39 protein-coding genes, 2 tRNA genes and 1 pseudogene (1 of these 42 only partly in view) are annotated in these 57,671 nt (G+C 43.3%); 37 read left to right on the forward strand and 5 right to left on the reverse strand.

Annotated elements, in window-relative coordinates; genetic code table 11:
- Positions 1-29: 29 nt before the first annotated feature.
- Positions 30-182 carry a hypothetical protein gene (locus KQP79_RS02310; RefSeq protein ID WP_153882595.1) on the reverse strand — a complete coding sequence of 51 codons (153 nt, stop codon included), beginning with the start codon at positions 180-182 and terminating at the stop codon, positions 30-32.
- A gap of 111 nt (positions 183-293) precedes the next feature.
- Between KQP79_RS02310 and KQP79_RS02315 the strand changes: the two genes are divergently transcribed.
- The 5 genes from KQP79_RS02315 (at position 294) to der (ending at position 4,496) form a co-directional block, all read left to right on the forward strand.
- Positions 294-872, forward strand: coding sequence for a YceD family protein (locus tag KQP79_RS02315; protein WP_004313594.1), 579 nt, complete (start codon positions 294-296; stop codon positions 870-872).
- A 12-nt stretch (positions 873-884) separates the two neighbouring features.
- The gene (rpmF, locus tag KQP79_RS02320) at positions 885-1,070 is read left to right on the forward strand and encodes a 50S ribosomal protein L32 (RefSeq protein WP_004296852.1); all 186 of its coding nucleotides are present in this window, start codon (positions 885-887) and stop codon (positions 1,068-1,070) included.
- Positions 1,071-1,157: 87 nt separating this feature from the next.
- Positions 1,158-2,165: a beta-ketoacyl-ACP synthase III gene (locus KQP79_RS02325; RefSeq protein ID WP_004308623.1), complete on the forward strand. Its 1,008-nt coding sequence runs from the start codon at positions 1,158-1,160 to the stop codon at positions 2,163-2,165.
- A gap of 86 nt (positions 2,166-2,251) precedes the next feature.
- Positions 2,252-3,133 (forward strand): GTPase Era, encoded by an 882-nt coding sequence (era, locus tag KQP79_RS02330; protein WP_004308624.1) that lies wholly within the window; start codon positions 2,252-2,254, stop codon positions 3,131-3,133.
- Between the two features lie 49 nt (positions 3,134-3,182).
- Positions 3,183-4,496: a ribosome biogenesis GTPase Der gene (gene der / locus KQP79_RS02335; RefSeq protein WP_004308625.1), complete on the forward strand. Its 1,314-nt coding sequence runs from the start codon at positions 3,183-3,185 to the stop codon at positions 4,494-4,496.
- Positions 4,497-4,634: 138 nt separating this feature from the next.
- On the opposite strand, the gene lptB is transcribed toward der, so the two are convergent.
- Positions 4,635-5,396, reverse strand: a complete 762-nt coding sequence (gene lptB, locus KQP79_RS02340; RefSeq protein ID WP_004308626.1) for an LPS export ABC transporter ATP-binding protein — start codon at positions 5,394-5,396, stop codon at positions 4,635-4,637.
- A 75-nt stretch (positions 5,397-5,471) separates the two neighbouring features.
- Between lptB and KQP79_RS02345 the strand changes: the two genes are divergently transcribed.
- Entirely contained in the window at positions 5,472-6,215 is a 744-nt protein-coding gene (locus KQP79_RS02345) for an MlaE family ABC transporter permease (protein ID WP_004308627.1), read from the forward strand.
- On the forward strand, positions 6,212-6,982 hold the full coding sequence (locus KQP79_RS02350; RefSeq protein ID WP_004308628.1) for an ABC transporter ATP-binding protein: 771 nt from the start codon (positions 6,212-6,214) through the stop codon (positions 6,980-6,982). Before KQP79_RS02345 ends, KQP79_RS02350 begins: the two co-directional genes overlap by 4 nt.
- A gap of 65 nt (positions 6,983-7,047) precedes the next feature.
- On the opposite strand, the gene KQP79_RS02355 is transcribed toward KQP79_RS02350, so the two are convergent.
- The gene (locus KQP79_RS02355; RefSeq protein ID WP_004297160.1) at positions 7,048-7,293 is read right to left on the reverse strand and encodes an RNA recognition motif domain-containing protein; all 246 of its coding nucleotides are present in this window, start codon (positions 7,291-7,293) and stop codon (positions 7,048-7,050) included.
- Between the two features lie 675 nt (positions 7,294-7,968).
- Between KQP79_RS02355 and tig the strand changes: the two genes are divergently transcribed.
- The 13 genes from tig (at position 7,969) to KQP79_RS02420 (ending at position 27,592) form a co-directional block, all read left to right on the forward strand.
- Positions 7,969-9,324 (forward strand): trigger factor, encoded by a 1,356-nt coding sequence (tig, locus tag KQP79_RS02360; RefSeq protein ID WP_055236066.1) that lies wholly within the window; start codon positions 7,969-7,971, stop codon positions 9,322-9,324.
- A gap of 143 nt (positions 9,325-9,467) precedes the next feature.
- On the forward strand, positions 9,468-10,130 hold the full coding sequence (clpP, locus tag KQP79_RS02365; protein WP_004297164.1) for an ATP-dependent Clp endopeptidase proteolytic subunit ClpP: 663 nt from the start codon (positions 9,468-9,470) through the stop codon (positions 10,128-10,130).
- Between the two features lie 2 nt (positions 10,131-10,132).
- Positions 10,133-11,377, forward strand: coding sequence for an ATP-dependent Clp protease ATP-binding subunit ClpX (clpX, locus tag KQP79_RS02370; RefSeq protein WP_004314393.1), 1,245 nt, complete (start codon positions 10,133-10,135; stop codon positions 11,375-11,377).
- Between the two features lie 167 nt (positions 11,378-11,544).
- On the forward strand, positions 11,545-13,725 hold the full coding sequence (gene recQ / locus KQP79_RS02375; protein WP_008020386.1) for a DNA helicase RecQ: 2,181 nt from the start codon (positions 11,545-11,547) through the stop codon (positions 13,723-13,725).
- Between the two features lie 86 nt (positions 13,726-13,811).
- Complete coding sequence (gene guaB / locus KQP79_RS02380; protein WP_061447867.1) at positions 13,812-15,290, forward strand: IMP dehydrogenase; 1,479 nt, start codon at positions 13,812-13,814, stop codon at positions 15,288-15,290.
- Between the two features lie 103 nt (positions 15,291-15,393).
- The gene (locus KQP79_RS02385) at positions 15,394-16,938 is read left to right on the forward strand and encodes a peptidylprolyl isomerase (RefSeq protein WP_022198987.1); all 1,545 of its coding nucleotides are present in this window, start codon (positions 15,394-15,396) and stop codon (positions 16,936-16,938) included.
- A gap of 54 nt (positions 16,939-16,992) precedes the next feature.
- Entirely contained in the window at positions 16,993-17,838 is an 846-nt protein-coding gene (locus tag KQP79_RS02390) for a hypothetical protein (RefSeq protein WP_004308632.1), read from the forward strand.
- Between the two features lie 9 nt (positions 17,839-17,847).
- On the forward strand, positions 17,848-19,230 hold the full coding sequence (locus KQP79_RS02395) for a peptidylprolyl isomerase (protein ID WP_004297172.1): 1,383 nt from the start codon (positions 17,848-17,850) through the stop codon (positions 19,228-19,230).
- 22 nt (positions 19,231-19,252) lie between these two features.
- Positions 19,253-21,016 (forward strand): OstA-like protein, encoded by a 1,764-nt coding sequence (locus tag KQP79_RS02400; protein ID WP_032855820.1) that lies wholly within the window; start codon positions 19,253-19,255, stop codon positions 21,014-21,016.
- Between the two features lies 1 nt (position 21,017).
- Positions 21,018-21,317: a hypothetical protein gene (locus KQP79_RS02405; RefSeq protein ID WP_004297174.1), complete on the forward strand. Its 300-nt coding sequence runs from the start codon at positions 21,018-21,020 to the stop codon at positions 21,315-21,317.
- Positions 21,318-21,334: 17 nt separating this feature from the next.
- Positions 21,335-23,236 (forward strand): DNA mismatch repair endonuclease MutL, encoded by a 1,902-nt coding sequence (gene mutL, locus KQP79_RS02410; RefSeq protein ID WP_004297175.1) that lies wholly within the window; start codon positions 21,335-21,337, stop codon positions 23,234-23,236.
- A 103-nt stretch (positions 23,237-23,339) separates the two neighbouring features.
- Positions 23,340-24,527, forward strand: a complete 1,188-nt coding sequence (locus KQP79_RS02415; RefSeq protein WP_008776673.1) for an OmpA family protein — start codon at positions 23,340-23,342, stop codon at positions 24,525-24,527.
- Between the two features lie 719 nt (positions 24,528-25,246).
- Positions 25,247-27,592: a DUF2339 domain-containing protein gene (locus KQP79_RS02420; protein WP_138343149.1), complete on the forward strand. Its 2,346-nt coding sequence runs from the start codon at positions 25,247-25,249 to the stop codon at positions 27,590-27,592.
- Positions 27,593-27,682: 90 nt separating this feature from the next.
- Here KQP79_RS02420 and trpS read toward each other — a convergent pair whose 3' ends face one another.
- Complete coding sequence (trpS, locus tag KQP79_RS02425; protein WP_004297181.1) at positions 27,683-28,777, reverse strand: tryptophan--tRNA ligase; 1,095 nt, start codon at positions 28,775-28,777, stop codon at positions 27,683-27,685.
- Positions 28,778-29,204: 427 nt separating this feature from the next.
- Between trpS and carB the strand changes: the two genes are divergently transcribed.
- Positions 29,205-32,426: a carbamoyl-phosphate synthase (glutamine-hydrolyzing) large subunit gene (carB, locus tag KQP79_RS02430; RefSeq protein ID WP_061447866.1), complete on the forward strand. Its 3,222-nt coding sequence runs from the start codon at positions 29,205-29,207 to the stop codon at positions 32,424-32,426.
- A 101-nt stretch (positions 32,427-32,527) separates the two neighbouring features.
- Here carB and KQP79_RS02435 read toward each other — a convergent pair whose 3' ends face one another.
- Positions 32,528-34,510, reverse strand: a complete 1,983-nt coding sequence (locus KQP79_RS02435; protein WP_081104611.1) for a family 20 glycosylhydrolase — start codon at positions 34,508-34,510, stop codon at positions 32,528-32,530.
- Positions 34,511-34,648: 138 nt separating this feature from the next.
- Between KQP79_RS02435 and yaaA the strand changes: the two genes are divergently transcribed.
- From yaaA to KQP79_RS02515, 16 genes and pseudogenes are all read left to right on the forward strand, one after another.
- Positions 34,649-35,422 carry a peroxide stress protein YaaA gene (yaaA, locus tag KQP79_RS02440; protein ID WP_004308638.1) on the forward strand — a complete coding sequence of 258 codons (774 nt, stop codon included), beginning with the start codon at positions 34,649-34,651 and terminating at the stop codon, positions 35,420-35,422.
- A 3-nt stretch (positions 35,423-35,425) separates the two neighbouring features.
- Positions 35,426-35,971 (forward strand): sugar O-acetyltransferase, encoded by a 546-nt coding sequence (locus KQP79_RS02445; protein WP_004297187.1) that lies wholly within the window; start codon positions 35,426-35,428, stop codon positions 35,969-35,971.
- Positions 35,972-36,158: 187 nt separating this feature from the next.
- Positions 36,159-36,233: transfer RNA gene (locus tag KQP79_RS02450), tRNA-Val, on the forward strand.
- A 36-nt stretch (positions 36,234-36,269) separates the two neighbouring features.
- Positions 36,270-36,344 (forward strand) — tRNA-Val (locus KQP79_RS02455).
- 141 nt (positions 36,345-36,485) lie between these two features.
- A complete protein-coding gene (gene purB / locus KQP79_RS02460) occupies positions 36,486-37,832 on the forward strand; it encodes an adenylosuccinate lyase (RefSeq protein ID WP_008650420.1) in 1,347 nt (448 codons plus the stop codon).
- A gap of 74 nt (positions 37,833-37,906) precedes the next feature.
- Positions 37,907-39,406, forward strand: a complete 1,500-nt coding sequence (locus KQP79_RS02465; RefSeq protein ID WP_118161548.1) for a pseudouridine synthase — start codon at positions 37,907-37,909, stop codon at positions 39,404-39,406.
- 105 nt (positions 39,407-39,511) lie between these two features.
- Entirely contained in the window at positions 39,512-40,915 is a 1,404-nt protein-coding gene (gene asnS, locus KQP79_RS02470) for an asparagine--tRNA ligase (RefSeq protein WP_004297192.1), read from the forward strand.
- A 139-nt stretch (positions 40,916-41,054) separates the two neighbouring features.
- Positions 41,055-41,546: a DUF4488 domain-containing protein gene (locus KQP79_RS02475; protein WP_004305582.1), complete on the forward strand. Its 492-nt coding sequence runs from the start codon at positions 41,055-41,057 to the stop codon at positions 41,544-41,546.
- Between the two features lie 257 nt (positions 41,547-41,803).
- Positions 41,804-43,012: a glycoside hydrolase family 88 protein gene (locus KQP79_RS02480; protein ID WP_004308642.1), complete on the forward strand. Its 1,209-nt coding sequence runs from the start codon at positions 41,804-41,806 to the stop codon at positions 43,010-43,012.
- A 195-nt stretch (positions 43,013-43,207) separates the two neighbouring features.
- A pseudogene (locus tag KQP79_RS02485) lies at positions 43,208-47,009 on the forward strand (two-component regulator propeller domain-containing protein).
- A gap of 948 nt (positions 47,010-47,957) precedes the next feature.
- Positions 47,958-50,561 (forward strand): DUF4962 domain-containing protein, encoded by a 2,604-nt coding sequence (locus KQP79_RS02490; RefSeq protein ID WP_004308645.1) that lies wholly within the window; start codon positions 47,958-47,960, stop codon positions 50,559-50,561.
- 26 nt (positions 50,562-50,587) lie between these two features.
- Positions 50,588-51,325: a DUF3575 domain-containing protein gene (locus KQP79_RS02495; RefSeq protein WP_004308646.1), complete on the forward strand. Its 738-nt coding sequence runs from the start codon at positions 50,588-50,590 to the stop codon at positions 51,323-51,325.
- A gap of 37 nt (positions 51,326-51,362) precedes the next feature.
- Complete coding sequence (locus KQP79_RS02500; RefSeq protein WP_008641870.1) at positions 51,363-52,376, forward strand: DUF6562 domain-containing protein; 1,014 nt, start codon at positions 51,363-51,365, stop codon at positions 52,374-52,376.
- Positions 52,377-52,424: 48 nt separating this feature from the next.
- Positions 52,425-53,978 (forward strand): hypothetical protein, encoded by a 1,554-nt coding sequence (locus tag KQP79_RS02505; protein WP_004308648.1) that lies wholly within the window; start codon positions 52,425-52,427, stop codon positions 53,976-53,978.
- 129 nt (positions 53,979-54,107) lie between these two features.
- The gene (locus tag KQP79_RS02510; protein ID WP_264386615.1) at positions 54,108-56,654 is read left to right on the forward strand and encodes a DUF4962 domain-containing protein; all 2,547 of its coding nucleotides are present in this window, start codon (positions 54,108-54,110) and stop codon (positions 56,652-56,654) included.
- Between the two features lie 40 nt (positions 56,655-56,694).
- Positions 56,695-57,671 carry the 5' end (the start) of a SusC/RagA family TonB-linked outer membrane protein gene (locus KQP79_RS02515; RefSeq protein WP_234120499.1) on the forward strand. Its footprint extends 2,239 nt past the window's final position, so 977 of the gene's 3,216 nt are visible here — the first part of the coding sequence; its start codon is at positions 56,695-56,697; its stop codon lies beyond the right edge, outside the window.

Here is a 57,671-nt window from a genome sequence, read left to right on the forward strand (position 1 = left end):
TCCACCTCTTCCCATTCCGAACAGAGAAGTTAAGCCTCGTCACGCCGATGGTACTGCGTAACAGTGGGAGAGTAGGTAGCCGCCGTTTTAAAGAAGCCTCGCTTGTCTATTGACGGGCGAGGCTTTCTGTTTTTTATTACTTTGGTATTTATACCACCCTTTTTAGCAGATACAAACCTCATAATACCTATTAAAAAAGTGAATATTTACTGATAATTTGTATGTTATGAGGATATTTATTTGTATCTTTGTCGCCCGAATTGTAAGCTAACGATTTAAAAAAGAGAGAAGCTTTGGGAAAATTTGATAAATACAAAATTGACTTGAAAGGTATGCAAGCAGACTCTGCTAAGTATGAGTTTGTATTGGATAACCTTTACTTCGCTCACATTGATGGTCCTGAAGTTCAGAAAGGAAAGGTCAATGTTACATTGACTGTGAAAAGAACCTCTCGTGCTTTCGAACTGAGTTTCCAAACTGACGGAATGGTATGGGTACCATGCGACCGTTGTCTGGATGATATGGAGCTACCTATCAGTTCTTCTGATAAACTGATGGTAAAGTTTGGTCATGAATATGCAGAAGAAGGTGACAACCTGATTGTGATTCCCGAGGAAGAAGGGGAAATCAACGTTGCATGGTTCATGTATGAATTTGTTGCGCTGTCTATTCCGATGAAGCATGTACATGCTCCCGGTAAGTGTAATAAAGCGGTAACTAGTAAATTGAACAAGCATTTGAAAACAAATGCGAATGAGGATAGCGATGATACTTTCGACACAGGTGGAGATGACATCGTAATTGAGGAAGAAGTGGAGGAACAAATTGATCCTCGCTGGAATGAATTAAAAAAAATATTAGATAATAATTAAAGTTTTAAGAAAATGGCACATCCTAAGAGAAGACAATCAAGTACGAGACAAGCGAAGAGAAGAACTCATGATAAGGCAGTAGCTCCTACATTGGCTATTTGTCCGAATTGCGGCGAATGGCACGTTTACCACACTGTATGTGGTGCTTGTGGCTATTACAGAGGTAAGCTCGCTATTGAGAAAGAAGCAGCTGTATAATTAGTACAGTTATACTGAAAACAGCCTGAGGGTAAAGCTCTCCGGCTGCTTTAAGTATTATAGTATTGCTAATTTAAAATAGGTTTGATGGAAAAAATAAATGCAGTAATCACAGGAGTCGGCGGGTACGTTCCCGATTATATCTTAACTAACGACGAGATATCAAAAATGGTGGATACCAACGACGAATGGATTATGACTCGTATCGGAGTAAAGGAGAGACATATTCTGAATGAGGAAGGATTAGGTAGTTCATACATGGCACGCAAAGCTGCCAAACAGTTGATGAAGAAAACTGGTGCTAATCCTGATGACATTGATTTGGTTGTTGTCGCTACCACTACTCCTGACTATCACTTCCCTTCTACAGCTTCTATTCTTTGTGATAAACTCGGACTGAAGAATGCATTTGCTTTCGATTTGCAAGCTGCTTGTAGCGGTTTCCTGTATTTAATGGAGACAGCTGCTAATTTCATCCGTTCGGGAAGATATAAGAAAATTATCATTGTCGGTGCCGATAAGATGTCGTCAATGGTTAACTATACAGATCGTGCTACATGCCCTATCTTTGGTGACGGTGCTGCTGCCTTTATGGTGGAACCGACTACGGAAGATTACGGAATCATGGATTCGATACTGAGAACTGATGGCAAAGGATTGCCTTTCCTCCACATGAAAGCTGGTGGTTCGGTTTGTCCTCCGTCTTATTTCACAGTAGACAATAAAATGCACTATTTGCACCAGGAAGGAAGAACAGTGTTTAAATATGCTGTATCCAACATGTCGGATGTATCTGCTGCTATTGCAGAAAAGAATGGTCTGACGAAAGATAATATCAACTGGATTGTTCCGCATCAGGCGAATGTCCGCATTATCGAAGCCGTGGCTCACCGTATGGAGGTGCCAATGGATAAAGTGTTGGTAAATATTGAGCATTACGGTAACACCAGTGCTGCTACTCTTCCTTTGTGTATCTGGGATTATGAAGATAAACTCAAGAAAGGTGATAATATCATTTTCACTGCATTCGGTGCCGGATTTACATGGGGCGCAGTTTACGTGAAATGGGGTTATGACGGAAAAAAGGAATCGTAACGTAAGTTACTGAACTATAACACTCAAAAACGCATCCTATTTCGATTCGATGCGTTTTTTTGTCTCAACCAATAAAATGAAGAGAAATGCATAAAGCAGGTTTTGTAAACATTGTAGGAAATCCGAATGTCGGAAAATCGACATTGATGAATGTCTTGGTGGGTGAACGTATTTCGATCGCTACTTTCAAGGCGCAGACAACTCGTCACCGGATTATGGGAATCTATAATACGGATGAAATGCAGATTGTTTTTTCTGATACTCCGGGAGTATTGAAGCCCAATTATAAACTACAGGAGTCGATGCTGAATTTTTCTACTTCGGCATTGACGGATGCGGATATCTTGCTTTATGTGACTGACGTGGTGGAGACGCCGGATAAGAATAATGAGTTTATGGAGAAGGTACGCCAGATGACGGTGCCTGTGCTCCTGCTCATCAATAAGATAGATCTTACAGATCAGGAAAAACTGGTAAAGCTGGTGGAAGATTGGAAAGAACTGCTTCCCCAAGCCGAAATTATTCCGATTTCTGCTACATCGAAGTTCAATGTGGACTATGTGATGAAGCGAATCAAAGAACTGTTGCCCGATTCTCCTCCTTATTTTGGAAAGGATCAGTGGACGGACAAGCCTGCCCGTTTCTTCGTGAATGAGATTATCCGGGAAAAGATTCTGCTCTACTACGACAAGGAGATTCCTTATTCGGTGGAAGTGGTCGTAGAGGAGTTTAAGGAAGAGCCGAAGAAGATTCATATTCGTGCGGTGATTAACGTGGAACGTGATTCGCAGAAAGGAATTATTATCGGTAAACAGGGCAAGGCGTTGAAGAAGGTAGCTACCGAGGCTCGCCGCGAACTGGAACGTTTCTTTGGAAAGACTATTTTCCTCGAAACGTATGTGAAAGTGGATAAGGATTGGCGTAGTTCGGATAAGGAACTGCGTAATTTTGGTTATCAGTTAGATTAAGAGTATTCATGCGACTGTGATAGTCGTGAAAAAAACAAGGTATTGAACTATGGGTAATTTAGTTGCAATTGTAGGACGCCCGAATGTGGGCAAGTCTACCTTATTTAACCGTCTGACGAAGACTCGTCAGGCTATTGTGAATGAAGAAGCGGGTACAACCCGCGACAGACAATATGGCAAGTCCGAGTGGCTGGGCCGTGAGTTCTCCGTGGTGGATACCGGCGGATGGGTGGTTAATTCGGATGATGTTTTTGAAGAGGAAATCCGCAAGCAGGTATTATTGGCAGTGGATGAAGCGGACGTTATTTTGTTCGTTGTAGATGTGATGAATGGAGTGACCGACCTGGATATGCAGGTGGCGGCTATTCTGCGTCGTGCTAATAGTCCGGTGATTATGGTTGCCAATAAAACGGACAATCATGATTTACAGTATAACGCTCCCGAGTTTTATAAACTGGGATTGGGCGATCCGTATTGTGTTTCTGCCATGACAGGAAGTGGTACGGGTGATTTGATGGATTTGATTGTCAGCAATTTCAAGAAGGAGTCTTCTGAAATCCTAGATGATGATATTCCTCGTTTTGCTGTGGTAGGACGCCCGAATGCAGGAAAATCTTCCATTGTAAACGCGTTTATTGGGGAAGAACGTAATATCGTGACAGAGATTGCAGGGACTACCCGTGACTCGATCTACACTCGTTACAATAAATTCGGATTTGATTTTTACCTGGTAGATACGGCAGGTATCCGTAAGAAAAACAAGGTAAATGAAGACTTGGAATATTATTCGGTGATTCGTTCGATTCGTGCCATCGAAGGTTCGGATGTTTGTATTCTGATGTTGGATGCAACGAGGGGTGTTGAGAGCCAGGACTTGAATATCTTTTCTCTGATTCAGAAGAACCAGAAAGGATTGGTAGTCGTGATTAATAAATGGGACTTGGTGGAAGATAAATCAGTGAAAGTGCAGAAGACATTTGAGGAAGCTGTCCGTTCACGTTTTGCTCCGTTTGTCGATTTCCCGATCATCTTTGCTTCTGCATTGACCAAACAACGTATTCTGAAAGTGCTGGAAGAAGCACGTAATGTATATGAGAACCGGACGACAAAGATTCCGACAGCTCGTTTGAATGAAGAAATGCTTCCGCTGATCGAGGCTTATCCGCCTCCCTCAAATAAAGGTAAGTATATCAAGATTAAATACATCACACAGTTGCCGAATACGCAAGTGCCTTCATTTGTCTATTTTGCCAACTTGCCGCAGTATGTGAAGGATCCGTACAAACGTTTCCTCGAAAATAAGATGCGTGAGAAATGGAACCTGACAGGTACTCCGGTTAATATTTATATTCGACAGAAGTAAAGTTCACCACAGATTAACACAGATTTCCGCAGATTAAAAATAAAAAACGGGCTAATCAATTTACAAGTTTTGTATCATTTGATTAGCCCGTATTCTTTATGAAATATCTGTGGAAATCTGTGTTAATCTGTGGTGAATCTATTTCTCCAACTGGAAATCTTTTCTGCGTAAAACGAAGCTGTTACTCAAGTATTTTTCACGCACAATCTGATTCTCCGATAATTCTTCCGGTGTTCCCTGGAAAAGAATCTTTCCTTCAAACAGCAGATAGGCGCGGTCGGTGATACTAAGTGTCTCCTGTACGTTGTGGTCGGTAATCAGGATTCCGATATTCTTGTCTTTCAGCTTCCAAACAATTTGCTGGATATCTTCTACGGCAATCGGGTCTACACCGGCAAAAGGTTCGTCAAGCATGATGAATTTGGGGTCGATGGCAAGACAACGGGCAATCTCCGTACGGCGGCGTTCACCTCCGGACAATTGGTTACCTTTGTTTTTGCGTACCTTTTGCAGACGGAATTCTGCTATCAGGCTTTCGAGTTTCTCCTTTTGATATTCTTTGGGCTTGTTAGTCATTTCCAGTACGGCGGCGATATTATCTTCCACACTCATCTGGCGGAAAACGGAAGCTTCCTGTGCAAGGTAGCCGATTCCCGTTTGCGCTCGTTTGTAAACCGGATATTTGGTAATCTCCAGGTCGTCGAGGAAAATACGTCCTTCATTCGGAGTAATCAGCCCTACGGTCATATAGAATGAAGTCGTCTTACCGGCACCGTTCGGTCCCAGCAAACCTACAATCTCACCTTGCTTCACATTGATGGAAACGTGGCTTACAACGGTTCGTTTACCGTACTTCTTAACCAGGTCTTCCGTGCGGAGCACCATCTTGCTTTCTTCCATATTCTAGTTATTTTGCGGCAAATGTAGTAAAAATAAGCTGAAATAATGTACATTTGCAGACAAATAGTGTGAGTTATGATAAAAGCATTGAGAACCGTCGGGAGATATTTCATGCTGATGGGACGGACTTTTTCCCGTCCCGAACGTATGCGTATGTTCTTCCGGCAATACCTTAACGAGTTGGAGCAACTAGGTGTGAACTCCATCGGTATCGTGCTGTTGATTTCGTTTTTCATCGGCGCGGTTATTACCATCCAGATCAAGTTGAATATCGAAAGTCCGTGGATGCCTCGCTGGACAGTGGGGTATGTGACACGTGAAATTATGTTGCTGGAATTTTCTTCCTCTATCATGTGTTTGATTCTTGCGGGAAAAGTAGGATCGAATATCGCTTCGGAATTAGGAACAATGCGGGTGACGCAGCAGATTGACGCGCTCGAAATTATGGGTATCAATTCGGCAAACTACCTGATTCTGCCTAAGATTACGGCGATGGTAACTGTGATTCCTATTTTAGTGACGTTCAGTATCTTTGCCGGAATTATCGGTGCCTTTTGCACCTGTTGGTTTGCTGGGGTGATGAATGCGGTCGATCTGGAATATGGATTGCAATATATGTTTGTGGAGTGGTTTATTTGGGCCGGTATCATCAAATCCCTCTTTTTTGCGTTTATTATTGCAAGTGTGTCTGCTTTCTTCGGATATACGGTAGATGGTGGATCGATTGCTGTGGGAAAGGCTTCTACGGATGCCGTAGTATCCAGCAGTGTATTGATTCTGTTTGCGGACTTGATATTAACTAAACTTTTGATGGGATGATTGAGATTAAAGGACTTTATAAATCATTTGATGACAAAACGGTATTGAGCGATATCAATGCTAGTTTTGAAAATGGAAAGACGAATTTGATTATCGGTCAGAGTGGCTCCGGTAAGACGGTATTGATGAAGTGTATTGTAGGATTGCTTACTCCGGAGAAGGGGGAAGTCTTATATGACGGACGTAACCTTGTCTTGATGGGGAAGAAGGAGAAAAAGATGCTTCGCAAGGAGATGGGGATGATTTTCCAGAGTGCGGCTCTGTTTGACTCGATGACGGTGTTGGACAATGTGATGTTTCCGTTGAATATGTTTAGCAATGATACTTTGCGTGAGCGTACCAAACGGGCGATGTTCTGCTTGGATCGTGTGAATCTGGGGGAGGCGAAAGATAAGTTTCCGGGAGAAATCAGTGGGGGGATGCAGAAGCGTGTGGCTATTGCACGTGCGATTGCCCTGAATCCGCAATATTTGTTTTGCGATGAACCGAACTCGGGACTCGATCCGAAAACGTCATTGGTGATTGATGATCTGATCCATGATATTACGCAGGAATATAACATGACGACCATTATCAATACGCATGATATGAATTCTGTATTGGGAATTGGCGAGAAAGTGATTTATATTTATGAAGGACATAAAGAGTGGGAAGGGACAAAAGATGATATCTTTACCTCTACCAACGAACGACTGAATAACTTTATCTTTGCTTCAGACTTGCTCCGTAAGGTGAAGGACGTGGAAGTGCAAGGAATGGAAGGGTAATAAAAAAACTTCTGTCATCGGGTGACAGAAGTTTCTTTTTTTCTTAGCTATATTAGCGTCGGCAATTAAGCTCTAGGTCTAGCTTCTTTAACTACCATTGTACGGCCCATGTATTCAGCTCCGTTCAATTCAGCAATAGCTTTTGCAGCTGCAGCGTCGTCTTCCATTTCGATGAAAGCGAATCCTTTGGATTTACCGGTTTCACGGTCCATAACAACTTTAACTGATGATACTGCTCCGTAATCTTCCATCACTTGTTGCAGATCTCCTTCCTTAACACGGTAGTTAAGGTTTCCAACATAAATGTTCATAATGAAAATGATAAAAAATAAATAAATGAATAAAACTCTCTGGACAGATGGTTACTAATAAAAAGATTAAAACGACAGAGAGTTTACAAATGCGTTTCGTAACGGAAGTAAAAACCTTGTAATCAAATCGAGAAACTAATGGTCCATCAATCCGCAGCAAAGAAAAGAATAATTTTTGGATTAACCATCTTTTTGGAAGGTTAATTTGCGGATTATCAGAAAAAAAAGTTCTTTCCTTTTCTCTTGAAAGAAAAGAAAGAACCAAAGAAAAGTTGGAGAAAGCCCTCACGCTCGGTATCCTCAAGCGAGCTTGTGGCTACACTCACTAAATCGGGCTTTTCAAGGCTGACTTTTTTCTCCTACTCGCTTCCTTCACTACGCTAAAGGGCAGAAACTCGCTACGCTCAAACAGTCTGCCCTTCTTAACGCTTCGTTACGGGCGCTCGCTTGATGGAGAAAAAAGTAGGCCGGGGGACCTGCGGCGTGGTCGTTGCTGATGGTTTATTGTTGTTTATATATGAGGAATTGATGAAATAATTAATAAAAGATGTGTGAAAGATGGGTGGCGTTGCTGAAATAAATCTGCAATGTCTTTTGAAATTTGAAAGATTAGCACTAATTTTGCACCCTCTTTGAGTATAGAACAAAGTATAAATCAAATAAATAATTGTCAGAATGAACGTTTCATTACAAAACATTGACAAAGTAAGCGCAGAGCTTACTGTAAAGCTTGAGAAAGCAGATTATCAGGAGAAAGTAGACAAAGAGTTGAAATCACTCCGTCAGAAGGCACAGATTCCGGGATTCCGTAAAGGTATGGTGCCGACAAGTCTTATTAAAAAGATGTATGGTAAATCGGTGATTGCAGAGGTTGTGAATAAGGCATTGCAAGAAGCTGTTTACAATTATATTAAAGATAATAAGGTGAATATGTTGGGCGAGCCGTTGCCTAATGAAGAAAAGCAGCAGAATATTGATTTCGATACAATGGAAGAGTTCGAATTCGTGTTCGATATCGCTTTGGCACCTGAATTTAAAGCAGAAGTAAGCGCTAAAGATAAAGTAGATTATTATTCTATCGAAGTTTCTGAAGAAATGATCGACAACCAGGTGAAGATGTACACTCAACGCACTGGTAAGTATGATAAGGTAGATGCTTACGAAGATAATGATATGTTGAAAGGTCTGCTGGCACAGTTGGACGAAGAAGGCAATACAAAAGAAGGTGGTATTCAGGTAGAAGCTGCTGTGTTGATGCCTGCTTACATGAAGAATGACGATCAGAAAGCTATTTTTGCTAACGCAAAAGTAAATGATGTATTGGTGTTCAATCCGAATGTTGCTTATGACGGACATGCTGCTGAACTGGGTTCTTTGTTGAAGATCGACAAGGAAATCGCGAAAGACGTTAAGTCTGACTTCAGCTTCCAGGTAGAAGAAATCACTCGTTTTGTTCCGGGTGAATTGACACAGGAAGTGTTCGACCAGGCATTTGGCGAAGGTGTTGTGAAGACTGAAGAGGAATTCCGCGCTAAGATTAAAGAAGAAATTGCAGCAAGATTTGTTGCTGACAGCGATTATAAGTTCCTGATCGATATTCGCAAAGTGATGATGGAAAAAGTAGGTAAGTTGGAATTCTCTGACGCTCTGCTGAAACGTATCATGTTGCTGAATAACGAAGAAAAGGGCGAAGAATATGTTGCTGAAAACTATGATAAGAGCATCGAGGAACTGACTTGGCACCTGATTAAGGAACAGTTGGTTGAAGCAAACGAAATCAAAGTAGAACAGGAAGATGTTCTGAAGATGGCTAGAGAAACAACGAAGGCACAGTTTGCTCAATACGGTATGTTGTCTATCCCTGATGATGTGCTTGATAACTATGCACAGGAGATGTTGAAGAAGAAAGAAACTATCAATAATTTGGTAAGTCGTGTGGTAGAAGTGAAGCTGGCTGCTGCTCTGAAAGCGCAGGTTACTTTGGAAAACAAGAACGTTTCAATCGAAGAATTCAATAAGATGTTTGAATAATCATTCGGTTGAATAGAATATAAAGTCACAGAAACACAGAGTTTTTATAAAATTATAACTCTGTGTTTTTTTGTGTCTCTGTATTCTTTTTCGTTTCTTTGTACTTACGTTTATTTTTAATTTATAAGAAAGGAACAATTAACATGGATGATTTTAGAAAATACGCAACCAAGCATTTAGGAATGAATGGCATGGTATTGGATGATGTGATTAAATCGCAGGCCGGGTATTTGAATCCCTATATTCTGGAAGAAAGACAGTTGAACGTTACTCAACTCGACGTTTTCTCCCGTTTGATGATGGACCGCATCATTTTCCTCGGTACACAAGTAGATGACTATACAGCGAATACGCTTCAGGCACAGTTGCTGTATCTGGATTCTGTTGATCCGGGTAAGGATATCTCTATCTATATCAACTCTCCGGGCGGAAGTGTATACGCCGGACTGGGCATTTATGATACGATGCAGTTTATTTCAAGTGATGTTGCTACCATCTGTACAGGTATGGCAGCTTCAATGGCGGCTGTACTGCTTGTTGCCGGTGCTGAAGGCAAACGTTCTGCGTTGCCTCATTCACGTGTGATGATTCACCAGCCGATGGGTGGTGCGCAAGGACAAGCGTCGGACATTGAAATCACAGCTCGTGAGATTCAGAAATTGAAGAAAGAACTTTATACGATCATCGCCGATCATTCGCATACTGATTTCGATAAGGTATGGGCGGACTCTGACCGCGACTACTGGATGACAGCTCAGGAAGCGAAAGAATACGGTATGATTGATGAGGTATTGATTAAGAAATAAAAATGGCTGATTCAAAGACAAAGAAAAGGTGTAGCTTCTGTGGACGGTCGGAGAATGAAGTCGGATTCCTGATTACGGGAATGAACGGCTATATCTGCGACAGTTGTGCTACCCAGGCTTATGAGATTACTCAGGAAGCATTGGGCGAAGGCAAGAAAAGCGCGGGAGCTACCAAACTTAATTTAAAAGAACTGCCCAAACCGGTAGAAATCAAGAAATTCCTCGACCAGTATGTGATCGGACAGGATGACGCAAAACGCTTCCTTTCCGTATCGGTCTATAACCATTATAAACGTCTGTTGCAAAAAGACAGCGGGGATGATGTGGAGATTGAAAAGTCGAACATTATTATGGTAGGTAGTACCGGAACCGGAAAAACGTTGCTTGCACGTACGATTGCCAAGTTGCTGCACGTGCCGTTTACCATTGTAGACGCTACGGTGCTGACAGAGGCCGGTTATGTAGGCGAAGATATCGAAAGTATTTTAACCCGTTTGCTTCAGGTGGCAGATTATAATGTACCTGAAGCGGAACAGGGTATTGTGTTTATCGACGAGATCGACAAGATTGCCCGCAAAGGAGATAACCCTTCCATCACTCGCGATGTGAGCGGTGAAGGTGTACAGCAGGGATTGCTGAAATTACTCGAAGGTTCTGTTGTGAACGTACCTCCCCAGGGTGGTCGTAAGCATCCGGACCAGAAGATGATTCCGGTAAATACCAAAAATATTCTCTTTATCTGTGGCGGCGCTTTCGATGGTATTGAAAAGAAGATCGCCCAACGGTTGAATACACATGTCGTAGGATATACGGCGTCGCAGAAAACAGCGACGGTGGACAAGAATAACATGATGCAGTATATCGCTCCGCAGGATTTGAAGTCATTCGGACTGATTCCCGAAATTATCGGTCGTCTTCCGGTACTGACCTATTTGAATCCGTTGGATCGGGATGCGCTTCGTGCTATCCTCACCGAACCGAAAAACTCTATCATCAAGCAGTACATCAAACTGTTTGAAATGGATGGTATCAAGCTCACATTTGAAGATGCTGTCTTCGAATATATCGTCGATAAGGCAGTAGAATATAAGCTGGGTGCCCGTGGATTGCGCTCTATTGTGGAGACAATCATGATGGATGTCATGTTTGAAATCCCTTCAGAGGACAAAAAAGAGTATAAGGTGACGCTGGATTATGCAAAGATGCAACTGGAAAAAGCGAATATGGCACGACTGCAAACTGCTTAAAATCAGAGAGTAAGACTATAAAAGATGATCGTAACTGTATTTTCTTAAAAATATTAGTCGCATTTTGCTTGGTAATTACGAAGTTGTTTATAACTTTGTTTGGCTCTCTTGAAGGAGGGAGCCTACTAAAGTTAAACCATGAACTGAATAAAACAACCTAAGTTAAGATGGCAAGGAAGATTAATTTAACAGATGAACTGAAGAAGTGTTTCGGATTTAATAAGTTCAAGGGAAACCAGGAAGCGATCATTAACAACTTGCTCGATGGTAAAGATACCTTTGTACTGATGCCTACCGGTGGCGGGAAATCTTTATGCTATCAGCTACCTTCGCTCTTGATGGAAGGTACGGCAATTGTAATTTCTCCGCTTATTGCGTTGATGAAGAATCAAGTGGATGCAATGCGCAATTTCAGTGAAGAAGATGGCGTCGCCCATTTTATCAATTCTTCATTAAACAAAGGCGCGATAGACCAAGTGAGGTCGGACATCCTTGCCGGAAAGACAAAATTGCTATATGTGGCGCCGGAATCGCTGACGAAAGAAGAAAATGTAGAATTTTTGCGTTCGGTGAAAATTTCGTTCTATGCAGTGGACGAAGCTCATTGTATTTCTGAATGGGGACATGACTTCCGACCGGAATACCGGCGGATTCGCCCTATTATCAACGAAATAGGAAAGGCTCCGTTGATTGCGTTGACCGCAACAGCGACACCAAAGGTGCAGCATGATATCCAGAAAAATCTGGGAATGGTAGATGCTCAAGTTTTCAAATCGTCGTTCAACCGTCCGAACCTTTATTATGAGGTACGCGCGAAGACCGCTAATATTGACAGGGATATTATCAAGTTTATCAAAAACAATCCGGAAAAATCGGGCATTATCTATTGCCTTAGCCGGAAAAAAGTAGAGGAACTTGCTGAAATCCTTCAGGCAAACGGTATCAATGCGCGTCCTTATCATGCCGGGATGGATTCGTTGGCGCGGACTAAGAATCAGGATGATTTCCTGATGGAAAAAGTGGATGTTATTGTAGCAACTATCGCTTTCGGTATGGGAATCGACAAGCCGGATGTAAGGTTTGTGATTCACTACGATATTCCAAAGAGTCTGGAAGGGTATTACCAGGAGACCGGACGTGCCGGTAGAGATGGCGGTGAAGGTCAGTGCATAACCTTTTATACAAACAAAGACTTGCAAAAACTGGAGAAGTTCATGCAAGGAAAACCTGTGGCAGAGCAGGAAATTGGCAAGCAGCTTCTGTTGGAAACCGCTGCTTATGCCGAATCTTCCGTATGCCGGCGCAAGACGTTGCTGCATTATTTCGGTGAAGAATATACGGAAGAAAATTGTGGAAATTGTGACAACTGTTTAAACCCTAAAAAACAAGTGGAGGCTCAAGAGTTATTGTGTGCCGTGATTGAAGCGATTATCGCGGTGAAAGAAAATTTTAAGGCAGATTATATTATAGACATACTACAAGGTAAAGAAACTTCCGAAGTACAGGCGCATTTGCATGAAGACCTCGAAGTCTTCGGCTCCGGTATGGGGGAAGAGGATAAAACATGGAACGCAGTGATTCGTCAAGCACTGATCGCAGGTTACTTGAGCAAGGATGTGGAACATTACGGACTCCTGAAAGTGACGGAGGAAGGACACAAGTTCTTGAAGAAGCCGAAGTCATTCAAGATTACCGAAGACAACGACTTTGAAGAGACAGAAGAAGAAGTTCCGGCACGTGGCGGTGGTTCCTGTGCGGTAGACCCTGCTCTTTATTCTATGTTGAAGGACTTGCGGAAGAAACTCTCGAAGAAACTGGAAGTGCCGCCTTATGTGATCTTCCAGGATCCGTCTTTGGAAGCGATGGCTACCATTTATCCGGTGACATTGGATGAATTGCAGAATATACCGGGTGTAGGAGCCGGAAAAGCAAAGCGTTACGGTGAAGAGTTCTGTAAATTAATCAAACGCCACTGTGAAGAGAATGAAATAGAACGTCCTGAAGATTTGCGGGTACGTACGGTTGCCAATAAATCAAAGATGAAAGTGGCTATCATTCAGGCAATTGACCGTAAAGTGGCGTTAGATGATATCGCTCTTTCCAAAGGTATCGAATTTGGTGAACTCCTGGATGAGGTGGAAGCTATCGTCTATTCGGGAACCAAACTGAATATCGATTATTTCCTGGAAGAAATCATGGATGAAGATCACATGCTCGATATCTATGATTATTTCAAGGAATCTACCACTGATAAGATTGATGATGCGCTTGATGAATTAGGCGATGACTTCACTGAAGAGGAAGTTCGCTTGGTACGTATTAAGTTCATCTCTGAAATGGCCAATTAAAAAAGCGAAAAAAATAAGCGTGCAGGTATGCAGTTTTGAATAAAAACCGTATATTTGCACGCAATAATTTTTAAACGCATAGCCCTATGTCATTTATTGCTGATAAGATTGTAATGGATGGGTTAACTTACGACGACGTATTGTTGATCCCCGCTTATTCTGAAGTTTTACCGCGCACTGTCGATCTCTCGACTAAGTTTTCAAAAAACATTGAGTTAAAAATTCCTTTTGTGACGGCTGCCATGGATACGGTTACCGAAGCGAAAATGGCTATTGCCATTGCTCGTGAGGGTGGTATCGGCGTGATTCACAAAAATATGTCTATCGAAGAACAGGCAAGACAAGTTGCTATTGTAAAGCGTGCCGAAAATGGTATGATTTATGATCCTGTAACGATTAAAAGAGGTTCTACTGTGCAGGATGCACTGGACATCATGGCGGAATATAAAATCGGTGGTATCCCTGTGGTAGATGATGAAGGTTATTTGGTGGGTATTGTTACCAACAGAGATTTGCGTTTCGAAAGAGACATGGCTAAACATATTGATCTTGTCATGACTCCGAAAGAAAGATTGGTAACTACAAACCAGTCTACTGATCTAGAATCTGCTGCACAGATTCTTCAGAAACATAAGATCGAGAAACTTCCGATTGTCGGAATGGACGGAAAGTTGATCGGTCTTGTTACTTATAAAGATATTACAAAAGCAAAAGATAAACCGATGGCTTGTAAAGATGCCAAAGGTCGTTTGCGTGTAGCTGCCGGTGTAGGTGTGACTGCCGATACGCTGGATCGTATGCAAGCATTGGTAGATGCCGGTGCGGATGCAATTGTGATTGATACGGCTCACGGACACTCTATGTTTGTGATTGAAAAACTGAAAGAAGCTAAGAAACGCTTCCCGAACATTGATATCGTAGTGGGTAATATTGCTACCGGAGAAGCTGCAAAAGCGTTGGTAGAAGCAGGAGCGGATGCAGTGAAAGTCGGTATCGGTCCGGGTTCTATCTGTACCACTCGTGTGGTTGCCGGTGTAGGTGTTCCACAGTTGTCTGCTGTCTATGATGTAGCAAAAGCCTTGAAGGGTACAGGTATTCCCTTGATTGCCGATGGTGGATTGCGTTATTCGGGCGATGTCGTGAAAGCGTTGGCTGCCGGTGGATATTGTGTAATGATCGGATCGTTGGTTGCCGGAACAGAAGAGTCTCCGGGCGACACAATCATTTTCAATGGTCGTAAATTCAAATCCTATCGTGGTATGGGATCGTTGGAAGCGATGGAGAACGGTTCGAAAGACCGTTACTTCCAGAGCGGAACTGCTGATGTGAAGAAGCTGGTTCCGGAAGGAATTGCTGCCCGTGTTCCTTATAAAGGTACACTTTTCGAAGTTGTCTATCAGCTGACTGGTGGTTTGCGTGCAGGTATGGGATACTGTGGCGCTGCTAACATTGAGAAACTTCATGACGCTAAGTTTACCCGCATTACCAATGCAGGTGTAATGGAAAGTCATCCGCACGATGTGACGATTACCAGTGAATCGCCTAACTATAGCCGTCCGGAATAATAGATAGATACGGTGAACTATTAACGGTGAACGGTGAACAGGCTGTATAATCAGCAGGGTGTTCACTGCTCACCGTTTGTTGTTTGAAAAATAAAAATTGATGATGAAAAGAAACCTGTTGTTGGGATGTATTTCTCTCTTTGTAGTCGCGGTCTTTGCACAGGAAGATCCGGTATTGATGCGTGTTAACGGAAGAGAGATACTCCGTTCGGAATTTGAATATGCATACCGCCGTTATGCCGAACGTTCAAATGCCAGGCTTTCGTCCAAAGAGTATGCGGCACTTTTCGCTCAATCGAAGTTGAAAGTGGAAGCAGCCAGGGCTGCCGGACTTGATACGACCTCTGCTTTTCGTAAACAACAGGAGAAATGCCGGACCGAGTTGGTGGAATCTTATCTGCTAGACAGGCAAGTGATGGATAGTTGTGCCCGTGCTATCTATCAGAAGATGGGACTGAAAGCACGTAGCGGTAGGGTACAGGTGATGCAGATTTTCAAACGTTTGCCGCAGACAATTACTTCCCGGCATTTAGAAGAAGAAAAAACGCGGATGGATTCTATATACCAGGCGATACAGAATCAGCCGGATTTGAATTTTAACCGTTTGGTCGAAATATACTCGGATGATAAGCAAAGTAGATGGATCGAATGTCTGGAAACAACGAGCGAGTTTGAGAATGTTGCTTTCTCTCTGGCAAAAGGTATGGCATCGCAGCCCTTTTTCACTCCTGAAGGGATTCATATCTTGAAAGTGATGGATCGGGAGGAAACAGCTGCTTACGAAAATGTCAGTGCCAGGTTAATGGAACGGTTACGGCGCAAGGAGATTTTGGACAAAGGTACAGGCGCGGTGCTCGAACGCTTGAAAAAAGCATGGCAGTATGCTCCCAATCAGGCGGCAATGGAAGAACTGCTGGCGAAAGGCCGTACAGAACAAACCCTGTTTACGATTGACGGACAAGCATACACCGGAACTATGTTCACGCATTTTGCCTCTTCTCATCCTCAAGCTGTCAAACGGCAGTTGGAAGGATTTATAGCTAAGTCATTGCTGGATTATGAAAGCCGGAATATCGATAAAAAGCATCCGGAAATTCCTTATGCCTTGCGGGAATCTGATGAAAACTATTTGGTGGAAGAGATAACACGTCAGAAAATAGATTTGCCCGCAGCTAATGACTGGGCGGGATTGGCTACTTATTTTAAATTTCATTCGTCGGATTATCGGTGGGAGAGCCCCCGGTATAGAGGAGTCGTACTTCATTGCGTTGATAAAAAGACGGCAAAGCAAGCCAAAAAAATGCTGAAGAAAGTGCCGGAAAAAGAGTGGGCGGACAAGCTTCGGCAAACTTTTAATACATCCGGGGAGGAAAAGATACAAGTTGAACAAGGAATTTTTGCCGACGGAGACAATAAATATATAGATAAACTGGTTTTTAAGAAGGGTGATTTTGATCCTTTGATGTCTTATCCTTTTACTATTGTAGTAGGCGAAAAAATGAAAGGTCCGGATGATTATCGGGAAGTAATTGATCGGGTTCGAAAGGATTATCGAAGCTATCTTGACACGTGCTGGATGCGGGAATTGAGTGAGTCCGGTAAGGTTGAAATAAACCAAGAGGTTTTAAAAACAGTTAATAATAACTGATGTAACCGATTATTCACTATCTTCGTACCTTAAATAAGTAGATTTTAGTTGCCGATGCGAATATTAGTCCTCTTACTGATTACCCTTCTTGGTTGTGGAGCGTGCAAGGAACAGCACGACCACAAAGGAAAGACTCCTTTGGTAGAGGTGGACGGTAATTTTTTATATAAAGAAGATTTGATGTCCGTGCTTCCGGTCGGATTGTCAAAAGATGATAGCATTCTCTTCACCGAGCACTATATTCGTAGTTGGGCGGAAGAGATTTTATTGTATGAGAAAGCTGCGAACAATATCCCCGATAATGTGGATGTAGACAAGCTGGTGGAGAATTATCGGAAAGCGTTGATAATGCATACTTATCAGCAGGAGTTGATTAGCCAGAAGTTGGCGAATGATATTTCCGAACACGAGATAGCAGAGTATTACGGCAAAAACAAGGAATTGTTTAAACTGGAAGGTCCGTTGATTAAGGGATTGTTTATTAAAGTGCCGTTGACAGCTCCCCAGTTGAACAATGTGCGCAGATGGTATAAGTCGGAAAAACAGGATGCTATCGAGAGCCTGGAAAAATATAGTTTGCAGAATGCGGTGAAATATGAATATTTCTATGATAAATGGGTGTCCGTGACCGATGTCCTGGACATGATTCCGTTGAAAGTAGAGGCACCGGAAGAGTACGTAAACAAACACCGTCAGGTAGAATTGAAAGATACGGCTTATTATTATTTCCTGAATGTGAGCGATTATCGCGGAGTTGGTGAGGAGAAACCGTATGAATTTGCCCGCTCGGAAGTGAAAGACTTACTGGTAAATCAGAAACGGGTGAGCTTTATGGAACAGGTAAAGAACGACTTGTATCAGCAGGCGGTAAGTAAGAAGAAGATTATATATAATTATTAAATACAAAGAATGAAGAAGTTTGTGAACTTTAGATTTGTTGTTACCCTTGTCCTGGCAATATTTGCTAATGTGGCAACCTATGCACAAGATAATGTGGTTGATGAAGTAGTTTGGGTAGTAGGTGACGAAGCTATTTTAAAATCAGATGTAGAAGAGGCCCGTATGGATGCCTTGTATAATGGACGCAGATTCGAAGGCGATCCTTATTGTGTAATTCCTGAAGAGATTGCTGTGCAGAAGTTATTCCTGCATCAGGCAAAGTTGGACAGTATCGAGGTTTCCGAAGCGGAAATCATCCAGCGTGTGGATATGATGACCAATATGTACATCCAGCAGATCGGTTCCAGAGAGAAAATGGAGGAGTATTTCAATAAAACATCCACCCAGATTCGTGAAACTTTGCGTGATAATGCACGTGACGGATTGACGGTTCAGAAGATGCAGCAGAAACTGGCAGGAGATATCAAAGTGACTCCGGCAGAAGTACGCCGTTACTTCAAAGATCTTCCACAGGATAGTATCCCTTACATTCCTACACAGGTGGAAGTGCAGATTATTACTTTGCAACCCAAAATACCCGTTTCGGAAATCGAGGATGTAAAGAGGACACTGCGTGATTATACGGATCGTGTGACAAAAGGAGAAATCGACTTCTCTACATTGGCCCGTTTGTATTCTGAAGATAAGGCTTCTGCCATTAAAGGTGGTGAATGTGGATTTATGGGACGTGGTATGATGGACCCCGCTTATGCGAATGTGGCATTCAGCTTGCAGGACCCGAAGAAAGTTTCCAAAATTGTAGAATCGGAATTTGGTTTCCATATTATCCAGTTGATTGAGAAGCGTGGTGACCGTGTTAATACCCGCCATATCCTGTTGCGTCCGAAAGTCTCGGAAAAAGAACTGACCGAGGCTTGTGCCCGTCTGGATTCTATTGCAGATGATATTCGTGCTAACAAATTCACATTTGATGATGCCGCTGCCGTTATCTCACAAGATAAGGATACCCGCAACAATCACGGTATCATGGTGAACATCAATGAACATTCAGGTATCACTACTTCTAAGTTCCAGATGCAGGATCTTCCTCAAGACGTTGCTAAGGTAGTGGATAAGATGAATGTTGGCGAGATTTCCAAAGCTTTTACAATGATTAATGAGAAAGATGGAAAAGAAGTATGCGCTATCGTGAAATTGAAAACTAAAATCAATGGTCATAAAGCAACCATCGCGGAAGACTATCAGGATCTGAAAGAAATCGTAATGGATAAGCGTCGCGAAGAGGTGTTGCAGAAATGGATTCTGAACAAGCAAAAACACACTTATGTACGCATCAACGAAAACTGGCAGAAGTGTGACTTCAAGTATCCGGGTTGGGTCAAGAATGACTGATATAACCTTGCTTTGACTTTATATGCTGAAAAAGAATAAGAAAAATAAACAACAAGACAGGCATAGATGGCTCCTTATAGGCTTTCTATGCCTGTTTGGTGTATGTCTTGTGGCACAAGTGAGGCCGACGGGACAGAAACCCACGGCAGGGACTTCGACAAAATCGACTGCGGATACGTCTAAGACGGCTCCCAAAACCAAAACGTCGGCGGGTAATAAGAAACAATCGGACAACAAGAAGCAACCGGAGAATAAAAAGACCAAAGTTTACTTGCTCCATGCTGACGAAGGACAGGCGGATAAGCTGGCACGTCCGGATGTGCAGGTGTTGATTGGTAACGTGAAGTTGCGCCATGACAGTATGTATATGTACTGTGACAGTGCACTGATTTTTGAGAAAACCAACTCCGTAGAAGCCTTCAGCAATGTGCGTATGGAACAGGGAGATACCTTGTTCATCTATGGTGATTATCTTTATTATGACGGAATGACGCAAATTGCGCAACTTCGTGAAAACGTGAAGATGATTAACCGGAACACGACCCTGCTGACGGACAGCTTGAACTACGACCGTCTCTACGATCTCGGATATTATTTCGAGGGGGGAACTTTGATGGATGAAGAGAATGTACTGACTTCTGACTGGGGCGAATATAGCCCTGCAACAAAACAGTCGGTATTCAACCATGATGTGAAGTTGGTGAACCCTAAGTTTGTGTTGACCTCCGATACATTGAGGTATAATACCGAAAACAAAATAGCAGTGATTCTCGGACCTTCCAATATTGTCAGTGATAATAATCATATCTATTCGGAACGGGGATTCTATAACACATTGACCGAACAAGCGGAATTGTTGGACCGTTCGGTCCTGACCAATCAGGGGAAGAAACTTGTAGGCGACAGTCTGTTCTATGACCGGGTAATCGGTTACGGAGAAGCATTCGATAATGTGAAGATGACAGACTCCATCAATAAGAATATGCTGACGGGCGATTATTGTTTCTATAATGAATTGACGGACTCTGCGTTTGCAACAAAACGTGCTGTTGCTATCGATTATTCACAGGGAGACAGTCTTTATATGCATGGGGATACTTTGCAGATGGTGTCCTATAATCTGAATACCGATTCTTTGTACCGGTTGATGAAGGCTTACCATAAAGTACGTATGTATCGTACAGATGTTCAGGGAGTATGTGACTCACTGGTCTATAATTCGAAAGATTCTTGTATGACCATGTATACTGACCCTATTCTTTGGAATGACGGACAGCAACTGCTTGGTGAGCAGATCAAGATTTATATGAATGACAGCACGATTGACTGGGCGCACATTATCAACCAGGCGTTGACAGTGGAGATGAAAGACTCTATTCACTATAATCAAGTGTCCGGCAAGGAGATGAAAGCCTATTTCGTTAATGGAGATATGCGCCATATTGAAGTGATCGGTAATGTGCTGACAGCTTTTTATCCTGAAGAGAAAGACAGTACGATGACCGGATTTAATTGTCTGGAAGGTAGTATGCTGCATCTTTATATGAAGGATAAGAGAATGGAAAAAGGACTTTTTATCGGTAAATCCAACGGAACGATGTATCCGATGGACCAGATACCGCCTGATAAACTGCGTCTTCCCACTTTTGCCTGGTTCGACTATGTCCGTCCGCTAAATAAGGACGATATTTTCAACTGGCGCAGCAAGCGTGCGGGAGAAACATTGAAGCCGACTACCGACCGGCGACCAAAGACAGAAAAGCGAAACTTAATAAATATGAAGTAGTATGGGAATGTTTAACTCAATGAGAAAGCCCCGGGGCTTTAATCATCAATACATTTATGTAGACGAGCGGAAAGAAAAGCTCGCTAAGATGGAGGAGAACGCCAAACGTGACTTGGGGATGCTGCCGGAGAAAGAATTTAATCCGGAAGATATTCGCGGTAAATTCGTCGAAGGTACTACACATTTGAAAAGAAGAAAAGCAAGTGGCCGCAAACCGGTTTCTTTCGGAATCATACTGATAATCATTGCCTTCCTTCTCTATCTGTGGCATTATTTAGCAACAGGAAGCTGGAGTTTTTAATTGTTAATTTACGAAGTATGAGCGATATCATTCATTTGTTACCTGATTCGGTAGCTAACCAGATTGCTGCCGGTGAAGTGATACAACGTCCGGCATCTGTTATCAAGGAGCTAGTGGAGAATGCGATTGATGCAGATGCGCAAAATATACATGTGTTAGTGACTGATGCGGGTAAAACCTGTATTCAGGTGATTGATGATGGAAAAGGAATGTCCGAAACGGATGCCCGTCTCTCTTTTGAGCGGCATGCTACTTCCAAGATACGGGAAGCTGCGGACTTGTTTGCTTTGCGTACCATGGGATTTCGTGGGGAAGCATTGGCATCCATCGCAGCAGTGGCGCAGGTAGAACTGAAGACGCGTCCGGAATCGGAAGAACTGGGAACGAAACTGGTGATTGCGGGTTCTCAAGTGGAGAGCCAGGAGGCTATATCCTGTTCTAAAGGAAGTAACTTCTCTGTAAAGAACCTGTTCTTTAATGTGCCTGCCCGTCGTAAATTTTTGAAGGCTAATTCCACTGAATTGAGCAACATCCTTGCCGAATTTGAGCGTATCGCTTTGGTGCATCCGGAAGTTGCCTTTTCGCTTTATAGTAATGATTCGGAACTGTTCAATCTTCCGGTATCACAGTTACGCCAGCGTATTCTTGCTATTTTCGGTAAGAAGCTCAACCAGCAATTACTGAATATAGACGTGAACACTACCATGGTGAAAATCTCCGGATACGTAGCCAAACCGGAGACTGCCCGTAAGAAAGGAGCCCATCAGTATTTCTTTGTCAACGGACGTTATATGCGCCATCCTTATTTTCATAAGGCAGTCATGGAGGCTTATGAGCAGTTGATTCCCGCCGGTGAACAGATTTCCTATTTTATCTATTTTGATGTAGATCCGGCTAATATTGATGTGAATATTCACCCGACAAAGACCGAGATCAAGTTTGAGAATGAGCAGGCCATCTGGCAGATACTTTCAGCATCCGTTAAGGAATCGTTGGGTAAGTTCAGTGCTATCCCTTCCATTGATTTTGATACGGAGGATATGCCTGATATTCCGGCATTTGAGGAAAAGATATCTTCCGAACCTCCGAAGGTACATTATAATACAGATTATAATCCGTTTAAAGTCTCTGCCGGTGGCGGTGGTGGCGGATCGTATAGTCGTTCGAAAGTAGAATGGGAGGATTTGTACGGAGGGCTGACAAAAGCCAGTAAGATGAATAATCCGCAGCCGGAACCCGAAATGGATTGGGAGGATTCTTCTATTGGAGGCGAACCGGCCTTCGTGGAAGAAAAGATAGAGACGGTGACATCCGCCGCTTCTTCTACTTTGTATGCCAACGAACCGGTGATGGAAAAAGGAAATCAGCATTTGCAGTTTAAAGGGCGGTTTATTTTGACTTCAGTTAAATCGGGTCTGATGCTAATCGATCAACACCGGGCACATATACGGGTGCTTTTTGATCGCTATATGGTACAGATTCAACAGAAACAGGGAGTATCTCAAGGCGTTCTCTTCCCGGAAATATTACAATTACCGGCTTCAGAAGCTGCTGTTCTTCAAAGCATTATGGATGATTTGTCGGCAGTCGGCTTCGATTTGAGCAATCTGGGAGGCGGTAGCTATGCCATCAATGGCATCCCTTCGGGTATTGAAGGACTGAATCCGGTCGAACTGGTGCGTAATATGCTACATACAGCGATGGAAAAAGGGAATGACGTTAAGGAAGAAATCCAAAATATTCTGGCATTAACATTGGCGCGGGCAGCGGCTATTGTCTACGGACAGGTGTTGAGTAATGAAGAAATGGTAAGCCTTGTAGACAACCTTTTTGCCTGTCCCTCACCGAATTACACACCCGATGGGAAAACCGTTTTGACAACCATTAAGGAGGAGGACATCGAAAGATTATTCAAATAAAACAAATAAATTCATCTTTTCCTAAAACCTTTTAGTTCAGTTCGTGTTATTTAAATAGTTCAACAAAGAAAAAGATTTAAATAACCACTTAACTATTAGGTATATGAAAAAGATTCTGATGTTGCTGGCATTTGCCGGCGTTGCGTCTGTCGCTTCTGCGCAGCAGACAATGACTGTAACTGAATACGAAGTGATTCAGGTGCAAGATAAATATCAAGTAATAACTAATCCTTTCTGGAGTAACTGGTTCTTCTCTGTAGGAGGAGGTGCCCAGGTATTGTATGGAAACAATGACCATATCGGTAAGTTCAGAGATCGTGTTGCTCCCACATTTAACGTGTCTGTTGGTAAATGGGTAACTCCGGGATTCGGATTGCGTTTGCAGTACAGCGGATTACAAGCCAAAGGATTTACCACCAGCGAAAATGCTAATTATGTGGTTGGCGGTCCGAGAGAAGATGGTTCTTACAAACAAAGATGGGACTACATGAACTTGCATGGTGATTTGATGATTAACCTGAATGCACTTTTCGGTGGATACAATCCGAACCGTGTATATGAAATTATCCCTTATATTGGTGCCGGTTGGGCTCATGCTTATTCTCGTCCTCACACTAACTCCGCTACTTTCAATGCAGGTATTATCAACCGCTTCCGTTTGTCGAATGCTGTTGACTTGAATCTGGAATTGAGTGCAACAGGTCTGGAAGGCAAGTTTGACGGAGAACATGGAGGTAAACCCGATTATGATGGTATTTTAGGTGCTACCATCGGGGTGACTTATTATTTCCCGACTCGCGGATTCCAACGTCCGGTTCCACAGATTATCTCTGAACTTGAATTAAACCAGATGCGTAACCAGATGAATGCAATGGCAGCAGCTAATATGCAATTACAACAGCAGTTGGCAAATGCACAACAACCGGTTGAAGTAGAAGATACTGAAGAAGTTGTTATAACAGATACTAATATTGCTCCACGTACTGTATTCTTCAAGATCGGTTCTGATAAATTGTCTCCGCAGGAAGAAATGAACTTGTCATATCTTGCCAGCAAGATAAAAGAATCTCCGAACGCTACATACACAATCAACGGATATGCAGACTCTGCAACAGGTACTCCGGCTTTCAACCAGAAGTTGAGTTTGGAACGTGCACAAGTTGTTAAAGACCTGCTCGTTAAGAAGTATGGCATCTCTGCCGATAGATTGAAAGTTGCAGCCGGTGGTGGTGTTGACAAATTCGGTCAACCGATTCTGAACCGTGTAGTATTGGTCGAATCAGCACAGTAATCATATAATTTCAGTATTCGGCGATTCTTTGTGATCGCCTGCTGAAAGAGAGAAGGCGGCTGAAAGCGAATCCTGAAATAAGGTATTTTCGCTTTCAGCTGCCTTTTCTTTTCTTATTTTAGGACCATTAATACTTGCCTGGGCTTTTGATTATGAGTTTGAGGTATATGGAAGCGCTTACACTGATTATAAATGTAGGTTGTTTTACCTTGAAGAAGCATAGCTTTAGGGAACGTAAAGCATAGCTTTTGCCTACCTAAAGCTACGCTTTAGAGGGGGAATAAGAGGTACTCCACACTTCCCCTGCAAATAGCTATTTTTTCAATCCTCTTCACCTTTCTTCTGAACTCTCGATGAATAAACTGTTTGCGGGTGAAGGGAGGGCTTCTCATTACCGTATTCATCACATTACATATCGAAAAAATGTCATTACAGTGCTTTCTAAAATCATTGCATTAATTGTGGCAAACACTGCAATGTTTTTTTTAATCATCCCAATGAAAAAAATAATCTATTAGCATATTTGTTTTTGCTATTAGCATCTTCCTTTTAGCTATAATGATATTCTGATTAGCTATAATGAAATTACATACAAAGCAAAGTGAAAGGGCTTGAATCTCTGTTAATTCACTCTTGATTTGAATCATTCTTACTGGAATAATCGCTCTGTGTAGCAATATTTTATATATTTGTGATATGGAACTCAAATCTAAAATATTATGGACGATATAAATACCGTATACGCACTACTCGTTTTAATTATGTTTTTTGTTTTATTGAGTAGGCTGGATAATCGTTTTGGGAAGATAGAAAGAGAACTGAACGAGATAAAAAAACGGATGGATGATTATCTCAAAGTTCAGCAAAGAGGGGTTACTGAAAAGGTAAAGCTTGAAGGAGAAGCATTGAAAAAGGAAAACGAAGATATCTCTGCATCACCTCAAATAATAGAAAAAACTTCGACACTAGAGACTAAACAGCAAAAAGAAACTGTACCGAAAAAACAGAAGCCGTTTGTTGAAACAGTTATCCGTGAGGCACTGGAAGGAACACGTGAAAAGACGGTTGAAACAGAACTGGAAGATGTTTGTGTTGAGGCTGTTCCGAAACAAAAGAAACAAGTGAACTATGAGAAGTTCATCGGTGAGAATCTCTTCGGAAAGATCGGTATCCTAATATTCGTCATCGGTGTAGGCTTCTTTGTGAAGTATGCTATTGATAAGAATTGGATCAATGAGACTTTCCGTACCGTACTTGGTTTTCTGACGGGAGCTGTATTGCTGGTCGTTGCCGAACGGTTGCAAAAGAAGTATCGTACATTTAGCTCGTTGCTTGCGGGTGGTGCTTTTGCTGTATTCTATCTTACGGTTGCCATTGCATTCCATTATTATCATATCTTCTCGCAGACTATGGCGTTTATCATTCTGATAGGCGTCACTGTATTTATGTCTGTTTTGTCTGTGGTATACAATCGGCGCGAACTGGCCATCATTTCACTTGTCGGAGGATTTCTTGCACCTTTCATCGTAAGCAGTGGAGAGGGAAGTTATCTGGTACTGTTCACTTATGTAAGTATCCTGAATCTCGGTATGTTCGGACTTTCCATTTATAAGAAGTGGGGTGAGCTTCCGATGATCTCATTTGTCTTTACCTGGCTGATAATGGGAATCTTTCTTTTATTTAGCTATACCTCCAGTTCTACAGTTATTTCGGGGCACTTGTTTTTGTTTACCACTCTGTTTTATTTTATCTTTCTACTTCCGGTGTTCTCTATTCTTCGTGGGGAAGATATGCGAACAATGAGTCGGGGGCTGGTATTCGTCATTATAACGAATAACTTTATTTATCTGCTTTCGGGAGCTTTGTTCTTGCGGAATATGGGATGGTCTTTCAAAGCAAGCGGTTTGTTGAGCCTGTTCATTGCTCTTGTTAATTTAGGACTGGTGCTTTGGTTATGGAAGAGCCGGAAAGACTATAAATTCCTGGTGTATACCACTCTGGGGCTTGTGTTGACATTTGTCTCTATTACCGTTCCGATTCAGTTGGATGGAAACTGTATAACATTAGTTTGGGCGTCAGAAATGGTGTTATTATTATGGCTTTATATCAAGTCGAGAATCCGGGTATATGAATATGCGGCAAAGATACTGGTGGGACTCACCTTTATTTCTTACCTGATGGATATATATAATGTAGTAATGCATGAGCATCATGCTGTCAGCACTATTTTCCTGAACAGTTCATTTGCCACCTCTTTGTTTGTAGGGCTGGCTATGGGAGCATTTGCTCTGTTGATGGGGTATTATAGACCATTCTTCTCTACAGCCCGTCAACTGGAATATGGTTTCTGGAATCCTTTCATGCTTTTTGTCTCTGTAGCCATACTTTATTATACATTTATGATGGAGTTTCACCTGCATTTTGAGGGAGCTACGAGGAGCGGAGCAATGTTCTTGTTTACTGCCATTGCCATTTCGAGTGTTTGTTATTCTTTTAGAAAACGATTCCCGATCACCCAATGTCTGACTTTCTATATGTTAGCTATTGGGATAAATACGCTTGTATATATCATAAATATATGGGGAGATCAATGGGAGAACATGGCTTTTGTGCCTGTTGTACTACGATGGTTCACGGCAGCATTTGTAATAGCGAATATATGCTATGTGGCACGCCAATACTATCTATTAATCGGCATCAAGAGTCGTTTCACTATTTATCTCAATATTCTGGTCACTCTTCTTTGGGTGACAATGGTACGCTCTTTCCTCTGGCAGGTAGGAGTGGATGATTTCAGTGCCGGACTTTCGCTTTCATTAAGTATTGCCGGATTTGTTCAGATGGGACTAGGGATGCGTTTGCATCAGAAAGTCATGCGCATGATAAGCCTTTCGACTTTTGGAATCGTTCTGCTTAAACTTGTATTTGATGATTTGTGGGCAATGCCTACTATCGGTAAGATCATTGTATTCATCATTCTCGGACTGATATTACTGATACTTTCATTCCTTTATCAGAAATTAAAGGATGTATTATTCAAGAATGATGAAGATGAAGTTAGCTAAATCTTAAATTATATATTATAATAAAGGCTGCCATTCTTTCTTAGAGTAGGCAGCCTTTACTTTATATGATACGTTTTTATGCAAACTTCCTTATTCCTGTGAGAAACGTTTTACCTGTTCCTCGATTAACTCCTTGTCATCGAAATAATTAATCTTCATTGCTTTTTTCACATCTGCCAAAGTCTCGGCAGCAGCAGCTCTGGCTACTTCGCATCCTTGCTGAAGCATGTCATAGATAGCCGGAATATCTTTGCTGAACTCTTTACGACGATTACGAATCGGTTCGAGTATTTCTTGCATAATAGAATTCAGGAAACGTTTCACTTTTACGTCGCCCAGTCCGCCGCGTTGATAATGTGCTTTCAATTCTGCCAGATTCGGATAATCCGGTAAGTAGCGTTCGAAATGTTCGGGGAGGCAGAAGGCGTCAAGGTAAGTGAATACGGTGTTACCTTCAATCTTTCCCGGGTCTTGTACACGGAGATGTCCCGGATCGGTATACATACTCATGATCTTCTTCTGGATTTCTTCCGGTTCTTCCGAAAGGTAGATACAGTTTCCGAGTGATTTACTCATTTTAGCTTTACCGTCAGTTCCCGGAAGACGCAGGCAGGCTGCATTGTCCGGCAACAGGATTTCCGGTTCTACCAATGTCTCACCATATATATAGTTGAAACGGCGAACGATTTCACGAGCCTGTTCAAGCATTGGTTCCTGGTCTTCACCCACAGGGACAGTTGTTGCACGGAATGCTGTGATGTCCGCTGCCTGGCTGATAGGATAAGTGAAGAAACCTACAGGAATACTTGCTTCAAAGTTGCGCATCTGGATTTCCGATTTCACAGTCGGGTTACGTTGCAGGCGAGATACGCTTACAAGGTCCATATAATAGAAACTAAGCTCGCATAATTCCGGAATTTGCGACTGTATGAAGATGGTAGCTTTAGACGGATCTATGCCACAAGCCAGATAGTCAAGGGCTACTTCAATTACATTCTGACGCACCTTCTCCGGATTGTCTATATTGTCTGTCAATGCCTGCGAATCGGCAATGAAGATAAACATCTTGCTATAATCACCTGCGTTTTGCAGGTCAACTCTGCGTTTCAACGAGCCTACATAGTGACCGATATGAAGTCTTCCGGTAGGACGGTCGCCCGTCAATATGATTTTTTCTTTTCCCATATTTTATTACCTTATTATATAATGGCGACAAAGATAAGGATAAAAACTGAAAGATACATCAAAATGTAGTTACTTCATGATTTGTGCTTACTATGATAAAAAAGTATTCATTAAAAAGCTAACGGAAAAAACAACCGTTTCATTGACGCGGTAAACTATTTCAGTAAAAAATGAACGTTTCTTTTTGTCATTTGCAAAATATGTCGTTACTTTGCACAAATTTTGATATTAACAATGAATCAACAGGAAATCAGAAGTAAGTATTATCTACATTCGGATGTTTTGCACCCGGAAACGGCAGACTTCTTCTCTTTTCTCCAAAAACGATATTTTAGTTCTTTGGTAATGCGTTAATCCTTTTTTGAGGGTAACGCATTTTTTTTATGGACGAACTTAGAAATAACAACTTATTATAACAACAAAAGAAATGGAAAAGGAAATCAAGAAAGTTCTCGTTTTGGGTTCTGGAGCACTCAAAATCGGACAAGCCGGAGAGTTCGACTACTCTGGTTCACAAGCACTGAAAGCTTTGAAAGAAGAAGGTATCAGCTCAGTATTGGTAAACCCGAACATCGCAACCATTCAGACTTCTGAAGGTATTGCCGATAAAGTGTATTTCCTTCCCGTAAATACTTATTTTGTAGAAGAAATTATCAAGAAAGAACGTCCTGATGGTATCTTGCTGGCATTCGGCGGACAGACTGCGTTGAACTGCGGTGCGGAACTCTACACACAGGGTATTCTTGATAAATACGGAGTAAAGGTGCTTGGTACATCGGTAGAAGCTATCATGTATACAGAAGACCGTGATTTGTTCGTGAAGAAACTGAACGAAATCGAGATGAAGACTCCGGTTAGCCAGGCAGTAGAAAACATGGAAGATGCCATTGCTGCTGCACGCAGAATCGGTTATCCTGTCATGGTACGTTCTGCTTATGCATTGGGTGGTCTTGGTAGCGGTATCTGTGCCGACGAAGAAGAATTCCTGAAATTGGCTGAAAGCTCCTTTGCTTTCTCTAAACAGATTCTGGTAGAAGAATCGTTGAAAGGCTGGAAAGAAATCGAATTTGAAGTGATCCGTGACGCTAACGACCATTGCTTCACAGTAGCCAGCATGGAAAACTTTGACCCGCTGGGTATCCATACCGGTGAATCCATCGTAGTGGCTCCTACCTGTTCACTGGATGATAAAGAATTGACTCTGTTGAAGGAACTTTCTACTAAATGTATCCGTCACCTCGGTATCGTGGGTGAGTGTAACATTCAGTATGCTTTCAACTCTGATACGGACGACTACCGTGTGATTGAAGTAAATGCCCGTTTGAGCCGTTCTTCTGCATTGGCGTCTAAAGCTACCGGTTATCCGTTGGCATTCGTTGCTGCTAAAGTAGCACTCGGCTATACACTCGACCAGATTGGTGAGATGGGGACTCCGAATTCTGCATACGTAGCTCCGCAACTTGACTACTATATCTGTAAAATCCCTCGTTGGGACTTGACGAAGTTTGCCGGTGTATCCCGTGAAATCGGTTCAAGCATGAAATCGGTAGGTGAAATCATGTCTATCGGTCGCTCTTTTGAAGAAATCATCCAGAAAGGTCTTCGTATGATCGGTCAGGGTATGCATGGTTTCGTAGGTAATGACGAACTGCACTTTGACGATTTGGATAAAGAACTTTCCCGTCCGACTGACTTGCGTATCTTCTCTATCGCACAAGCAATGGAAGAAGGTTATACCATCGAACGTATTCATGACCTGACTAAGATCGATCCCTGGTTCCTTGGCAAACTGAAAAATATCGTAGACTACAAAGCGAAACTGTCTACCTATAATAAGGTAGAAGATATACCTGCCGATGTAATGCGTGAAGCTAAAGTGTTAGGTTTCTCCGACTTCCAGATCGCCCGTTTCGTACTGAATCCAACCGGAAACATGGAGAAAGAAAACCTGGCAGTGCGTGCTCATCGTAAATCTATGGGTATCCTCCCGGCTGTAAAACGTATTAATACAGTTGCTTCCGAACATCCGGAACTGACTAACTATCTGTATATGACTTATGCAGTGGAAGGTTATGATGTAAACTATTATAAGAATGAAAAATCAGTAGTCGTACTGGGTTCGGGTGCTTACCGTATCGGTAGCTCTGTAGAATTTGACTGGTGTTCGGTAAATGCCGTTCAGACAGCCCGCAAATTGGGTTACAAATCTATCATGATTAACTACAACCCTGAAACGGTTTCTACTGACTATGATATGTGCGACCGTCTGTACTTCGACGAGCTTTCGTTCGAACGTGTACTCGACGTAATCGATCTGGAACAACCTCGCGGTGTGATTGTCTCTGTAGGTGGACAGATTCCGAACAACCTGGCTATGAAACTTTACCGCCAGTCGGTTCCTGTATTGGGTACTTCTCCGATCTCTATCGACCGTGCTGAAAACCGTAACAAGTTCTCTGCTATGCTTGACCAACTGGGTATCGACCAGCCGGCATGGATGGAACTTACCAGTCTCGAAGAGGTGAAAGGATTCGTAGAAAAAGTAGGCTATCCGGTATTGGTTCGTCCTTCTTACGTTCTTTCGGGAGCTGCTATGAATGTTTGCTACGATGACGAAGAATTGGAAAACTTCCTGAAGATGGCTGCCGAAGTTTCTAAAGAATACCCGGTAGTTGTTTCTCAATTCCTTGAAAATACAAAAGAAATTGAATTTGATGCTGTTGCCCAGAATGGTGAAGTGGTGGAATACGCAATTTCTGAACATGTGGAATTTGCCGGTGTTCACTCCGGTGACGCTACACTGGTATTCCCGGCACAGAAGATTTACTTTGCAACGGCACGCCGTATCAAGAAAATCAGCCGTCAGATTGCTAAAGAACTTAATATCTCCGGTCCGTTCAATATCCAGTTCCTGGCTCGTAACAACGAAGTGAAAGTAATCGAATGTAACTTGCGTGCTTCTCGTAGTTTCCCGTTTGTTTCTAAAGTACTGAAACGTAACTTCATCGAAACAGCTACCCGCATCATGTTGGATGCTCCGTACTCACGTCCGGATAAATCTGCATTTGATATCGACTGGATTGGTGTAAAAGCATCTCAGTTCTCTTTCTCTCGTCTGCACAAGGCTGACCCGGTATTGGGTGTGGATATGTCTTCTACAGGTGAAGTTGGATGTATCGGTGATGATTTCTCTGAAGCATTGCTGAATGCAATGATCGCTACCGGATTCAAGATTCCTGAAAGAGCAGTAATGTTCTCTTCCGGTGCTATGAAGTCGAAAGTGGATTTGCTGGATGCCAGCCGTATGCTGTTTGCTAAGGGATATCAGATTTATGCTACTGCCGGAACTGCTGCATTCCTGAATGCTCATGGAGTAGACGCGACTCCGGTTTACTGGCCGGATGAGAAACCAGGTGCAGGGAATAATGTAATGAAGATGATCGCTGACCATAAGTTTGACCTGATCGTAAACATTCCGAAGAATCATAGCAAACGTGAATTAACGAATGGCTATCGTATCCGTCGTGGTGCAATCGATCACAACATTCCATTGATTACAAATGCTCGTCTGGCAAGTGCCTTTATCGAAGCATTCTGTGAATTGAAATTGGGTGATATTCAGATCAAGAGCTGGCAGGAATATAAATAAACTGCTTTAGCTGTTTATCAAAATAAAAAGAACTCCCTCTTTGGAATGCCAAAGGGGGAGTTTTTTGTTTAAGTTGTCTTGTTGCGAATAGATGTTTTCTGTTATTTGCTTACACGATAATTGTGTACTTTCAGATTCTCTATCCGGCTATTGAAGTTTCCGGCTTTCTCGAGCGGGAAAACCAATGTGCGTATATAACTCATAGAATCTTTTCCTGCATTGAAATAACATTTCTGTATGTTCATTTCTTCAACAACCTTTCCGTTTACTCTGAGTGTGGTACTACGATGATCGCCTTCAATCTGAATGGTCGCTTTCTCTCCCGGATTCACTTTATATGGGAACGTATTCAAATAACCATCGCGTGCAAAACCCATCATCCCTCGAATTGGATCTGCTAGATAGAATACGGCATTGGGTGAACGGAACAATTCTGTTCCGCTTTTCTCTGGTGCTCCGGTAATGTCGAAGCTGACTGTATAATTATAGCCGATTTCCGGGTAAGTGGAAGTGCTGCCGGGAGCAACGCTAGAACGCTCATATACCAATGCCGGACTCTTGCCGATTCTTCCCAATTGATTGACTCCGGGGGCTTCACTGATAGCACTACGCTTTTCATTATACACTTCGAATGGCAGACTGGTTTCTTTCCCTGTCCATGTCTTTACTGCTAGAGTTTGTAACGCAGGGAATACACGGTGATGAATGTCTTTCACGGAAATTCCATTACCTGCATGGTCGTTCCAGATGGCAAACATGCCACCGAGAATAGCAGGGTGCTTTTCTTCGAATACGGCTTTCCCGATATGTGCCGGTGTCCATTCTTTATATAAAAATACCTCGTTAAGATAATCCTGATAGTAACCGGCTAATGGAACAATGTAAACCATTGCATCCGGAATGCTGATTAGCTGGTAGCCGTCTTTTATCATGGTTGCTGGGTCGGCATATCCGTTATACCAGGCATTCATAATGATATTTTCTGATTTGACAGGGGTGTCTCCTTTAGCATGAGTGAGAGCGCCCCATATCACGGCTTGTTTGCCAAAGCCTTCTACCAGCCGGATATAATGGTCGGTGAAAGCCCGGAATTTTTCTACTACCTCTTTCTTGGCATTCGAGTATTCGTCGGTACCGATATGCACACGCTTGCCCACGAATACAGGGTCGTCACCTTTCAGGTATTCTTTGAACAGATCGTCTGCAAATTGATAGGTTTCCGGTTTGAATAAGTCAAGATGATCCATTCCGTACTCCTTGCTCCCAATTTCCGGTTTGTAATGAGTGAATGCTAATGAATGTGCCGGAATATCAATTTCCGGTATAATCTCTACAAAGTTGGTTGCAGCTTGTTTTTGAAAATCAATAAATTCTTTTTTAGAATAAGAACCGTCGCGGGCTGTGAGTCCCGGATAAGTTTCGGACTCCAGACGGAAAGCAGCATAAGTCTTGTCCCAGTTGTTATCAAAATATTGCTTGAATCCATTATCATTCAGATGGACTTGCAGGGTATTCATCTTGTAATAAGCCATTATTTTTACCAGATCCTGAAGATAGCTCATCGGAATAAATTTACGACCGCAGTCTATCATGAATCCCCGGATGGAGTAGTCGGGGTAGTCGCGGATTATTCCTTTAGGAAATGAGTGCTCCTGGCTTTGTTCTGCTATTTGCAAGAGGGTACGTGTGCTCCAGTAAAGCCCTGTCAGGGTGGGGGCAGAAGTCGTGATCCGATCGGTAATCTTGATTTCATAGCCCTCTTCTCCCAGCTTTTTGTCAGCTGACAGTGATAGGATGAAGTCTCCGGGTGTGGCTTTGCCTTGAGTTACGCTTAATGTTTTTCCGAACATTTGCTGATAATCGTCGGCAAACATTTGGGCTATTCTCTGCAATTCTGGATTTGCAGAGGTGCATACTATCTTCGCATTTGTTCCCGGAGTGAAATTACCATCTTTTCCTGTCCATTGTTTGAGTTCGGGGACAACAAAAGGTTTAGAGTTTACGCTGGCATAGGATAAACTGCCATACAAACAGAAGATTGTCAATAAGCATAACACTTTCAGGGGGATTAGTGTGTATGTCATAATGGGGGTGTTTTTGTTATTAATAAATGATTAAAGTTAATTATTGGCTGAATTTAGGGATAATCTGTCTATTAGCCAGCAAGAGAAGCGATTTATTTTTTATTTTTGTTTTTCGAAAAGATAAAATCAGATTTAACAATGTTAGTACTTCTATCTTGTGCCAAGACTATGAGTGAAACTTCAAAGGTGAAAGTTCCTTTGAAAACGGTTCCACGATTTCAAAAAGAAGCTTCCGGGATTGCTTTGCAGATGTCACAGTTTTCGGTGGACGAACTGGAACGCCTGTTGCGTGTGAATGCTAAAATAGCTGTGGAAAATTACAAGCGTTATCAGGCTTTTCATGCGGAGGGTACACCGGAACTGCCTGCTTTATTGGCTTATACCGGAATTGTGTTCAAACGGTTGAATGCAAAAGATTTCTCGAAAGTAGAATTTGAATATGCGCAGGAACACTTGCGGCTGACTTCTTTTTGTTATGGACTGTTGAGGCCTTTGGACGTTATTCGTTCCTATCGGTTGGAAGGAGATGTAGTGCTGCCTGAACCGGGTAATCAGACGATGTTTTCTTATTGGCAGTCCCGTTTGACGGATGTGTTCATTGAAGACATCAAGAAAGCCGGCGGCATACTTTGCAATTTGGCCAGTGACGAGATGAAAAGCTTGTTTGATTGGAAGCGGGTGGAAAAAGAGGTGCATGTCATCACTCCCGAATTTCAAGTATGGAAGAATGGAAAATTGGCTTCGATAGTAATATATATCAAAATGTCCCGTGGTGAAATGACACGGTTCATTCTGAAGAATCGAATTGAAAATCCGGAGGATCTGAAAAGCTTCTCTTGGGAAGGGTTTGAATTTAACGAATCTCTTTCGAACGAAAAGAAGTTTGTATTTACTAACGGCAAAGAAATATAAGGTATGACGGAAGTTGAGAAGATGCGTAGTAGCCAGTTGGCTGATATGTCTGCACCGGAGTTGCAGGTACGTTTTGAACATGCCAAAAAACTATTGGCACGTATGCGGGGAATGAGTACGTACGATGAGGGTTATAGAGAATTATTGGATAAGTTGGTACCGGGGATTCCTGAAACTTCCATTATATGCCCGCCTTTCCATTGCGATCACGGAGACGGAATCAAGTTGGGTGAACATGTGTTTGTTAATGCCAATTGCACTTTCCTGGATGGAGGATATATCACAATTGGTACTCATACACTGGTCGGTCCTTGTGTGCAGATTTATACGCCTCATCATCCGATGGATTATCAGGAAAGAAGAGGCTCTAAGGAATATGCTTATCCGGTGACGATTGGCGAAGACTGCTGGATTGGTGGCGGCGCTATTATCTGTCCCGGTGTGACGATTGGTAATCGTTGTGTGATAGGAGCGGGGAGTGTTGTGACGAAAGATATTCCCGACGACAGTGTTGCAGTCGGGAATCCGGCACGGGTGATTCGTAAATAAGTTGCTTTATCTGGTAGACAGACTGGACGAAGTGAAAGTTGTGAGAAAAAAAACTTTTTTGTATTATTTGTTGATAATCAGAGCTTTTCTTTATTGCGCAAAAACTTTCTTGAAAAATAATACATGAAATGTTTGCAGAATTCAAAAAATGCCGTACCTTTGCATCGCTTTTGAAACGGAAGTGTACGGGCGTTTAGCTCAGCTGGTTCAGAGCATCTGCCTTACAAGCAGAGGGTCGGCGGTTCGAATCCGTCAACGCCCACACAAAAAAAACGAAACACTTCCGGCTCATTAACAAGGGCGTTTAGCTCAGCTGGTTCAGAGCATCTGCCTTACAAGCAGAGGGTCGGCGGTTCGAATCCGTCAACGCCCACTATAAAACAGAGTCTTACGAAGAAATTCGTGAGGCTTTTTTTATTTCTTACCGCTTTTATACAAACTTTCTCTATCCTTTTGCTCTATAACTCAGGAAAAAGAGTTAATTTTGCAGTCTGATAATTATCTAAGAAAACGTATGGAACTTGATGTATTAACGGCCATATCTCCGATTGATGGTCGATATAGAGGCAAAACTAAAGCTTTGGCAGCTTATTTCTCTGAATTTGCACTGATTAAATACCGTGTACAGGTAGAGGTGGAATACTTTATCACCTTGTGCGAACTCCCTTTGCCGCAATTAAAAGGAATCGATAGCAATGTGTACGAAACTTTACGGAATATCTACCGTAACTTCTCTGAAGCAGACGCACAGCGCATTAAAGATATCGAAAGTGTAACTAACCACGACGTGAAAGCTGTAGAATACTTCCTGAAAGAAGAATTTGACAAGATGGGCGGAATGGATGACTACAAAGAGTTTATCCACTTCGGATTGACTTCTCAGGATATTAACAATACGTCTGTTCCTCTTTCTATCAAAGAAGCATTGGAACAGGTTTACTATCCGTTGATTGAAGAACTGATTGCACAGTTGAAGACTTATGCAACAGAATGGGCTAACATTCCAATGCTTGCCAAAACTCACGGTCAACCGGCTTCTCCTACTCGTTTAGGCAAGGAAGTGATGGTATTCGTTTACCGTCTCGAACGTCAGCTGGCTATGCTGAAGGCATGTCCGATTACCGCTAAGTTTGGTGGTGCTACCGGAAATTACAATGCGCATCATGTAGCTTATCCTCAATATGACTGGAAACAATTCGGTAATCGGTTTGTTGCAGAGAAACTGGGATTGGAGCGCGAAGAATATACAACGCAGATTTCGAACTATGATAACCTTTCTGCTGTTTTTGATAGTATGAAGCGTATCAATACGATTATGGTCGATATGAATCGTGACTTCTGGCAGTACATCTCTATGGAGTACTTCAAGCAGAAGATCAAAGCCGGAGAAGTGGGTTCGAGTGCCATGCCGCATAAAGTGAATCCGATTGACTTTGAAAATGCGGAAGGTAACCTGGGTATAGCAACGTCTATCCTGGAACATTTGGCTGTGAAACTTCCTGTTTCCCGTTTGCAGCGCGACTTGACAGACTCGACAGTGCTGCGTAATGTAGGTGTGCCTTTCGGTCATATCGTGATTGCTATTCAGAGTTCTTTGAAGGGATTGCGTAAACTGTTGCTGAACGAACCAGCTATCTATCGTGACTTGGATAACTGTTGGAGCGTAGTGGCAGAAGCTATTCAAACTATTCTGCGCCGTGAGGCTTATCCGCATCCGTATGAAGCTTTGAAAGCGTTAACCCGCACCAACCAAGCTATTACAGAAAGTTCTATTAAAGAGTTTATCGAAGAATTGAATGTAAGCGAAGATATTAAAAAAGAGTTAAGAGCAATCACTCCCCATACATATACGGGGCTTTAATTGTTTACTTATATAATAAACGTGTTTTTTAAATAGGCCGTGAGGCCAAAGTCTAATTTTATTCGAATAAAAAAATGAGCACAGAAAACGAAGAATGGCGCGAAAATTCTTTCAATGAAGAGAATACAGGTGCCGGCCGTGATGGTAACAGGTCTTACAACAGAGAAGGTGGAGAACGTCCGTATCGCCCTTCTTACAACCGTGAAGGCGGGGATCGTCCGTATCGCCCGCGATTTAATGCCAACAATGAAGGAGGCGAACGCCCGCAGCGTTCGTACGGTGACCGCTCTTATGGCGACCGTCCCCAACGTCCTTCTTACAATCGTGAAGGTGGAGATCGTCCGTATCGTCCTCGCTTCAATAACAATAATGAAGGAGGTGAACGCCCGCAACGTCCTTACAACCGCGAAGGTGGTTCTTATGACCGTCCTCAACGTCCTTCTTACAACCGTGAAGGTGGTTCTTATGACCGTCCTCAACGTCCCCGTTTCAATAGCGGCGAAGGTGGTGAGCGTCCGTCTTATGGCGACCGTCCTCAACGTCCTTCTTACAACCGTGAAGGTGGCGACCGTCCTTACCGTCCCCGCTTTAATAACGGCGAAGGTGGCGACCGTCCTCAACGTCCTTCTTACAACCGTGAAGGTGGTGACCGTCCGTATCGTCCCCGTTTCAATAACGGCGAAGGTGGCGGCTATCGCAGCAATAACGGCGGTGGGGGAGGTTACCGTCCGAGATACAACAATGACCGTTCACAAGGAGGCTATCGTCCTCGTCCGCGTACCGGCGATTATGATCCGAATGCTAAGTATAGCGTAAAGAAACAGATCGAGTACAAGGAACAGTTTGTTGATCCGAATGAACCGATTCGTCTGAATAAGTTCCTGGCTAATGCCGGTGTTTGTTCACGTCGCGAGGCTGATGAGTTTATCACAGCAGGTGTGGTTTCTGTAAACGGTGAGGTAGTAACGGAATTGGGTACAAAGATCAAGCGTTCGGATGTGGTTAAGTTCCACGACGAACCGGTAAGCATTGAACGCAAGGTATATGTATTGCTGAATAAACCGAAAGATACCGTTACTACATCGGACGATCCGCAGGAACGCCGTACAGTAATGGATTTGGTGAAAGGCGCTTGCAACGAACGTATTTATCCGGTAGGACGTCTGGACCGTAACACGACTGGTGTACTGTTACTGACGAATGACGGTGATCTGGCTTCCAAGCTGACACACCCGAAATTCCTGAAGAAGAAAATTTATCATGTTCATCTGGACAAGAACCTGACTAAAGCAGATATGGAGCAGATTGCAGCTGGTATCCAGTTGGAAGATGGCGAAATCCATGCAGATGCGATCAGCTATACAGATGATTTCAAGAAAGACCAGGTAGGTATCGAAATTCACTCCGGTAAGAACCGTATCGTTCGCCGTATTTTCGAATCACTGGGTTATAAAGTAGTAAAACTCGACCGTGTATTCTTCGCCGGGCTGACCAAAAAAGGTCTGCGTCGCGGAGACTGGCGTTACCTGTCGGAAGCAGAAGTAAACTACCTCCGCATGGGTTCGTTTGAGTAATAAGTCAATAAATAACAACTTGACAGAGGACGGGGAAAGAAAGCAGGAAAGAATTCATCCTGCATTTGAAACCTCGTCTTCTTGTATCTAAAAAGAAAAAGTTAAATGGAAAAGATTGGTAGAACAAAAATTGTTGACCTGTTGAAGCGCACAGACATTGGCGCTATGGTTAATGTGAAAGGATGGGTTCGCACCCGTAGAGGTAGCAAACAAGTAAACTTTATCGCACTGAATGACGGTTCTACAATAAATAATTTGCAGATCGTAGTAGATTTGGCTAATTTCGATGAAGAGATGCTGAAACTGATTACTACCGGCGCTTGTATCAGCGTGAACGGAGAAATGGTAGAATCAGTGGGTTCCGGACAGAAAGTGGAAGTACAGGCTCGTGAAATCGAAGTGCTGGGTACTTGCGATAATACATATCCATTACAGAAGAAAGGCCACTCTATGGAATTCTTGCGCGAGATTGCTCACTTGCGTCCGCGTACCAATACATTCGGTGCTGTGTTCCGCATCCGTCACAACATGGCGATTGCTATTCACAAGTTCTTCCATGAAAAGGGCTTCTTCTATTTCCATACGCCGATCATTACGGCTTCCGATTGTGAAGGTGCCGGACAGATGTTCCAAGTGACTACCATGAACCTGTATGACTTGAAGAAAGACGAGAGAGGTTCTATCTCTTATGAAGATGATTTCTTCGGTAAGCAGGCAAGTCTGACTGTTTCCGGTCAGCTGGAAGGTGAGCTGGCAGCTACTGCTTTGGGCGCTATCTACACATTCGGTCCTACGTTCCGTGCCGAAAACTCCAACACTCCCCGCCACTTGGCAGAGTTCTGGATGATTGAGCCGGAAGTGGCTTTCAACGACATTACAGACAACATGGACTTGGCAGAAGAGTTCATCAAATATTGTGTGAAATGGGCGTTGGATAACTGTGCGGATGATGTGAAGTTCCTGAACGATATGTTCGACAAAGGCTTGATTGAACGTCTGCAAGGTGTATTGAAAGATGATTTCGTACGTTTGCCTTATACAGATGGTATCAAGATTCTTGAAGAAGCTGTTGCGAAAGGACATAAGTTCGAATTCCCGGTTTACTGGGGCGTGGACCTGGCTTCCGAACACGAACGTTTCTTAGTGGAAGAACACTTCAAACGTCCGGTGATTCTGACTGACTATCCGAAGGAAATCAAGGCCTTCTATATGAAGCAGAACGAAGACGGTAAGACTGTACGTGCCATGGACGTTCTTTTCCCGAAAATTGGTGAAATTATCGGTGGTTCTGAACGTGAAGCCGACTATAACAAGCTGATGACCCGTATTGAAGAAATGCACATCCCGATGAAGGATATGTGGTGGTATCTGGATACCCGTAAGTTCGGTACTTGTCCTCACTCCGGTTTCGGATTAGGGTTCGAACGTCTGTTATTGTTTGTAACAGGTATGGCGAATATCCGTGACGTGATACCGTTCCCGCGTACACCAAGAAATGCTGATTTCTAATATTTCGGTATATTTATGTAAAACTCGCATAATCTTCAGGTTATGCGAGTTTTTTTATGCTCTGAATTGCTGTATTCTCAAAATAAATCTTTATATTTGGAAATACGCATTCGAGAGTGTTAACTAAAATAATACAACAATGAAAAAGCTCTATTTCTTTACCATGCTTTCAATAATGTTGTTAGCGGTAACAGGTGCGACGGCCCAGAAGAAAACCAAATTCAAAGCGGCCGATTTGAAAGGTATTTGGCAGCTCTGCCATTATGTATCCGAGTCTCCCGATGTTCCGGGAGCGTTGAAACCCAGTAATACATTTAAAGTATTGAGTGATGACGGACAAATCGTTAACTTTACCATTATTCCCGGTGCGGATGCAATTATTACTGGATATGGTACTTATAAACAACTCACGGACGATTCTTATAAGGAAAGCATCGAGAAGAACATTCATCTCCCGATGCTGGACAATCAGGACAATATTTTGGAATTTGAGATTAAAGACAATGATTATCTCCATCTGAAATATTTTATCAAGAATGATTTGAATGGAAATGAGTTGAACACCTGGTATTATGAAACCTGGAAGAGGGTGGAAATGCCGGCTAAATTTCCGGAAGATATTGTGAGATAGAAGAGCGCGTACTTTTGGGTGGAGGCACGGATTTTGCAAAAGGCTGCATAGTTGTTTGGTTATGCCTGACAACAGCTTATTTGGTAAAATCCGTGCCTGTTTTTCTATAAAAGATAAAAACAAAGCACTTTTGGACAAAATCAAAGTCCGTAGAAATAGAAACAAAAATGAAAAAATAGATTTGCAAAGGGTTTGTCTGCGACTTGCTCTAACTTTGTTGCCAGTAATAGAATACAGTAACAAAATAAAGTGGAACAATGAAAAACAAACTTTTACTGGCGGTAGGGAGTATGGCGCTCCTGACTGCTTGCGATGCTTCAAAAGGAAATGAGATGGCATGGTTTGATCATGCAGTGAAAACATCGGGACATCAGTTGCTCTATATGGCAGAACAATTGAAGAATGAACCGGATACCGCCTGTTTTCCCCGTTCTATTAAAGAAGGAAAGTACAGACTGGAGCACCCCACAGATTGGACGAGTGGTTTCTATCCCGGTTCCATGTGGCTGGCATACGAGTTGACCGGTGATGAGGCTCTCGCAAAAGAGGCGCGTAAATATACGGACCGTCTGCAGGATATGCAATATTATACGGGTAATCACGATTTGGGTTTTATGATGTTTTGCAGTTATGGGCAGGGCATCCGTTTGAAACCGGAGCCAACGGACAGTTTGATTCTGATTCATTCTTCAGAAAGCTTGTGCTCCCGTTTTCGTCCGGAAGTCGGACTGATTCGTTCGTGGGATTTCGGCGATTGGAGTTATCCGGTGATTATTGATAATATGATGAACCTTGAAATGCTGTTCTGGGCTTCGGAGCAAACCAATAATCCGAAATATCGTGAAATAGCCATCTCTCATGCCGACAAAACGTTGAAGAATCACTTTCGGGAGGACATGACCTCCTACCATGTGGTGAGCTATCTGGCAGATAGCGGTGAGGTAGAGTCGAAAGGAACCTTTCAGGGATATGCCGATTCTTCTGCTTGGGCGCGTGGACAGGCTTGGGGAGTGTATGGTTATACCATGTGTTATCGCTTCACTAAGCAACAGAGCTATCTGGATGCCGCTCATAAAATAGCGCGGTTCATTATCGATCACCGTCCGTCCGAAAATGACTATGTACCTTATTGGGATTATGATGCTCCTAATATTCCGAATGAACCGCGGGATGCTTCTGCGGCTGCCGTAACAGCTTCTGCATTACTGGAGTTGAGTGGTTATGGCGACAAGAAACAAGGGGAAGAATATTTCCGTTATGCGGAGCATATCCTGAAACAGTTATCCTCTGATGATTATTTGGCCCAGGAAGGAGGAAATCATGGCTTCATCCTGTTACATTCGGTTGGCAGTTTCCCGCATGACAGTGAAATTGATACTCCGCTCAATTATGCTGATTATTATTATCTGGAAGCCTTGAAACGTTATAAAGATCTGAAAGAAAAATCAGAAAATCCGTCTTACTAACTTGAAGAGAAACCGTAAAAAATTTAAAGTTCAGGGCAACCGCATCTAAAATATGAATTTATAACTGTCGGACTTTGGCGCAGTTGTCCTGTTTTGAGCCGATGCCGGTCCTTTATATGAGTTAAAAAACGGGATTCATTTATCAGATTGAATTGAAAATACTTATCTTTACGATAAATTCTTCAATATTAGCTCATGAAAGACCGACATTTGCTATTTAGATACCTATTCGGATTAACCGTTTGCATTTTATTTTTTCCTTTGGCTGTATCGGCCGCCGACAGCTTCATCCATTTTAAGCGATTATCCGTAGATGACGGGCTGTCGCAAAATACTGTGCTCGCTCTGACACAAGATCATAATAATAAGATTTGGGTAGGCACCATAGACGGACTGAACTGGTATGAAGGTTCCCGCTTCGTTTCGTATTATAAAGCGCCGGATGAATGACGGTTTCCTGTTGGGAACTTCGGAAGGTGTCTATTTCTATTATGTACGCAACGAAAACGTGACCCGGCTTCTTCTCCAGTTGAAAGGAGAAACCATCTCCGATATGCTCTATGACGACAAAACCGGCAACTGTTGGCTGGCTTCATTGACAAACGGGGTGTATTGTGTGGATAACAACTTTCAAATAAAACATCATTATAACAAGCAAAATACTCCTGCTTATTTCCTTACGAACTCGGTCAGGACATTGTCCGGAGATGATAAAGGAAGGGTTTGGATAGGAACCATGGAAGGTTTGCTTATCCTTGAACCGGAGACGGGAACTTTCCGTATCTGTCGTTTTTCTCCTGAAGATCCGACTACCTTGGGCCATAATTCCATCCGTTCTATCTTGAAAGATAATCAAGGGGGAATGTGGATCGGTACATTTTACGGCGGGCTTAATTATTATCATCCTCTCGCTCCGGCATTCGGACGCTTGCAACATTCCGCCTGGAGGAATTCGTTAAGTGATAACACAGTGAGTTGTATTGCCGAAGACCCGGATAATGGCAATCTCTGGATTGGCACGAACGACGGCGGATTAAATTATTATAACCGGAAAACCGGAGTCTTTTCATATTACCGGACGGGTACTTCCGCCAATGCTTTAAAGTCGGACAATATAAAATGTATATGGACGGACAAGGATGGAAGTGTCTATATCGGCACTCATGGAGGGGGAATGAGTCGTCTGCATCACCGGAGTGGCAGGATAGAAACATATTCCTTTCCCCATTCTACTTCCCTGACTAACAGTTGTTACTCCTTATTGGACGGAACGGATGGAACGCTTTGGGTAGGCGGCATGAGCGGGCTTTACCTTTTCGACAAACAGACCGGCGAACTGTCACAGCATCCATTAGCTAAAAAGCATAAAAAGTTGGAGAATGTATTGATATATACCTTGTTTCGCGATTCAAAAGGAAGAATCTGGATTGGTACGGAAGAGAGCCTGTTTTTGTATGCCGGCGGGAAACTGGAAGAACTGCATCTTTCTTCTTCGGCTTATCTGCATGGGTTGATACAGGCTTTCTGTGTACAGGAGGATAGCCGTCATGAAATCTGGATCGGTTCTTCCACAGGATTATATTGCTATAAGGAAGGAGCACCGACTGCCTGGAAACACTATACGATGAAAGACGGTTTGCCAAATGACTTTATTTATAATATACTGGAAGATGAACGGGGGCGTTTATGGTTGACAACTAACAAGGGACTGGCTTGCTTTAATACGGAGGAGGGTACTTTCCTCAACTATACGAAGCAGGACGGATTGCCTCACGATCAGTTTAACTATTTCGGAGCTTGCAAAGCGCACGATGGTACATTCTTCCTGGGGTCTCTTGGGGGCGTTGCCTATTTCAAGCCATACGAATTGGGTGATAATCCATATTCCCCGGATGCGGTAGTGACAGGAGCCGTTGTCTTAAATCAGGTGATTACGGATATGAAAAGTGAACGGGTACGTTATTATCAGGACGAGCAAGGGCGGATGCTGGGTATGTCGTTCCCTTCCGATCAGAAACTTTTTAATATCCGGTTTGCCGTTATCAACTATTTGGCTGGCAAGCGGAACCAGTTCGTTTACAAATTGGAAGGCTTTGAAACCGAGTGGAACTACTCCCGCCATGTTTCCTTTGCACGGGCAAGTTATTCCAATCTCCCGCCCGGTGAGTATGTATTCAAGGTGAAGGCATGTAACAACAATGGAAAGTGGAGTGAGGCGACCACTGAATTTTTTGTGCATATCATTCCGATGTGGTATCAGACCTGGTGGGCAAAGACACTTTTCATCTTCTTTTCTGTAGGGCTTCTCGTCTTTGTGATCTATTTTTTTATTGCTCGTGCCAAAATGAAGATGCAAGTCCGGATCGAACAGATAGAACGAAACAAGATAGAAGAAATCAGTCAGGAGAAAGTACGTTTTTACATGAATATGTCTCATGAGTTGCGTACTCCGTTGAGTCTGATACTGGCTCCGTTGGAGGAACTCTTGGGGCAGAGCAATCTGAAAGGAACTCCGGTACAGCAGAAACTGGATTACGTTTATAAGAACGGTCGTAAGTTGTTGCACATTGTCAACCAGTTGCTGGATTTCCGTAAAGCCGAAGCAGGTGTAATGCCCATTCATGTTGCGCAGGTGAATGTAGAAGGACTGTTGCAAGATGCTTTTGCCCTGTTTAAAGAAAATGCGCAGAAGCGTGCTATCAGCTTTCATATAAAATCCGATCTGGAAGGACGGTTGTTTCCGGCGGACCGGACGTATGTAGAGACTATCTTGATGAACCTGTTGTCTAACGCCTTTAAGTTTACACCGGACGGCGGAAGTATTTTGCTTTCCTTATGGACAGAGGGAGATACCTATGGTTTCACGGTAAGAGATAGCGGAATCGGTATGTCTCCGGAACAGCTAACCCGTATTTTCGAACGTTTCTATCAGGTAGACGGTCAGCGAAAGGGGACGGGTATCGGGCTGTCATTGGTGAAGATGCTTGTGGAAAAGCATCACGGCACTATTACGGTAGCAAGCGAACCAGCTCAATATACCGAATTTAAAGTCACGCTACCTGCTGATATGGCTGCCTTCACGGAGAAAGAACGTGAATTGCCGACACATGAAGTCGAAACATCTGCTTCTCTCCGGGAGCTTCCGGTGGCTGATGAATATTTCTCTGGTGATGCGTCGGCTATAGTTGCAGAAGAACTATCGGACGGTGATCAGATAGAAGCCGGCAGTGAGGAAGAGCGTCCTACTATCTTGTTGGTAGATGACAATAAAGAGATGGTGGATTACCTGAAAGATAATTTCCGGCAGAACTATGTGACGCTGACCGCCGGAAACGGCGAAGAAGCATTGGCTATTATGAAAGAGCACCGTGTGGACATTGTCCTTTCCGACGTGATGATGCCGGGTATTGCCGGTATCAAACTTTGCCAGCTTATTAAACGAAATCTGCAAACCTGCCATATTCCCGTCCTGCTGTTGTCTGCCAAAGGAAGTGTCGATGCACAGACGGAGGGTATTCAGGCTGGAGCGGATGATTACATTGCCAAACCGTTCTCGATTCATTTATTGAAAGGAAAAATAGCTAATCAACTGAAAGCACGCCAGCGGTTGAAACACTATTATTCGAATACGATTGATATAGATACTGCTAAAATGACTTCGAATAATCTGGATGAGGAATTCATGAGCAAAGCTATTCAGGTAGTAGAAGAAAATATCAGTAATGAAGACTTCACCTCTGATGAGTTGGCAAGTCAGCTTTGTATGAGCCGTTCGTCACTGTATCTCAAGATGAATTCCATATCCGGTGAACCGCCTGCCAACTTTATCCGGCGCATCCGTTTTAATAAGGCGTGTAAATTGTTGCTTGAAGGGCGCTACTCCATTTCGGAGATTAGCGGAATGGTAGGCTTCGGATCTTCTTCTTACTTCTCTACCAGTTTCAAGAAGTATGTCGGTTGTCTGCCATCGGAGTATGTGAAGCAGCATACAAAGTAATTGTTTTGCGGTTATGCATTTGTTCACCACAGAGGACGCGGAGGACACAGAGGTGAAGTGCAGAAATGAATGAGAGTTTTTTGTCTACTATAAAGTTGAAAAACATAAAAACATCTGCCACCTGCAACCAAACGCGTGTAATGCACTAATTGACAAATAGTTGGAACGTGGCAGATACTGTGGCAGATAGGTTGCAGATAAAGTATCTGCAACGCGTTATATAATCAAAGAAAAAGCCTTGATTCCTTTATGCAAAGCTATGGGATAATTGGGGTGACTCTATGGATAATTTGTGGTGTCTCTACGGGGAAACGACAGTATCCTTACGTAGAAACTGTAGTGTCCCGCCTTAGAAACTCTCGTTTCCTACCGTGGAAACTGTAATTTCTAATGCCGGAAACGACAGTTCCCCGCCTGGAAACGGGAAGTTAATGCATACAATAAACTTTTGCCCTCCTGGAGAATTGGCTTATGCAAGGCTTATACTGTGTTGCAGATACTTTGATCTGCAACCTATCTGCAACAGTATCTGCAACGATACAACTGTTTGTCAACTAGTGTATTACACGCGTTTGGTTGCAGGTGACAGATGTTTTTATGTTTTTTCAACTTTATAGAGGAAGGATTACGCATCAAAATTAGGGTCACCACCGTAAGTCATAAACCAAATTCACCTCTGTGTCCTCCGCGTCCTCTGTGGTGAAAACCTAAACAAGAACTAATAACTTTCATCTTTCTATCAATTCCAGTCATTCCGTTTTGGGGGCTATATTACCCTTTTACCCTCTTTGTAGCCTCCTGTAACGCTTGTTTTGGACGAATTTTAAGTTGAAATGAACGAAAACAAAGTCCTGTTAGACAGTATCAGAGAAGGAAGAAATGAATTGAAAGTTCCGTTTCGGACGGTTTATCTACATTTGCCTACAGAAAAACCAATCATTTGATATCATGAAAAAAGTATTATTGATTTCATTCGTAATCTTGTCTGTGGCTGCACAGATGACACATGCGCAAAAACAAGCAGTTATTAAGCTGACGGAGAAGACATTGATGCATGAAATGCGTGCCACTCCTTATCCTCTTGATAAAGCGGTGGTAAATGACCGTGCGGTTTCTTTCCAATGGCCGCTCCGTTCGGACATGAACTCGCAGGACAGTCCGTTGGATGGGTTCGAACACAAAGTAAAGAAGGTAGATAAAACGAAGATTACCTATCGGTTACGTTATTCGCAGGATGCCGGATTGAAGTCCGGAGTTGTTCAGGTGGAAACTCGTTGGCCGTTCTATAATCCGGAACAACCGCTTGCGCCGGGGGTATGGTACTGGCAGTTCGGTTATGTAGAAAACGGACAAGTGACCTGGGGAAGCACACAGCAAGTCACCGTAGAAAATCGTCCGGGTAAATTCTGTCCGCCTTCATTGAAAACAGTGTTGGCAAAACTACCTGCCGACCATCCGCGTGTGTGGATCATGAAGAACGAATGGAAGGACTTTATAAATCACAGCAAACAAAAGGCAGAAAGACAATGGTATCTTGAGCGTGCAGATCAGGTACTTCAGACTCCAATGAAATCAGTGAAAGATATTAATGTCTCGCAGGTGAAGAATCTGAAGAACGAGATGCAGATAAATTCATACCTCACTCGTGAAAGCCGTCGCATCATCGATGCGGAAGAAGGCAACACCGAAGCATTGATACGGGCCTGGTTGCTGACACAGGATACTAAATATGCTGACGAAGCCATCAAACGGGTATTTATCATGGCCGACTGGGATAAAGATAAGAATGTAAAAGGAGATTTTAATGCTTCTAGCTTATTGTCTCTCTGCTCTATGGCTTATGATTCTTTCTACGACCGGTTGAATACATCACAAAAGAAAGCATTGCTGGAAGCCATCAAAAATAAAGGTGGTGAAATGTATGAGAACTTTAATAACCGGATGGAAAATCACATCGCCGACAATCATGTGTGGCAGATGACACTTCGCATCCTTACAATGGCGGCATTCAGTGTATATGGCGATCTGCCCGAAGCCAACACATGGGTGGATTACTGTTATAACGTCTGGTTGGCACGTTTCCCCGGATTGAACAAAGACGGTGGCTGGCACAATGGCGATTCTTACTTTACGGTCAATACCCGTACATTAGTGGAAGTACCTTACTATTATAGCAAACTGACCGGTTACGACTTCTTTTCCGATCCTTGGTATCAGGGAAATATCATGTATACCATCTTCCAGCAACCTCCTTTTTCCAAATCCGGAGGAAACGGAAGTTCACATCAGAATGTGGCACGTCCCAACAGCATCCGTATAGGCTATTTGGATGCGCTGGCACGCCTTACCGGAAACACGTATGCCGCTGATTTCGTACGCCGCACATTGAAAGTGGAACCGGATTATATGAAGAAAGCCTTATTGAGTAAGCCCGGTGATCTGGCCTGGTTCCGCCTGCAATGTGATAAACCTCTGCCGGAAGGTGAAGGATTGACAGCACTCCCTGCAGGATACGTCTTCCCCGCAACAGGACTTGTCTCTTTCCAGACGAACTGGGATAGAGTAGGTGGAAATGCGATGTGGAGTTTCCGGTCAAGCCCTTATGGTTCTACCTCTCATGCACTTGCCAATCAGAATGCTTTCAATACCTTCTATGGTGGAAAACCATTATTTTACAGTAGCGGACACCACATTGAGTTTACCGACGTACATAGTATGTTGTGCCATCGTGCCACACGTGCTCACAATACGATTTTGGTGAACGGTATGGGACAACGTATCGGTACGGAAGGATATGGATGGATTCCCCGTTATTATGCCAGCGAGAAGATTGGTTATGTGCTGGGTGATGCTTCCAATGCTTACGGAAAAGTGATTTCACCGCTTTGGCTGACACGCGGCGAACAGTCGGAGGTGCATTATACGCCCGAAAATGGCTGGGATGAGAACCATGTGAAAACGTTCCGCCGTCACATTGTCAATTTGGGAAAGACTGGACTCATCTTTATCTATGACGAACTCGTGGCAGACGAACCTGTAAACTGGAGTTATTTGCTGCATACCACAGAAAATCCCATGACAGTGGATCAATCGAATCATCGCTTCGTGCATATTCAAGCCACGAACCGCGGAGGAGCATCAGACGCTTATCTTTTCTCCACTGGAACATTGCAGACAGATACGACGAGCCGTTTTTTCTATCCGGCAGTCAACTGGCTACGTGCTGATGACAAAGGGGTGTTCAAGAAGTATCCTAATCACTGGCATTTCACCGCTACATCGGAAAAGGCACAAGTATATCGTTTTGCCACTGTCATCAATACACATGCACTGAAATATCCTGCCAAAGATCCCGAAATCTTATCCGACGGACGTATCAAAGTGGGCGGATGGCTGATCAGTGTTAACCTGAAATCCGACGGTGCTCCTTCATTCTTTATCCGCAGCACTCAAGAGAAGGTGAATATCACTTATAAAGGTGAAGCTACTGTCATCAATGAGGATGGGTACGAAACGGTAATGAGGGATACAGTGCCCGAACTGGAAATCTGATCAATGAACATGAAAGATACGAATATATGAGACACTCTACTTTTAATATGAGAACTATATGTCTGTTGGCTGCATTATCGGGCATAACCGTCTTGTCGGCACAGACTCCCGGTAAACCCCGTGTACAGACTTCGGCAGCTCCGGAGGAAACTACGGTCTACAAGCCCGGCGGGAAAAAGCAGGAAACAGCAGTTGCGACTTCTTCAAAAAAGGAGGAGGATAAACGCCAATCCGGCAAAGAGAATGCAGGAAAGAAAGCGGCTGCCTTTGATGGTCAACGCTATCTGGCACTGAAAACGAATGTAATATATGATGCTTGTGCTTTGCTGAACCTTGCCGTGGAAATGCAGGTGCATAAAAAGATCACGGTAGAGTTGCCGTTGACTTGCAGTTTGTGGGACTTGGGGGATAAGCACGGCGTGCGTACGGTAGCATTGCAACCTGAAGCCCGCTGGTGGATAGGAAATGAAACAGGACGGGGACACTTTGTCGGACTGCACGCCCACGTGGCATGGTTTAACGTGAAGTGGAACGATGACCGTTATCAAGATACGGATCGTCCGCTGTTGGGAGCCGGAATAAGCTATGGTTACAAACTCCCTCTTTCCAGACACTGGGGAGCGGAATTTAATCTGGGAGTGGGATATGCCAACATGAAGTATAACACCTATTATAATGTAGACAACGGCGCACAGCTGGATACGCGTGTCCGTCATTACTGGGGGATAACCCGTGTGGGAGCATCGTTGGTCTACCGCTTCTAACCTTAGATAGGGACATACATATAAATAAGATAACAATATGAGAAGAAATTTATATATACTGGCACAGTGCACTTTCTTGTTGTTCATCACCCTGCTGGTGAATGGATGCAGCCTGCACGAAGAACCGGAAATGACTCCCGAAGGAGAACTGGGAGTGGACCCGACAGCTGTAACACTCAACCTTAATCTGGCAATGAATCTAAGTTTGGCAGAAAGAGCACCGGTGACCATCACCCGTGCGTCGGAAACCAACTATCTGCGTCGTTTCATCGTAGAAGCCTATCTGGATAGACAGGTGGCGGCACGGCAAACGGTATATGAAGAGGATTTTAACCGTGCCAGTCTGTCTGTTAGTATGAAGCTGCACGCCCGTAATTACCGCATCCTGGTGTGGGCCGATTATGTGAATGCGGAGACACCGGAACAGGGACTTATCTACGATGCCAAGAATCTGGCTTTTATCCTTCCTGCCGGAAAGTATATAGGGAATAGCCGATATAAAGATGTTTTTGCTGCTTCTGCTGTGGCAGACCTGACTTCTTTCCGCAATCATTGGGGAGCTGAAACAAGTCTTGACGTTGAACTGTATCGCCCCGTAGCACGCTATGAACTGGTGGCTAAAGATGTAGCGACGTTTCTCAATAAACTGTCCACAGGCGGACTGAAAGGTGAAAGTTTTACCGCTCGTGTGAAGTACAGTGATTATTTGCCTACCGGCTACAATTTGTGGGATGATGTACCCAAGAACTCGCTCATGTACATGGAATATAAAGTGGCCTTTGAACGCCCTGCCGATGGTACGAAAGAACTGATACTGGGATTCGACTATGTGTTGACCGATGCCGGAGAAACCGTTTCCATTCCTGTAGAGCTCGAAATCTTGAATGAGAAGAATGAAGTGCTGGCACGTACTGCTGCTTTCCGTATTCCTTGTGAACGGGGCAAAAACACAACGGTACGCGGAAACTTCCTGACTTCCGATGCCAATGGAGGAATAGGGATCGATCCCGATTATGACGGTGATCTGGAGGTAGACCTTGGAGAATTATAAAATAGACAAATCAATTAAGAATTGCTTAACCATAAAACAATTAAGATCATGAAAAAGAACTTATTTTATTCGCTAATGGCTTTGTTCGTAGTGCTTTTTGCATCCTGTGGACAAGAAGAAATCGTTTCGGACAACGGAACAGAAATCAATGCTCCTGTTACTATCTCTGTACAGGCTCCTGTAAATAACGTCTTTAGCCGTGCGGTTACCATTCCTGACGGTTATACGATGCAATGTATCATGCAATTACTGAATGCTGATGGCAATAAGATAGGCGATCAGGTAACTAAACCGGTTACAGACGGTAAGGTATCTTTCACTATTTCTGTAGATGAACAAAAAGAAGTGTCGAAAGCATTGTTTTGGGCTGAATACGTACCGGAAAGCGGTGCCGCTAATAAAGTATATAACACTGCTGATTTGAGAGTAGTAGGATATAATACTGCGTCATTCGATCTGACAAATGATGCGTTGATGGCAGCCAGCGACGCTTTCTGCGGAAAATTGGAAACGATTGGTAATGCCAGTGTGACATTGAAACGCCCGTTTGCTAATGTGAGCGTAAAACCGAAGAATCCGGAAGTAGCTGCGGCAGCTAATAAACTGGAAATAAAATATAACGCTTTGAGCGGATATGATATTTTAGAGGGTAAATGTTCTGCTACGACTCCTGTGACTTATACAAATGCAGGTTTTGCTTCTGCGGATGGCAATTGGTTCGCTAATTTCTTTTTTGCTCCTTCAAATGTAAGTAAATTTACAGAAGAAATAACCATGGCATTGAGTGGCGGATATAGTAAAGAGATTAAAATACCGGCAAATACATTACCTTTGGACGCTAATATGCAGATTATGGCTAAATTTGAAATCGGAGATGGAAACTTTGACATTGAAGTAGGAGTGGATCCGGATTATGAAGCGTTGGAAATGAAGGTTGGTAGTTATATCAATGCAGAAGGTAAAGTGGTACGTGATGCAGCGGATGCTGTCGGTATTGTTTTCAAGATGGAGGCTATTGGTAGTGATGTGCCGGCTAATTATCCTGTAGCACTTCAAGGTAAGACAATTGCCGGATATGCGGTAGCGATTGAGAATGTAGCGACTGGTCGTCAGGTTCTTAATAATGCCGCAATGAGCTCTTTAGTTACAACAGATGCAACTGTAACTAATGGAACACAGGCTACAGATGCTTTACTTACAGGTATTGGAGAAGTTGCATTTATGACAACTTATAATAGCTGGGTGAATGAACATCCGCTTGATGGTGAAAGTTTGAGTTCATGGTATATTCCTACAGTGGATCAATTAGGTGAATTCATGGGAATGTTATTTAAAATAGGAGAGGTAGAGCCCACTGGTGGACAAGCTTTCAGAGAAATGCCGGAATTTGCATTTGAAAATGGTGTAATGTTTGACCGGGATCCTATTGAGTCCGTATATTATGCCTCTTGTACGGTTAATGGAAGTAAAGATATTTCCGGTGTAATCATTAATGTGGATAAAACAACTAAGCAGGTGCTGGATGCAAAAGCAAGTAGTCTGAAAGTTACTGGTAGTTCGCAGAAAGCTCTTTGCCGCCCAATGATTACAATCTTTAAATAGTCACTGAATAATCGACCTTACTCAATAGAAGTTCAAGGAAAGTGGGATCCCCCGTCCCGCTTTACCTTCTTCTTACATTGAAACTTTTGAAAATAGCCCTCTAATCTTATACCTAGAAAAGAAAATAATATGCACACCACATTTCGCCTATCGGTTTTTCTTTTGTTCATGGTACAGTTGTTCTGTAGCTGTACATCTGACTCGCTGCCCGAACCGGACAGTACGCAGCCAGAGATGCCTGCCGGAATTCCCGATGCCTATCAGGATAAGATACGGACGCAACCTTATCCCAAAGCAGATAATGAATTGTATCTGAATCCTGCTCCTCTTATTGTTCCTCAAGCCATGAAGACGGGCGAAAGACTGCAATTTTCCCTTTCACGTACTGAAGATTTCAGCAGTTCCGAAACGCTACTTTCCGAACCGCAGGAATGGTGTATGTATAATCTTCATCGTCGTTTGGAGGTCGGCACATGGTATTGGCGCTTTCGTTCCACCAATCTTAATGGAACTACGCCCGGTGAATGGAGTGCTATCTATCGTTTCGAATTAAAGAATGATACACCGGAATTTGTAACACCTCCTTTTCAGACATTCTTAGCAAATGCTCCCCGTCTGCATCCTCGTATTTACTGTTTTTTAGACGACCGTATCGGAGAGGCTCGTAACCGTGTCACTTCACACCCTGAATATGCAGAACTACAAAGTCGTGCTTCACAGGCATTGAAAGCCGAATACACCGGAATGACTGATTTATATAGCCGTGCAGAAGAGCTCCGGCAACATGCCACTTATCTTTATCAGGCCTATCATTTAACCCAAAAAGAAATTTATGCCGAAAAGTTACGTCAGCTTCTCGAAGCGTTGATTGTCGCTCCCCCTGCTGATGGACAACTTTTTGCATCCAACTTTACTGCCAGCAACATCGCATGGTGTCTTGTTGCAGCCTACGATCTGCTTTATAATAACTTGTCTGCTTCCGATCGTACTGCTGCCGAAGAACTGATGATGCGTGTGGCACGTTACTATTACAAGGTAAATTGCGGTTTTCAGGAAAACCATCTCTTTGATAATCATTTTTGGCAGCAGAATATGCGCATCCTCTTTCAAGTGGCTTTGTCGCTTTACGACAAACCGGCCTATTCTTCCGAAGTGCTGCCCATGATGGAGTATTATTATGAATTGTGGACAGCCCGTGCTCCTGCCTCCGGCTTCAATCGCGACGGTATATGGCACAATGGTACTGGCTATTTCAGTGCCAATATCTTGACTTTGGCGTATATGCCGTCTCTTCTTTCATTTATCAGTCGGTACGATTATCTATCGCATCCGTGGTATCAGAATGTCGGACGCTCGCTGGTTTATACTTGTCCGCCAGGATCGAAAAGCAATGGCTTTGGTGACAATAGTGAAAAGGGTAGCGAACCCAACCGTTTGGTTGCTGCCTTTGCTGATTATCTGGCGTGTGAAACGGGTGATTCCTATGCCGGATGGTATGCCGGAGAATGTTGGGAGCTGTTGCGCCGGGATTATGAATTGCGTCTTTACCGGATGTGCACCGAGCAGGATTACAATACAACTTTTCCTGCCAGGGCTGATAAAATGGTATGGTATAAAGACGCTGGTGAAGTAGCCATGCACAGTGCTCCGGAAGATACGGGAAAGGATCTTGCACTCTCGTTCCGTTCCAGTACATTCGNGTCCGGCAGTCACACTACTGCCAGTCAGAATGCTTTTAACCTGTTGTATAAAGGTGTCGATGTGTATCGCAGTACGGGTTATTATCAGAATTTCAGCGATGCTCATAATCTGATGTCCTATCGCCATACGAGGGCGCATAATTCACTGTTGGTAAACGGCATCGGGCAACCTTATTCTACCGAAGGTTATGGCAGTGTGACGCGTGCTATGGGCGGACAGCATATCAGTTACTGTTTGGGAGATGTTTCACATGCTTACAGAGGTATCAGCAATGACCCGATGTGGGTTGGCTACTTCAAGCAGGCAGGTATTGAGCAGACGCCTGAAAATGGATTCGGTGCCACTCCGTTGACTAAATACCGCCGACATGTGTTGATGCTTCATCCTCATACGGTGATTGTGTATGATGAACTGGAAGCATCGGAGGCTGTCCGCTGGGAGTGGCTGTTGCATAGTCCTACGGAATTTAAGATGGATGCGACAAAGAAAACGTTGTCTACAAATAATAAAATCAAAGGATGGATGGCTGTGACACAACTTTTTGGAGGACATGTTTTTACGCTGTCCCAAACGGACCGTTTCGTAGTGCCGCCCGCCATCACCGGAGCGGAGTATCCTAACCAGTGGCACTTGACTGCACGGGTTGACGGTTGTTCTGCCACCCGTTTCCTGGCTATTATCCAGGTAGGAGATGAGGCTGTCCCTATTATCAACCGTGACGGTGATACCTTTAACGTAGGCGACTGGACGATCAAAGCGGTTTTGGATGCTTCCAAAGCACCCGAACTTGCAGTGAGTCATCGCACCGAACAGGCGGTATTTAGTTATGGAACAGACAATCCTGCGTTGAATGGCAATTTTTACTCTCGACAATATACGGGTTCCTCGTTGCTTTACGATGAGATAGACGGGGCTTATCGGGTGGTTGAAATGACCGACCGGAGTCCTATATCTACCCGGGTAGTAAATCAATGATAAACAATGAAACATAGTGAATATAAATAACAAACAGAATATGATGAAAAGTAGAATTATTTGCATTTTGTTGCTTCTTGTCGGTGCATCCGGCATTTATGCCCAGAGTTTGACCGTTACCGGTAAGGTGGTGGACAACGAAGGCTTGGAAGTGATTGGAGGAAATGTAACCGTGAAAGGAAAACAAAACACGGGTACCATTACCGATATCAATGGTAAATACACCATTACCGTTAGTGATCCGCAGAAAGATGTCTTGGTTTTCTCTTTTATCGGATTGGAAAATATGGAAGTACCCGTGAAAGGAAGAAAACAGATTGATGTGACCATGAAGGCTGCGTCGGTATTGTTGGATGAGGTGGTAGCTATCGGTTATGCAACAGTAAAGCGTAAAGACCTGACCGGTTCCGTGGCTTCTGTGAGAAGCGACGATTTGCTCAAAGTTCCTTCGTCTGATGTAACCCAGGCTTTAGCGGGACGTATGGCGGGTGTGCAGATTATACAAACAGACGGTCAGCCCGGTGCTACGATGTCAGTGCGTGTTCGTGGCGGTATATCAATTACGCAAAGCAACGAACCGCTTTATATTATCGACGGATTTCTGACGGAAGATGGCATGGCCAGCCTTGATCCTGCCGATATTGAAAGTATCGACGTGTTGAAAGATGCTTCGGCAACAGCCATCTACGGCGCCCGGGGAGCGAATGGCGTAGTGGTAATCACCACCAAAAGCGGTGCGAAAAGTGAAGGGAAAGCGACTCTTACTTTCGATTCTTATGTAGGTGTGCGTACGCTTGCCAAGCGGTTGGATGTATTAAGTGTAGAGGAATTTGTGTTGGCGGATTATGAAAGAACATTAGGAGATGCTACTGATCCCGAGGAAAGTATGCGGTCATGGCAAAACCGTTATGGTGGTTTTGTCGATCTTCATGAAAACTATGGTAATCGTAAAGGTATCGACTGGCTGGACCGTACGATGGGACGCACTACCGTTACGCAAAATTACCGGGTAGGTGT

The organism is Bacteroides sp. DH3716P (genome assembly GCF_025914115.1).
GTDB classification, from domain to species: Bacteria; Bacteroidota; Bacteroidia; order Bacteroidales; family Bacteroidaceae; genus Bacteroides; species Bacteroides ovatus.

Coding starts and splice junctions, on each gene's coding strand:
- rpmF (WP_004296852.1), top strand. CDS start 885: ATGGCACATCCTAAGAGAAGACAATCAAGTACGAGACAAGCGAAGAGA.
- KQP79_RS02415 (WP_008776673.1), top strand. CDS start 23,340: ATGAAAAAGATTCTGATGTTGCTGGCATTTGCCGGCGTTGCGTCTGTC.
- guaB (WP_061447867.1), top strand. CDS start 13,812: ATGTCATTTATTGCTGATAAGATTGTAATGGATGGGTTAACTTACGAC.
- KQP79_RS02325 (WP_004308623.1), top strand. CDS start 1,158: ATGGAAAAAATAAATGCAGTAATCACAGGAGTCGGCGGGTACGTTCCC.
- KQP79_RS02480 (WP_004308642.1), top strand. CDS start 41,804: ATGAAAAACAAACTTTTACTGGCGGTAGGGAGTATGGCGCTCCTGACT.
- clpX (WP_004314393.1), top strand. CDS start 10,133: ATGGCTGATTCAAAGACAAAGAAAAGGTGTAGCTTCTGTGGACGGTCG.
- KQP79_RS02355 (WP_004297160.1), bottom strand. CDS start 7,293: ATGAACATTTATGTTGGAAACCTTAACTACCGTGTTAAGGAAGGAGAT.
- yaaA (WP_004308638.1), top strand. CDS start 34,649: ATGTTAGTACTTCTATCTTGTGCCAAGACTATGAGTGAAACTTCAAAG.
- lptB (WP_004308626.1), bottom strand. CDS start 5,396: ATGGAAGAAAGCAAGATGGTGCTCCGCACGGAAGACCTGGTTAAGAAG.
- der (WP_004308625.1), top strand. CDS start 3,183: ATGGGTAATTTAGTTGCAATTGTAGGACGCCCGAATGTGGGCAAGTCT.
- KQP79_RS02405 (WP_004297174.1), top strand. CDS start 21,018: ATGGGAATGTTTAACTCAATGAGAAAGCCCCGGGGCTTTAATCATCAA.
- KQP79_RS02390 (WP_004308632.1), top strand. CDS start 16,993: ATGCGAATATTAGTCCTCTTACTGATTACCCTTCTTGGTTGTGGAGCG.
- KQP79_RS02475 (WP_004305582.1), top strand. CDS start 41,055: ATGAAAAAGCTCTATTTCTTTACCATGCTTTCAATAATGTTGTTAGCG.
- asnS (WP_004297192.1), top strand. CDS start 39,512: ATGGAAAAGATTGGTAGAACAAAAATTGTTGACCTGTTGAAGCGCACA.
- KQP79_RS02420 (WP_138343149.1), top strand. CDS start 25,247: ATGGACGATATAAATACCGTATACGCACTACTCGTTTTAATTATGTTT.
- clpP (WP_004297164.1), top strand. CDS start 9,468: ATGGATGATTTTAGAAAATACGCAACCAAGCATTTAGGAATGAATGGC.
- recQ (WP_008020386.1), top strand. CDS start 11,545: ATGGCAAGGAAGATTAATTTAACAGATGAACTGAAGAAGTGTTTCGGA.
- KQP79_RS02495 (WP_004308646.1), top strand. CDS start 50,588: ATGAGACACTCTACTTTTAATATGAGAACTATATGTCTGTTGGCTGCA.
- KQP79_RS02435 (WP_081104611.1), bottom strand. CDS start 34,510: ATGACATACACACTAATCCCCCTGAAAGTGTTATGCTTATTGACAATC.
- KQP79_RS02445 (WP_004297187.1), top strand. CDS start 35,426: ATGACGGAAGTTGAGAAGATGCGTAGTAGCCAGTTGGCTGATATGTCT.
- era (WP_004308624.1), top strand. CDS start 2,252: ATGCATAAAGCAGGTTTTGTAAACATTGTAGGAAATCCGAATGTCGGA.
- KQP79_RS02490 (WP_004308645.1), top strand. CDS start 47,958: ATGAAAAAAGTATTATTGATTTCATTCGTAATCTTGTCTGTGGCTGCA.
- KQP79_RS02310 (WP_153882595.1), bottom strand. CDS start 182: ATGAGGTTTGTATCTGCTAAAAAGGGTGGTATAAATACCAAAGTAATA.
- tig (WP_055236066.1), top strand. CDS start 7,969: ATGAACGTTTCATTACAAAACATTGACAAAGTAAGCGCAGAGCTTACT.
- KQP79_RS02500 (WP_008641870.1), top strand. CDS start 51,363: ATGAGAAGAAATTTATATATACTGGCACAGTGCACTTTCTTGTTGTTC.
- KQP79_RS02395 (WP_004297172.1), top strand. CDS start 17,848: ATGAAGAAGTTTGTGAACTTTAGATTTGTTGTTACCCTTGTCCTGGCA.
- KQP79_RS02465 (WP_118161548.1), top strand. CDS start 37,907: ATGAGCACAGAAAACGAAGAATGGCGCGAAAATTCTTTCAATGAAGAG.
- mutL (WP_004297175.1), top strand. CDS start 21,335: ATGAGCGATATCATTCATTTGTTACCTGATTCGGTAGCTAACCAGATT.
- KQP79_RS02350 (WP_004308628.1), top strand. CDS start 6,212: ATGATTGAGATTAAAGGACTTTATAAATCATTTGATGACAAAACGGTA.
- carB (WP_061447866.1), top strand. CDS start 29,205: ATGGAAAAGGAAATCAAGAAAGTTCTCGTTTTGGGTTCTGGAGCACTC.
- KQP79_RS02400 (WP_032855820.1), top strand. CDS start 19,253: ATGCTGAAAAAGAATAAGAAAAATAAACAACAAGACAGGCATAGATGG.
- KQP79_RS02505 (WP_004308648.1), top strand. CDS start 52,425: ATGAAAAAGAACTTATTTTATTCGCTAATGGCTTTGTTCGTAGTGCTT.
- purB (WP_008650420.1), top strand. CDS start 36,486: ATGGAACTTGATGTATTAACGGCCATATCTCCGATTGATGGTCGATAT.
- trpS (WP_004297181.1), bottom strand. CDS start 28,777: ATGGGAAAAGAAAAAATCATATTGACGGGCGACCGTCCTACCGGAAGA.
- KQP79_RS02345 (WP_004308627.1), top strand. CDS start 5,472: ATGATAAAAGCATTGAGAACCGTCGGGAGATATTTCATGCTGATGGGA.
- KQP79_RS02385 (WP_022198987.1), top strand. CDS start 15,394: ATGAAAAGAAACCTGTTGTTGGGATGTATTTCTCTCTTTGTAGTCGCG.